This window comes from Pseudomonas sp. 18173 (genome assembly GCF_050432945.1).
Taxonomy (GTDB): Bacteria; Pseudomonadota; Gammaproteobacteria; order Pseudomonadales; family Pseudomonadaceae; genus Aquipseudomonas.
Genome location: NZ_JBKFTN010000024.1, coordinates 55,820 through 101,526 on the forward strand (window position 1 = coordinate 55,820; position 45,707 = coordinate 101,526).

A 45,707-nucleotide genomic window follows, 5' to 3' on the forward strand; every position below is an offset into this window, starting at 1 on the left:
GGCGATGCGGCTGTGCTGGGGAAAATGCAGGCGGCCATGGCCAAGGGCGAATACCGCTGGGCCGCGCAACTGGGCAATCAGTTGCTGTTCGCCAGCCCGGACAACGGCGACGCCCGCAAAGCCCAGGCCGAGGCGCTGGAGCAAATGGGCTATCAAAGTGAAAACGCCACCTGGCGCAATATGTACCTGACCGGCGCCATGGAACTGCGCAACGGCGTGCCACCCCATGCGGGCACTTCGGTGTCGGTGGACATGGTGCGGGCGATGAGTCCGCAAATGTTCTTCGACTTCCTCGCGGTTCGCCTGGACAGTGAAAAGGCCGTGGGCCATGACCTGACCCTGAACTGGACCTTCGAGGATCAGAACAAGGACTTCAACCTGACCCTGCGCAATGGCGTACTGACCCACCGTGCCGGCCTCAACCCCCAGGCGGATGCCGGCGTGAGCATGAGCAAGGCAACCCTGGAGCAGATCAGCCTCAAGCAACTGGATATCCCGACGGCCATCCAGAAGGGCCTGATCAAAGTGCAAGGCAATGGCAAGAAGCTTGGGGAGTTGATGAGCAGCCTCGATACCTTTGCGCCGCAGTTCAATATCGTTACGCCCTGAAACCAGACTCGCTGCCACAGGGTAAATGCAATACCTGTGGGAGTGAGCCTGCTCGCGAAGGCGGTGTGTCAGNCCAAGATTGATGCTGTCTGATACCCCCTCATCGCGGGCAAGCCCGCTCCCACAGGGACTTGCAGTAGTGCTGAATACGATTTACTTGGCCCAGCGCCGCAGGTCCGACGGGGTGTAGTCGTCGGTCCTGGCGGCGAAGCCCACGCGCATCGGCTCGGTCTCTTCGTTGGCCAGGCCGCCGGCGTAGTAGCGTCCGGAGATCAGGTCGTACGAAGTTTCCAGCACGTTGTAGGTGAAGCCGTGGTCGTACTGTTGAATCGCGTGCAGTTCACCGCTGCGCCACAGTTCGCCGCGGCTGTCGTACTGGTCCGACTGGGCGATCTGCCAGCTGTCTTCATCGACATAGAACCGGCGCTTGGCATAGATGTGCCGGGCACCCGGCTTGAGCGTCGCCTCGACCACCCACACGCGGTGCTTCTCGTAGCGGGCCAGGTCCTGGTTGATGTGATTGGGCTTGATCACGGCGTCGTACTTGAGCTCGTGGCTGCCGATCCGGTAGCTGTTGTAGGGGATGAACAGCTCTTGCTTGCCCAGCAGTTTCCAGTCGAAACGGTCCGGCGCGCCGTTGTAGCCGTCGATGTTGTCGGCGGTGATCAGGCCATTGCTGTAACGGGCGCTGTTGTCGTAGGCGATCATCGGCGCACGACGCACACGACGTTGCCCCGGCAGGTATTGCCACGCCGAACGCGGCTCGGCGACCTGGTCGATCGGCTCATGCACCAGCACGGCCTCGCCGGACAGGCGCGCCGGTTCCAGCACCCGGCTCTTGAACATGAACAGGATGTTCGAACCCGGTTCCAGCCCGCTCACGGTGTCGGCGAAGTTGATCAGCGACTGGTTGCGCACGTAGCTGGTGGCGCCGTTTTCACGCACCAGCGCCGAACTGCTGATGCGCTCATAACTGCCGCCACGGTAACGGGTCATGTGGTTCCACATCACCTCCAGCCCTTCGGTGGGTAACGGAAACGGAATGCCCCTGGCGTAGTCATGCAGGCCGTTGCCGCCATCGGCCATGCTGGTTTTGGCCACGTTGTCGCGGCTCGCCGCCAGTATGTCCTTGGGCAGGTTGGCGCTGCGATGGGTCGGGTAGATGTTCATCTTGTAGGTGTCGGGAAAGCGCTTGAACATCGCCATTTGCCCGGGGCTGAGAAACTTCTGGTATTGCGCCAGATTCTGCGCGGTGACCGTGAACAACGGTTTCTCGGCAGCATACGGATCGCTGTAGCCGCCCTTGCTGTCGACGGTGCCGGCGTTGCTCGCCAGGCCACCGGTCCAGGCCGGGATGCTGCCATCGGCATTGGCTGCCATTTCCGAGCCCATGGGGGTCAGGGTCTTGCCCAGCGCCGTGGAGTCAGTGCCTTTGGCCTGAGCCAGGCCGACGGTGCAGGCCAGGGCCAGCACGTACAATTGCATACGCATAACGGTTCTCCTTAGAAGTCTGCCTTGAAGCTGACGGATGCGAAATCGCGGTCGTCGAGGGTGCTGTAGTCGTTGGAACCGAAGAACGCGTTGTAGGCCAATTCCACGCTGTAATCGTTCATGTAGACGCCGGTCAGGCTCACGCCCAGCGCTTGCTGGCCTTCCTGGAACGGCCCTTGCGGATCGTAGGAATAACCCGAGACGTCGTGCCGCCAGTTGACGGCCGGAATCAGGTTGATGCCGGGCAACACATCGCTGTATTCGAGGCTGGCGCGCAGGCGATAACCCCACGACCAATCGGTGGCAAAACCCTTGTCGGTGCAGTATTGGTTGGTCACCCCCGAAGCCACCGTATTGCACAGCGTGCCGTTGCGTGGAGCGCTGCGGCCGAACGCGGCATTACGGCCCAGGCGCTCATCGCCGAGATCGTCGATGTGCACCACACCAGCCTCACCGAACAGGCTCAGGCGCGTGGCGCCCAGCACGTTGTCGATGGCCTGGGTGGCCGAACCGGTGAGCTGCCACACACCCTTGCGCTCCCACGCATCGAACCGGCTGCCGTCGGTGGTGTTGAAACCGGGCGGCAACTGCACCCAGGAACTGCCCCCCGCCCCGGAAATCACCGCGATGTTGACGTCGGGCGCGTTGATCGCGATCGGCATGTTCGGCCGGTAGCTCAACTCACCGGCCAGGGAAATCCCGGTGACCGGTTCGACGCCGTTGAGGCTGATGCCGTACAGGTGAATGTTTTCCGGAAAGGCCGCCGCATAACTCGGCCCCTGGACGCCACCGGGAAAGGTGCCGGGCAAGGCGGTGTTCCTGGCGTTGAGGGTGAAATACGGCAACCGCGAGTGATAGTTGATGTAGTAGATCGCCGCTTCGGCATCGTTGAGCGCCGGGATCATCTGACGCAGGGCGAAGCCGAACTGGCCGTTGTCGGAGGGCGACTCGTTGCCCCGGGACGTGGCGAACAGACCCGCGGCCTGCATCTGTTGATCGGTCTGCACCTGGCTCAGGTACAGCGGCCCGCAACCGGGCTGGATCACATCGCTGCTGGCGAAAAAGGTGCCGCAACCGTCGAGGACACTGGGGCGCCAGTTGTACTGGTAGAAACCTTCGAGGTTGGTGCTGTCGGTCAGGCCGAAGCTGAAGGAGACCATCTCCACCGGCAACTGGCCTTCCTTGATTTCCACACCGGGACGGTTGAACGCCGAGATGTCCAGCGGGTTGATCACGTTGATGCCGTTCTGGATCAGCAGCGCTTCGCCCCAGGACAACACCTGGTTGCCGACCTTCACGCCCAGCGGATGCTCGGCCACCTGGAAGTCTTTCCAGACATAGGCATCGAGCACCTGGAAGCCCTTGAACTTCGACAAATCGTCCCAGCCCGAATCGTCGAAATCCTTGAAGCGGCCATTGCCGGTTTCGTAGGCGTGGTCGTACCAGTATTTGAAACGGATGAACGCACCCTGGCCCTGGCCGTCGAGACTGAAATCGGTGAGGCCCTTGAAGAGCTGCGAGATGGGATCGCCCTTCTCGAAGTTCAGCCGGTTGTCGTCGGCGCTGACGCTGCTGCCATTGGCATTCACGCCCTGTGCCTGCAAGGCGTTGGCGCGGGTCATCAGGCTTTTGTCGGGGTTTTGCGTCGACCAGCTGCTGCCCAGGCTCAGGCTGGTCTTGGTCGACAGGCTCCAGTCTTCGTTGAGGTCAAATGTGGTAGCGCAGGCCGGCCCCGTGAGTACGGCAAGAATCGCCAGTGCGAGGGGATGCGGGCGAGTGTGGCCAAACCGGTGAAGTCGCAGGCGGACTCCGGCTGTGGCCGAGCGTTTTTTTATCATTATTGGGCTCCGGTCAGATTTGCTCAGCCAGGACACGGTGCCCAACTATCGAGCGCGACACGCAAGCGATGGGTGACAAAAAATGATCATCGGGGGGATCTGCGAGGCGGACGGTAATTGTTTGAAGGGGGTACGCATCAGCCACTTGTGGGAGCGAGCCTGCTCGCGAAGGCTTTGTGTTGGGCGACGTTTTTTTGTGTACATATCCGTTGTTGTGGTCACGGCCACTAACGGTTCCGCTTTTACAGCGGGTTACTTTGAAAAGCGCAAAGTAACCAAACGCTCTTGCCCCTGACGTTCGGTGCCTCGCCCAGGCTCGGCATTCCCTCGCTCCGGTCCTCTCGAGGGGGCAAGCAGATCAAAAGCCAAAGNGGCGGTGTGGATTTTTGAAGGAGTACATATCCGTTATTTAGGTAACGGCCTCTGGCGGTTCCGCTCTTACAGCGGGTTACTTTGAAAAGCGCAAAGTAACCAAACGCTCTTGCCCCTGACGTTCGGTGCCTCGCCCAGGCTCGGCATTCCCTCGCTCCGGTCCTCTCGAGGGGGCAAGCAGATCAAAAGCCAAAGCAAAAGCGAGGCGGCCTGACAGCCGACCTGATCGCGATTGAATGCCTTCCCCTGTAGGAGCGAGCTTGCTCGCGAAAAACGCCGGGCCACCGCGAGGANTGTGGCTCGGCATTCCCTCGCTCCGCTCCTCTTTAGGGGGCAAGCAGATCAAAAGCCAAAGCAAAAGCGAGGCGGCCTGACAGCCGACCTGCTCGCGATTGAATGCCTTCCCCTGGAGGAGCGAGCTTGCTCGCGAAAAACGCCGGGCCACCGCGAGGATTCAGACAGCCCGCATCATCGTTGACGTCCATCGCGAGCAAGCTCGCTCCTACAGGGCCGAGCGTTAGCTCGCCTGTCGCTTTTGATCTTGATCCACCCGCCCCCTCGGCAGGCTGAGCGGAGGTATTCATCCGGGGAATGGCGCGCAGCGCCGGGCGGCGAAGCCGCACACGTTGCAGGGAGGTACAGCGAAGCAAACCGTAGGGCAATGCCCCCGGATGAATGCCGGAGCGCAGGAACCCCGAGCCCTGGCGAGGGGCCGTACGTTCGGGGCGAGCGTTTTTTTTGCTTACTTTTTTTGAGGCGTTTGTCAAAAAAAGTGAGTCGCCGTAAGGGCGAAACCACCAGCCGCCGTCACTCAAAAAACGGATATGTACCCCGCTACAAACCGAGACGAAACTGCTTGGGCGTAATCCCGAACCGCTTCCGAAACGCCCGAATAAAATTACTCGACTGCCGATACCCCAACCGCTCGGCAATCCGCTCAATCGGCTGATCCCCCGCCGTCAACCAGTGCCGCGCCAGCTCCAGACTGTCACCGCGCGAATGTTGCACCGCCGCGACCTGCCAGTGCCGCAACATGCTCTGATGCAAAAACCCGTTGGCCCCCAAAAGAGGCTCGTCAAGGCTACTCGCCGACAAGACCAGGCAAGGATGCGCACCGGTCTGCACCTCGATACCGACACTGCGCAACCACTGCCCGGCCGCCTGTTGCGGGGTCAGGTGGACGCCGACAAACACCTCGACCGGCGCTCGCCCCAAACGTCGGGCGATGTTGCGCACCAGGGTCAGGGTCGCCGCATCCAGCGCAAAAAAATGCGCTTGCTGGTCAACACTGCGCAAATGCAGACGGGCCAGCCCGTCACCCTCCTCCAGCTCCGCCACCACATAGTTGGTCACCCGCGGCAGGAAATCGGTGAAGCACTTCAGGCTCGCGCGCAAGGTCGCGGCGGAGTCCAGCAGAATGTTCAAACCCTGCAGCGTGGTGGTCGCCATGCCGTTGACCAGCTCACAACCAAACGACTCCCCCGCTCCCGCACGCTCACACTCATTCCACAGGCGCTCGACCAGGTGCGCGGGCACGTGCAGGTCCGGCCCCTCGAGCAACGACAGGCAGATGCCGGCCCGTTGCAGCAGTTGGTCCTGACACAAGCCGGACTGCCGCGCATGGCTGAGGATGGTGCGGGTGAAGGCGCTGGAAATGAACGGTTGACTGGTCATGGCACGTTACGGCGAGAAGACAGGCGTGTACTTATGCCAGCCCCTGTGCTATCGATCCAATGCATTAAAAGTATCCGTAGAATGCAGAGGACGCATGATGGACTTACGACAACTCCGCCACTTTGTCGCCTTGGCCGATTACCGCAACTTCGGCCGCGCCGCCGAGGCGACCAACCTCAGTCAACCGGCCTTCAGTCGCAGCATCCAGACCCTGGAGCGCGATCTCGACTGTGCGCTGGTAGATCGCAGCAGCCGCGAATTGCGCCTGACTGGCCAGGGTGAACTGGTGCTGCAACATGCCCGGCGCCTGCTCGCCGGCAGCCAGGCCTTGCACAACGAACTGACGCAATACAACGGCCTGACCGGCGGCGAGTTACGCTTCGGCTGCGGCCCGTATCCGGCCCAGCTGCTGGTGCCCGAGGCGCTGGCAGAGTTCATCCAGGCACACCCGGCGGTCCGCATCAGTTTCCACCAGGGCGACTGGGAACAACTGGCGGTCTGGCTGCGTGAACAGCAGATCGAATTCCTCGTGGCCGACGCGCGGTACTTCACCGGCGACCCGCAATACCAGGTACAGCTGTTGCGTCCCCGGCGCGGACGGTTCTTTTGCCGCATAGGCCATCCCCTGGCGCAGCAGCAGAGCCCGTCCCTGCGCGCCCTGCTCGACTACGCAGTGGTCGGCACGCGAATACCGCCGATGATCCGCAAGATCCTCGCCGACGTGCAGGGCGAGGCGGACTTCAACCCGAGCGTCGAGTGCGCGCAATTCGATGCCATCCGCCGCGTGGTGATGCGTTCCGACGCAGTGGGCATCGCCACCATGGAGGCCTTGGCCGAACTGGTCGACCAGGGCCTGATCCGGCTGCTGGAATTTGCCGATGTGCCTGCCGAAGATCCCGGCCTGCAATTGCACTACGGCATCGTCAGCCGCGCCGGCCACTCCCTGACCCCGGCGGCGCTGGCGATGGTTGATGCCGTGCTGACGGTCGACCGGCGCTTGCTGGCATCGAACCAGGTGTACCTGAACTGAACACGCCCCCTGTGGGAGCGGGCTTGCTCGCGAAGGGGCCATGTCAGTCGACATCATGGTTGAATGACCCACCGTTTACGCGAGCAAGCCCGCTCCCACAGGGTTTCACGCACGCCGGGCGAACGCCTGCAATGCCCGGGGTTCACCGAGAGCACGCAACAGGCAATGCATCGCCTCCTCGCGGCTACGCTCGAAGCGATAGCGGGACTCGATGTACAGCGCCAGTTTCAATTCCACGGGTTCGTCCAGGGGCAGCGGCACGTGTTGCAGGCCCAGCACACTGGCGACCCGGCTTGGCAGGCTGATGCCCAATGGCTGGCGGTCGACGATCAGCTTTGCGGCCAGGGTGCTTTGGGTGCTCATCGCCACGTTGCGGCGCAGACCTTTCAAGCCCAACTGCAAGTCCACCGGGCTGAGCCCGTCGCGGCGGCTCGACACCTGAATCTGCGGCTGCTGCAGATATTCCTGCAGGGTGCGCGGCGGTTCCTTGAGCGCAGTGCCATAGGCGAACACGTAATGGTCGGCGGGCAATGCCTGCTTGTGCAGGCCGGCAAGCCCGGCCAGAGGCTGGTCGAGGTCGATCAGGATATCCAGCTTGCCGCTGGCCAGGTCCTGCAAGGCGTCACGGCGCCGGGGCTGGAAATAGCGCACCTGCCAATCGGCATGGGGCGATTCGAGCAACGCCTCGAGCAGCACCGGTTGCAGACAATCCAGACAACTGATGCGCAGCAACGGATTGTTCTGCCGCGCAGCGGGAATCATGCGCAAGCCATCGCGCAACGACTCGAGCGCGGCACGCACGTAGTCGGCCAGGCGATGGGCGATCAGTGTCGGCGTCACTCCCAGGCGACTCTTGATGAACAGCGGGTCGCCGCACAATTCGCGCAGGCGACGCAGCGCATTGCTCATGGCCGGTTGCGACAGGCACATGACCTCGGCGGCACGGGTGACGCTGCGCTGCTGGTAGATCGCATCGAAGGCGAGCAACAGGTTCAAATCGAGCTGGCGTAAATCAAGCATGGTCTTGCTCCGGCAAATCGCTTAACGTCGGGCAGCCTAACCAGTGTTCCGGAACAAGCTGTGAGCCCTGCATGACAAAAAGCGATCAGCCACTGCACGATCAATCAGTACCCAATGCGTTCTACGCGCCGACCCTGCTGCCGGCCATCGAGGAGTTATTGGCCCGCGGTGTGGACCGGGACAGCATCGAAGGCCTGTTTCGTCGCAGCCTGTTCGAGTTGCGCACGCCCTTCATGCGCATTCCGCTGTTCATGTCGCGACGCTTCTGGGCGTTTGCCCTGGAACGGAGCGGTGACCCGCTGATCGGCCTGGCGGCCGGCCGGCGATTCGTTTCCACCGCCACCAATGGCCTGACGTACCTGTTCGACGTCGCCGACTCGCTGGACAGTGCCTGCCAGTATTTCGTGCGCTTCTTTCCGTTTTTCAACGGGCACTTCCAGGCGCAGATCGTGCGCGGTGACGACAGCGTCGAATTGCGCCTGCTCGAGCGCGGCAGTGTGAAAACCAGCGCGGCAACCACCGATTACATCCTCATCAGCCTGTGCAGCATGTTGCGCCGTAAATTTCTTGCCAGCGGCCTGGAGCGCGACCCGATTCTGGGCGTCGGGCTGGCCGGAGCCTGCACGGCCCAGCCGCAGGAACATGAACATGCCTTTCGCGCAGCCGTGCAATGGGGACAGGCGCAGCACTCGATCCGTCTCGATCCACAGCTGTTCGTCATCCCGTTGACGCCGGGCAATCATGAACTGGAATTCACGCTGGTCGAGTTGCTGGAGCAGACCCGACGCAACAGCGAGCCGACCTTGCTGGAGCAAGTCTGCGACCATCTGATCGCCGATCTCGCCGAGGCCAACTGGCAGCAATTCTGTACCGCCCAGCATTTGCTCGAGCGCACCGCCGCCCGCCGCCTGAAGGCGTTGGGCTGGAGTTTTTCCGAGTTGCTCGACGAGTACCGCCGCTACCGGGCCGAGGATTTTCTACAGGGGACAGACCTGGAACTGGTGGAGATTTCCGACCGGCTGGGCTACAGCGATGTGCAAAGTTTCAACCGTGCATGCCTGCGGTGGCTGGGGTGCGCGCCGGGCGCGTATCGAGCCCGCCAAGGTCAATGAACCATCACGCTCGTGGGCCACGGGTGCTTTTGATTTTTGCGTCCCCCCGGTTTCCAGCTACAAATGATGAGTGGTTTGAATGTCCGCGATCCTGACAGCGGTTGTCACGGGGCGGACGTCGATGGATCGCTTCGGTTTTAGGGATGGTCAGGCGCATGGCTCAAGGCAAGTACCGCTCCGACATTGACGGGCTGCGCGCTGTCGCGGTGATTGCAGTGCTGCTGCACCACCTCAAGGCCGGCCTGTTGCCCGGCGGCTTCGTTGGCGTCGACATCTTTTTTGTCATCTCGGGATTCCTGATCACTTCCCAGGTTTTTTCCGAGGTCAAGCGCAATGCGTTCTCGCTCAAGGGCTTTTATCAGCGCCGCATCAACCGCATCGTCCCGGCGCTGGCGACGGTGCTGCTGGCGACCGTGATCGCCGGGGCCTTCATCCTGTCTCCGGTCGACCTGATCCGCCTCAATGTCAGCGCCCTGCTCTCGCTGCTGGGTGTCTCGAATATCTACATCTGGGTCAAGTACGGTAACTACTTCGCCGCCGATGCCAGCGAAGCGCCGTTGTTGCATACCTGGTCACTGGGTATCGAAGAACAGTTCTACGTCATCTGGCCGCTGTTCATCGTGCTGCTGTATCGCCTGGCGCCGCGCTACGTGTTGCCCGTGCTGGCCATTGGCGTTGTGCTGGCGGTCGGGGTTTCCGAGTACGCGACCGGCGTCTTCGCCACGGCCGCCTACTACCTGTTGCCCACGCGCTTTTTCGAACTGATGCTGGGCGGGCTGCTGGGGATCTACCTGCACCAGCCACGCGTGATCGGCAAACTCACGGCCCATGGTTATGCGCTGGCGGGCTACCTGCTGATCGGTTTTTCGCTGTTCGCCCTGACGCCCGGCTCGACCTTTCCCGGAATCAACGCCCTGATCCCCTGCCTGGGCGCTGCCTTGCTGATCCTGGCCGGCAGCGGTGATCGCCATTCACGCCTGCTCACCAGCCGCCCCATGGTGTTTATCGGCCTGATTTCCTACTCGCTGTATTTGTGGCACTGGCCGTTGATTGCCTTCCTCAACTACGTGGAAATCCCCATCGACCTGCCCGTGGGCGCGATGTTGATCATCACCTCCGTCCTGCTTTCATGGCTGTCCTGGCGCTACGTCGAAGTGCCGTTTCGGCGCAACGGGGCGACCTTGCACTTTGCCCGGGTCTTCACCCGCCGGTTTGCCCTGCCGGCGTTGGGGCTGGCGTTGCTGGCAGGATTGAGCCTGCAGTTCAACGGTTTTCCACAACGCTTCAACGCCGGCGTTTCTGCACTGGAAGCAATGGCCCTGAACAAGCCTGCCGAGGTCCGCAGCGGCTGCCACGTGCCCAATGCGCTGTACAAGACCGAACCCAACGAGCACTGCCGATTGGGCGCAACCAAGGATGAGCTGGACGGCATCATGATCGGCGACTCGTTTGCCAATCACTTCACCGGCATGGTCGACATCCTGGCCAGGCCGAACAACATCATGCTCATGGACTACACCATGGACTCCTGCCCGCCGATCCTCGGCTACACCGCCGAAATGCCTCCGGTGTACGCGGCCCATTGTGCGAAACGCAACGAACGGGTGTTCAGCCTGATCCAGCAGAACAAGTATCGCTATGTGGTACTGGCGGCGATCTGGCCCAAGGATGCACGGGCCAAAGATCTCGTCGAAGCGAGCATCCAGCGGGTGGTGGAGAACAGCGGCCAGGTGATCGTCATCCTGAGCAACCAGCACATTGAAAAAGCGGCGAGTTGCCCGATTCGCCGGCTGATGTTCGGCACCGACCGCAATTGCTCGGTGGCCCAGAGCGCACTGGCGCCCTATTGGGCGGACGTGCGGGCCAGGTTCCCGCAGATACGCTTTATCGACCCCAATCAGGTGATATGCCCGGCGGGCGTGTGCAGTCCGATCATTCAGGGCCAGCTGCTGTACCTGGACGACTCGCACTTGAACGAAGTGGGGTCGCGGTTTATCGGCCGCACCTTGCTCGAGCGTGGCTTCTCCCTGCTGCACGATCCCAAGGCCAACCCGCAGACCGCTGACGCCAGGCTTGGTACCTCCGTAGTGAATTGACGGGCGTCCAGTCAATCGATTGGCGGCCGTTTCTGGATAATAGCATTGCGCCATCTTTGCGTAAGAACTGTCGGACTTTGGCGAAAAGCGTCAATAAACCGATGACTCAAATCTGACACGCTCAAGCTGTTACAGCCCTTGTATTTCACGGCTTACGACCGTCCATCGCTTTCTTGAAATTCTTCACAATCCCTCAACTTTGGGGAAAAACCCAATAGTGGTGCGAGGTTGATGGCAAATGGCCCCCAAATTTGGGGGGGCTTGCCCGGTCAACATGCCGGTTTGCTGACACGGTTTGCCAAGGCTGGTCTATACCCCTTTTGACAGTTTTAGTTCGCAACTCTCCAGCGCATTTCGAGGCACGCCAATATGGACGTGAGCGTATTTGGTACGGGCGATGTTGGCCTTGTTCAAGCAGCGGCACTGACCGATGTCGGACATCACGCGCTGCGTGTCGTCATCGATCCGAAGCAGATCCGGCAACGGCAACAGATGGCGGCCGCCGGCCTGCGCTGCAGCGGCATTGGCTTGCGCCACATCGTGTCCGAGGCCGTACGCCCATGAAGATTCCAGTCACCGCAACGACCGGATTTATTGGCACCAGCTGCTACGACCCGTAACTCAAACACCATCGCGTGCAGTGGGTGCAAGAGCAGGCACGCCCTTTCCAGCGCTCAACACTTTGACTGGCCGATACGCCGGCCATAGAGGCGCTGTTTGCCTGCGACCTGGCCCACGCTGCCGATTTCCAGCCGCGTTTCGAGCTGGATGAGGGACCGGGGCGCTTCGTTGCCTGGTTTCGCACTGACTACTGACTGCCTGTCGCCAACGCCGCACGCGGCTGAACTCTGCGGAGGATTTATGACTGGACATGAAAAAAGCGTGCCTCTGACCAACATGCGTCGGGACAAACGCATGGACCCCGAACACCGCATGCGCATGGACGCCGCCATTCACATGCAGGGCCGTAGCTGGATTACCGGTCGCGACGGTGGCCGGTCGTGGACCTTGTCGCGCACCAACCGCGTACTGGCCTGCGTCGGTGCACTACTGATCCTGGTGCTGATTTCGCCGGTGCTGCTGGGGTTGGCGCTGGCCGTGAAACTCACCAGCCCGGGGCCGGTGATGTTCGTGCAGAAACGCACCGGTTACCGCGGCCGCCTGTTCGGCATGTACAAATTCCGCACCATGGTCGCCAACGCCGAGGAGCTCAAGGAGTCCCTGCGGCACCTGAACAAGCACGGCGCCGACGCCATCGATTTCAAGATCGACAAGGACCCGCGCATCACCGGTATCGGCGGTTTCCTGCGCCGTACCAGTCTCGACGAGCTGCCGAACCTGTTCAACGTAGTGACCGGCGACATGCGTCTTGTAGGCCCCAGGCCCACTTCGTTCAACGCCTACCGCTACAAGGACAACCACCTCGCGCGCCTGAGCATCTACCCCGGCATGACCGGCCTGTGGCAAATCTCCGGACGCAGCAACATCGACTTCGACCAGCGTGTCGAGCTGGACCTCACCTACATCGCCGAGCAGAGCCTGCTGCTTGATTTGAAGATCCTGTTGAAAACCCCTTTCAAAGTGTTCAGCGGCCACGGAGCGAGTTAAATGGACGGTTCAACTGCAAAAAGCCTCAGCATTGCCAGCCCGAGCGAGTCCAACCTGACATCGACCGTGCTTGACCTGGACCTGCGGATCCTGTTCCTGACCGCCGCCAACCCCGGCGCCGGCACCACCACCAGCGCCCTGGCGCTGGCCAGCCAACTGGCGCAGATGAGCAGCGGCCAGGTGTTGCTGGTGGATGCCAGCCAGTCGGCGACCAACCTCACGCAACAGTTGGGGCTGACCCGGGAACGGGGGTTTCGCGACTTGTTGTTCAACACCCAGACCCCGCCGTTGCTGCAGGACTGCGTGGTGGACGTCTCCAGCCTGCCCTTCCACATTCTCCCGTTCGGTCGCCACTCCCGTGGCAACGAACACCTGACGCCCGAACGCCTGCGCCCGTTGCTCGAGCAACTGGGCAGCCAGTACCGCTTCGTGGTGATCGACGGCGATGCGGTGTATTCGGCTTCCGACACCCTGGTCATCAGCACCCAGGTGGACGGCGTGGTCATGGTCGTGCGTTCGGAAGACACCCGCTGGGAAGTGGCCCAGGCCGCAGCCCAGCGCTTGAGTCAGGCCGGCGCGAAACTGGTTGGCAGCGTGTTCAACCGACGCAAGTACTACATGCCCAAGTGGCTGTACAAAAACCTGTGAGCAACCAGAAACGGATGACGCCATGAACGCCAAGATGCTTGTCCTGCTGTTGCTGCCGCTGGCAGGTTGCTCCAGCACCCACTCCGATGATTCCCAGAGCATGCCGGTGCAGATCCTCACGGCTCCACCGGCCAACGCCCAGGCCACCGACGTGCCCAAGGTCGAGCAGACCCTGCGCCCACAGGATGTGCTGGACGTGATCTTCCACATCAGCACCAGTGGCTCGGCAGCCTATCGCGTGCAGTCCGGGGACATGATCGCGCTGAACTTCACCGCCGCCAGCCAGCTCAACGGCAACCAGTTGGTGCTGCCCGATGGCACCATCGAACTGCCGGGGGCCAACACCACGGTGAAAATCGAGGGCCTGACCCGCGACGAAGCGCGTGACGCGATTCAGCGTGCCTACGACCGCAAACAGCTGTTCCAGCCCAACCGCAACCAGCTGTCGGTGATCCTGGTGACCCCGCTGACCAATGAACAGAACCTCAAGTCCGTGCTCAACCACCCCGGCACCGGCATGAGCCGGGAAATCACCGTGGGCACCGACGGCTACGCCAGTTTCCCGGAAATCGGCGCCGTGCCGCTGCAAGGCATGACCGTCAACCAGCTGGAGGCCTACCTCAACAAACGCTACGCCACCCTGCCCGGCCGCATGACCGTGGACGTGTTGCTCAAGTCCACCGCCGGCAATGAGATCTATGTACTGGGTGAAGTCGGCCAGCCGGGCTCCTACCCGATCCGCCGTCCGGTGTCGGTGCTCGAAGCCCTGACCATGGCCCGCGGTTCCAACATCAAGGCACGCCTGGACTCGGTCATGATCATGCGGCGTAACGGCAACCAGGTGGTCGCACATCGTTACGACGTGGAAAAAGCCCTGTCCGGCGACGCCTCGCAGATCGCCTACCTGCAAGCGGACGACATGCTGTACGTGCCCAAGACCAAGCTGGCCAGCGCCGGTGAGCTCGCGCGACAACTGGCGGACGTGGTGTTGTTCCAGGGTGTGGGCTTCAGCTTCAGCTACCGCGTCGACAACAAGAACGACAGCAGCAACAACAACTAACTCGCAGGTGACCCGCATGAATCCAAAGGAAAACTACCTGCATGAGTTCTTCAGGATCTTCTACGCCAACAAACAGTTGGTGAAGCGAGTCTTCCTGGTCTTTGCAGTGATCGCCGTGGTCTTGCCACTGATGCTCAAGCAGAGTTTCGATATCACTGCCCAGGTGATCGTGCAGTCCAAGAAAATCTCCCAGGGGGATGCCACCAGCACCCTCAATCAGGAAAACGCATCCTTCATTCCACCGTCGCTGGCGGACATGGAGACCGAGAGCAATATCCTGCGTTCGCCGGCGTTGATCCGCCAGACCATCGGCCAGTTGCGCGAAAAAGGCGAGTACACGCCGCCCGTGGGCATCTTCAGCAAGTTGGTGATGCAGCCGATCAAAAGGTTTGTGACCAATCCGGTTCGCGAACACCTGGTCAATCCGGCTCGCAGATTGCTCGGGCTGCAGACCGACCCGGTACGCGACACCGTGCTCGATGTGCTCACGCAGGAAGCGTCCGACGCGCTCAAGGTCGAGACCCTGCCGGGCTCCAACGTGATCTCGATTGTCTTCAGCTTCCCTGACCCGGCCCAGGGCACCCGATTCGTCGCCACCCTGTTGCAGAACTACCTGGTCAGCCGCCAGGAAATGCAATCCATCGACTTGCCGCAGAGCTTCTACGAAACCAAGAAACTGCAGTACCAGGTGCGGCTCGATGGCCTGGAAGCCAATCGCCTGGCCCTGCTCGAAAGCATCGGTTCGTCCGACCCCAAGGAAGAAATCACCTTCCGCCTCAATGCGATCAACACCGAGGAGCAAGCGCTCAACCTGTATCAGGACCGCCTGCTGCAAAGCCAGCGCTGGCTCGATTACCTGAAAACCAACCTGACGATCGCCAACAACGCCCGGTTCAACGACTACACCTTCCCCTACACCTTCACCACCACGGTCGACAACGTCGCTTTCGAAGACCGCGAAATCAAGCAACTGGGTGAGCAGCTGACGACCCTGGTGGGTCGCTACATGAGTGACCTGGCGATCTTCCAGCCCGGCAGCGAGCCGATGCAACTGGCCCGCGAGCAAATCACCCGGACCCGTGGGCAATTCCTGAAGATTGTCAGCAACCGGATTCAGGAGCGCACCAGCGACCTGGCGACGATCAGCTCGGTCATCGACCAGAAAACCGCGCGCATTGCCGAGTTCAAGAACCGCATCCACCAGTTGCAGGAAACCCAGAGCAAGCTGCGCCAGATGGACACCGAGATCGACGCGTTGCACGCGGCGTTCTCCACCTATGCCCAGCGCTTCGCCGAAAGCAGCACCGCCCGTGCGCTGGACAACGACCTGTCCAACGCACGGGTGCTCAGCCCGCCGTTCGAACCGACCGAAGCGGCGTTCCCCAAACCGATGCTGATCATTCCGTTCGGGCTGTTCACCGGTTTGCTGCTGGCGATTGCCCTGGTCTACGTGCGCGAGTTCTTCGACCACCGCTTCAAGCACCCTGCGCAAATCACCCATGAACTGGGCCTGCCGGTGCTGCTGGTAATCAACGATCAAAGCACCCTGCCACACAATCCGCACAAGAACTGGAGCGTCCCGTCCCTCATGCATTGGGTGCGCAATTGAACGCGCCGCTCGACACCATCCGCGACCTGCCGATCATTCATTTGCTCAGCAGCGGCGGCTTCTATGGGGCCGAGCGGATGCTGCTGGACCATTGCCTGGCGACGCCGGGGCAGCACCAGGTGCTGTTTCTCGATGCGCCGCCAGAACTGATCGCGCGTTTTCGCGAGGCCGGTGTCGATTGCCAGGGCTGTGCGGGCCTGGGCGCGTTGCTCGGGCATTTGCGCCAGCGACGAGACCTGCGGCCACTGATCAATACGCACAACTTCAAGGGCCTGTTGTTCGGCTGGGTCGCTGCCACGCTGTTGCGCCTGCCGCTGGTGATCACCCAGCACGGTTTCACCCCGCGCAGTCGCAAGCAGAAGTTCTACACCTGGCTGAGCCTGCAACTGTGCCGCACGGCCTCGGTGGACCGGGTGGTGTGCGTCGCCGAAAGCATTGCCGTGCTGCACCGTCAGGCCAATGTGCGCACGGACAAACTGCAGGTGATCCCCAATGGCCTGCCGGCGGCCAACGACTTGCTGCCGAACAGTGGCGAACGCCAGCGCTGGCTGGCCGGTTACGTCGGGCGCTTGAGCCAGGAAAAAGGCCCTGACCTGTTTCTCGATGCGTTGATTCCGTTGTGTCAGCAGCACCCGCAACTGGATGCCGTGATGCTCGGCGACGGGCCGGAGCGCGAAAGCCTGCAGGCGCGCATCGACGCCGCGCGATTGCAGGCGCGCATCACGCTGCCGGGCTACCAGACCGACATGCGCGCGTGGTGGCGGCAACTCGATGCCTTGGTGATCAGTTCGCGCACCGAAGGCACGCCAATGATTCTGCTCGAAGCGATGCAGGCCGGGGTGCCGGTGGTGGCCTTCGGTGTCGGCGGCATTCCCGATGTCTTGCAAGACCGCCACAACGGCCTGCTCGCCACGCCCACCGACAGCGCCGCCCTCGCCCGCCAGATCGGCGTGCTGCTGGGTGACCCGGCCATGGCCGGCGAGTTGATCGCCAACGCAAAACGTACGCAACGGGATCGCTACGACCTCAAGGCCCTGGCCGAGCGCTGGTCGCAGCTTTACATCCGGACTGCACGGGAGGCACGCGCGTGATCTTTCCGCTCTCGATCGTCAGTTTGCTCGGCCTGGTCTGCCTCGGTCTGCTGGCCAGCCCTTATCCGTATCTGGCGCCGGGAGCGGTGCTGGGCCTGGTCGGTGTCGCGGTGCTGTACCGCAAGCCGACCTGGGGTCTGCTGGGCATTGTCGCCATCCTGCCTTTCGAGGGTCTGTTCAAGGACAACGCGTTATCGGGCTCCAAGTTCCTCGGCGCCTCGCTGGCACTGATCCTGATGCTGCAACTGGCGATTCGCCAACTGTCGCCCGAACGCCTGCACAGCAATATCTGGCGGTTTCTGGTCGGGTTCATGGCGCTGTACCTGCTCAGCCTGTTGAACACCGACAACATGGGTATCTCTCTGGGCCACCTGCGCGAGTTGAGCGTCGGCCTGATTCTGTTTGTCATCACCCTGCTGGTCGGGCGTGAGTTGAACCTCGACATGTTCGCCCGGCTGGTAACCCTGAGCGTCTCGGTGACCTGTGCCATGGCGATGTTCTCCGCCAAGTACCAGGACGCCGGCCGTGCGTCCGGCTTGCTCAAGGACCCGAACAACTTTGCCCTGATGATCGCCTTCGCCGTGCCCATGGCGCTGTGGCTGGTGATCCGCAGCCCGAACCTGTTACACCGGTTGGCCTGGGGTGTCTGCACCCTCCTGCTGCTGGGCGGCATGACCAAGACCGAGTCCCGTTCGGGGCTGGTGGTGTTGTTCCTCAGCCTGTTGATCGGCGCGTGGCATTACCGTGCGCAGTTGCCACGCATTCGTCCGCGCCACCTGGGCTTTGCCATGCTCGGCCTGGCGATCGTGATTCCGCTGGGGCTCTATGCGATGCCGGCCGGTTACGTGGCGCGAATCCAGTCGCTGAGCATCCTCAGCTCCGGGGCCAAGAGCCAGGACCCGTCCCTGGGCCGTCGCGCCTCCTACATCGTGGTCGGCAGCGCGATGATCGCCGAGAACCCGTTGCTCGGCACCGGCCCCGGCACGTTTCCGCTGCACTACGCCACCACCGGTTACGCCAAGGCTTTCTCCATCAAAGGCGAGACCGAGGACCTGTACCGTCGCGCCCACAACACCTACCTGGAAATCTTCAGCGAATTGGGGATTCCCGCCGGCCTGATGTTTGTCGGCATGTTGGCCCTGGGTTTGTACAACCTGATTCGCGCCCGCCGGGCCTGGCTGTTGCGACAGGACGGGCAGCAGGCCGACCTGATGACCCACCTGAGCATGAGCTTTCTGTCGTTGACCTTGTTCCTGATGTTCCTCAGCGCACCGAACCACAAGTACCTGTGGATCATGCTGGCAATGACCTGCGTGCTGCGCACGAAAGCCGAAGAAGCCCCGCTGAAAGAGGTCAAGGCATGAACCGCATCAGTATCGTCATCCCGATGTACAACGAAGCCCGGCACATCGCCCGGACCCTGCTCGCGGCACAACACGCCGCCGATGCGGCCAACGTGGAATGCGAGCTGATCGTGGTCGACAACGGCTCCGACGACCAGGGCCCGCACATTGCCCGACAGTTCGGCGCCCGGGTCCTGGTCCTGCCCGGCCTGCTCATCGGTGCGTTGCGCAATCGCGGGGCGGCGATCGCCCAGGGTGAATGGCTGGCCTTCATCGATGCCGACATCGAGATGCCCGAGAACTGGCTCAAGCTGTTGCTGGACCTCGAATCCGCCGGCCAGGCCGATGTCATCGGCCTTGACCTGCACACCCCGGCCGAAGCGCCGTGGTACGCCGATGCCTGGCAGCGCCGCACCTTGCGCCCCGCTACGCAGCCGCTGCATGCCGCGCAATGGTTGCCCAGTTCCAACCTGTTGATGCGTCGTCGCTGGTTCGACACTGTCGGTGGTTTCAATGAACAGCTGCGCACCGGCGAAGACAAGGAGCTGACCATGCGACTGTCCGACGCGGGTGCAAAACTGCTCTCGGTCAACCAAAGCGTGGCGCTGCATTGGGGCTACGAAGGCAGTTGGCGCGAATGGATGGGCAAGGAAATGTGGCGCCAGGGCAGTCATCTGCAACTGCTGCGCACCCATGGCCCGAGCCTGCGCCTGTTGCGTTTTCCGCTGCTGTCGATTGCCGCCTGGGTGATCGACTTCATGGCCATTTCCGCCCTGCTCGACGGTTTCCCTCACCATGCGGTGTTGATGCTGCTGCTGACCACCCTGCCCGCCCTGGCACTGAGCCTGCGCCAGAGCGCCCGGCACCACGACACGCTCCTGACCCTGCAACTCTGGGGCCTGCACTGGGTGCGCCTGCACCTGGCAGGCGCCGCGTTCATCCTCAGCCTTTGTCATTGGAATGCCAGGAGGCCCGCCCGTGGCTGAATTCATTTTCTGGTTGTGCCTGTTGCTACCGGTTTACGCCTACCTCGGCTATCCCCTGTTACTGACCTTGCTGGCGCCGTTTTACCCGGCACCATGCCATGGACCGGCAGAACCGATGGACGTGAGCATCGTGATTGCCGCACATAATGAGGCGCAGCATATCGAAGACAAACTGCGCACCGTGCTGGCCCAGGATTACCAGGCCCGCTCGCTGCAGATCATCCTCGCCAGCGACGGCTCGACCGACGACACCGTGGCCTGTGCACGGCTGGTCGATGACCCGCGCATCACCGTGCTCGACCTGCCCCGCCAGGGCAAGGCGGCGACGCTCAATGCCGGGGTCGCGATCAGCAGCGGCGAGATCCTGGTGTTCACCGATGCCGACAACCAGTGGTCCACCGACACCCTCGGCCATTTGCTCGCACCGCTCAACGACCCGCAGGTCGGTGGCTGCGCCGGGCACATGGTGATCCCGGTGACCGGCAAGGGCTTGAGCATTGGCGACAGCCTGTATCGACACTACGAAGGCTGGCTGCGCTACGTGGAAAATCGCACGGGTTGCATGGTCTCCGCCGATGGCGCCTTGCTCGCCCTGCGCCGCGAGTTGTTCCAGAACGTGCCAGCGGAGGTCAATGACGACTTCTTTATCAGCACCTGCGCACCGGTCGCGTTCAAGCGCATCGTCTACGTGCCCCAGGCCCGGGTGATCGACCAGGGCGTGGACGAAGCCGACAAGCAATTTCGCCGCCGTCAGCGGGTCACGGTCGGTGGCCTGCAAAGCCTGGCCCAACGCCGGGAGCTGCTTAACCCACTGACCCACGGCCTGTATGCGATTGCCTTGATCAGCCACAAGCTGATCCGCCGGCTGGCGCCGATCCTGCTGTTGCCGTTGCTGCTGAGCAGTTTCTGGCTATGGGAGGACCACGGCTTTTATCGCCTGAGCCTGATCGCCCAACTGCTCGGTTACACAGTGGCCATTGCCGGCCTGCTGGATTCGCAACACCGCTTGCCCAAACCCTTTCGCCTGGCCGCGTTCCTTCTGGTGACCCTTGCCGGAATGAGCATTGGCCTGTGGCAGTTCCTGCGCGGTCAGCGTTACGCCCAATGGAACCCCGAGCAAAATCGATGAGAGGCACGTGCCATGGCGATCAAACAACTGTTAAAGCGCACCAGTGGCTGGCTGTACCTCAACTCCCCGGTCGGACGCAATCAACTGCACGGCGCCGGGGTGATCCTGATGCTGCACCGGGTGCTGGCCAGCGACCAGGCCGCCGAACTGCCCCATCGCAATGAACTGTGCGTCGGGCCACAGGCGTTTGAACATTTGCTGGTGTGGCTGAAAAAACACTTCGACTGCGTGCCGCTGATGGACATTCTGCAACCGGCTGCGCCGCGCTCGCAGCGGCCGAAAGTGGCGTTGACCTTCGATGACGGCTGGCGCGACAACGCGGTGAATGCTTTCCCGTTGCTGCACAAATACCAGGTGCCGGCGAGCATCTTTCTGTCCACCGACTTCATCGGTAGCCGCCAGCGGTTCTGGTGGGAAAGCATCGGCGAAACCCTGTGGAACAGCCATGGCGAACAGGCACGCCGGCACCTGATCGAACGTTTGCAGTACCTGGGGCGTCCACTGCCGACCCTGTGCGATGACCCGGATGAGCAACGTCGCAGCCTGGCGCTGCTGAACTTTTTGCAGGGCCTGAAAACCCTGTCGCCCCTGGACCTCAATCGCCTGACCGACGACTGCCCGCAAGAGTCGTTGCCCCAGGCGCTGGACTGGCAGCAAGTGCGCACGCTGGAGGCGTCCGGCCTGGTGCGTTTCGGCCCCCACGGTGCCAGCCACGCCATCCTCACCGGTCTTGACGATCAACGCCTGGATGAAGAACTGAGCCGCAGTCGCGACGCGTTGCTGCACGGCTGCAACCGGCCATTGCCGGTTTACTGCTACCCCAATGGCGACAACGATGCGCGGGTGCGCCAACAGGTGGCCAGGCATGACTTCCGGTTTGCCCTGGGTACCGGCACCGGTATTTATCGAGGGGCCGAAGACCCACTGGCGCTGCCACGCTTTGGTGTCAGCCAGCGTACTGCGCGCAATCCCGAACTATTGTCCTGGCGCATCTACCGTGGGGCACGCCCATGAGCCGCAGCCATTACCTCAAGCACCTGGCCCTGAGCATGGGCACCAAACTGGCGATGATCGCCCTGCGCTTGCTGCGTAACGTGTTGCTGGCGCGGATTCTCGGCCCCAGTGAACGGGGCCTGTTTGCCCTGCTCAGCACCCTGCCCGACCTGATCAGCGCCGCCACCAGCGGCGGCTTGAACTCTGCGGTGGGCTATCAGGCGGCCAAGCAACGGCCGATGGGCCTGCTGCTCAGCCAGGTGCTGGTGTTCGGTTGCCTGCTGGCGGCGTTGCTGACCTTGCTGGTGGTGGCGCTGACCCGCGAGTTCGGCAGTGAACTGGACATCACCACGCAATTGGGCCTGCTCGCCTGGCTGTTGTTGCTGGCGGTGCCGCTGACGGTGCTCAAGAGCGGACTGCTGACCCTGCACAACGCCTCGGGCGGCATAGTCGCCTTCAACGCCTTGCGCCTGATTGAATCGCTGGCCCCGCTGTTGCTGTTCCTCGCCCTGTTCTGGATGTGGCAAAGCGCAGCCCTGGAAGCGGCGCTGATCAGCTGGCTGTCGGGCATCAGCCTGGTGGTGCTGGTCGGTTGGGTGTGGCTCAAGCGCAACCAGCCACTGACCCTGCAATGGGACCGCGCCAGCCAGAACGAACTGCTGCGCTACAGCGCCCGCAGCCATCCCGACCTGCTGTTCCAACAGGTGATCCTGCGCTCCGACTACCTGTTCATCGGCGCCCTGCTCGGCAGCACCGCGCTGGGTCATTACGCCATGGCCAGCGCCGCCGCCGAATTGCTGCTGATCGTCCCGGAAGCGGTGACCACGCCGCTGATGAAACGCCTGCTGCAACAGGAAGAAGGCATCGACAAAGTCACGCCGCTGGCGTTGCGCCTGACGGCCACGGTGATGCTCGGTGCCTGCCTGAGCATGGCGCTGATCGGTGAATGGCTGATCGTCACGCTGTTCGGCGTGGCCTATCAACCGGCCTACCCGGCGTTGCTCGCCTTGCTGCCGGGCCTGCTCGGCTTGTGCTACGCGAGCATCCTGCGCCTGGACTTGCTGGGCAAGAATCGCCCCGGTTCGATTTCCCTGTTGATGGGCCTCGGTGCCTTGCTCAACCTGGCACTGAACCTGGTGCTGATCCCGGCCTACGGCATCGTCGGCGCGGCGGCGGCCTCGTCCATCGCTTACCTGGCGGTAACCGTCGCCCTGCTGGTGATGTATTGCCGCCTGAGCCAGGTTCCGTTCTGGCAAACCCTGATCATCCTGCCCAGCGATATCGCACCGATGCTGTTGGTCCTGCAACGGAAGTCGGCATGAAGTATTTTGCGCTGCTGGTGAGCCTTGGCCTGTCTGTCGACGCCTGTGGCGGGCCGATGCGCTGGGCCGATATCCGCGACGGCAGCCTGTACTTGCAAACGGATCGTCCCGATACCGTGACCGTGCAATGGGTGCCGGCATGGCAGGCCGGTGCCAACGAAGAACACCTGTACCTGCTCGATGGCCAGGGCAAGCTCCAGGCTGAACGATCGATCGCCGCTGCCGAGACCCAGGGCACCCAGCGCTGGCCACTGGCACCGAGCGCGAGCAGTTATCGCCTGGAGATTCCGGGTTACAGCTTCCGTCGCTACCGCGTGGAACACGATGAGCACACGGTGGCGCTGTTTGAACCGGCCAAGGTGCATTTCAGCGCGGAAACCCGCGACGGCGACGAGTTGTATTTCAAGGTCGCGGCCGGGGAGCACGCGGTGCTTGCCGGCAAGTTCCACGACGGTGTCGGCACCCTGCAAGCCCAGCGCGTGGGGGATGGCAGGCAACTGACGCTGACCCTCAAGCCGTACCCTGCCTACTGGCAGTTCGACAAGGCCGAACTGCCGGTCGCCACCAGCGACCAGGTCTGGCGCCTGCGCCTGCAAGGCAGCGGCAAGGCGGCATTCTGGCTCGACGGAACGGCCAATCTGTTCGCGCAGGATCCGCGACAGCTCAAGCCCCTGCGTGAAGACGATGGCCGCACCCGGCTGACCCTGCACGAGGAACTGCTTGGCAACACACCGGACCTGGGTATCGCCCTGCCCTACGTGATGCCGCCACCTTCCAGTTTTGCCGTGCTGGATGCGCTCAAACCGCAGGCGGCGACTTACTACAGCCTTGTCGACATCATGGCGACACGGCCGCACTACGAGGACGCGTTCCGCCGCCTGTACCAGGAGCGGTTCGGCATCACCCGGGACATCACTCTCCTGGCCGGTAGCCAGCGCCAGGCCGAACTGCGCGCCGACAATACCAGCAGTGGCGGCCTCGAGGCCTGGCTGGCCGCAACCCGTGCCCTGGGTGGCAAGGGCACGCACTACATCGGCTTTGCCGACGAGCCGAACCTCAACTACCCGGACTACGCCAGTTTCCACAGCGTCTTCAGCAGCATGGCCCGGCAGGTGCGCAGCAACCCCGACAACGCCAGGGCCGGCATCCGCATCGCCATCCCGGCCAGTTCGCGTTTTATCAACGGCCCGTTGGCAGACCACGCCACGCAGCGGCGCGGCATCGATTGGGCGCGGCGCTTGCTGCAAGACTCGGGCGAGCAGATTGATGCCCTGGCCTGGCACGAATGGATGATCCGCGACCTGCTCGCGACCCGCGTCTATCGCGATAGCGTGCGGCGGGCGGCCGAACTGGTGGGGCTCGACGCCCAGGGTCGGCCGCGCAAGGCCCTGTTGCTCGACCAGACCAACATGTCCAGCGGTGCCAGCCTCAGCCCTTACGATCAGGAAACCCACTACGCGTCATTGTGGTGGACCTCGGTGGTGATCAATGCGTCCCAGGACGGCCTGCTCGACATGCTCGGCTGGTTCCAGGCCGCAGACGAGCCGCAATACCCCAAAGGCATGCTGCGGGTGCTCGGCGACGATCAATTCGAACTCAAACCCGTCGGCCTGGCCCAGCAGTTCATCCAGCAACACTGGCTGCACAACGTGGTACGCCTGGACAACGATGCCTTCGAAGTCGACGTGCTGGCCATGGCCGACGACCTCAAGCGCACGCTGCTGGGGGTGAACAAGGGCACGCGTTTGCAGCGTGTCGACCTCAACGGTGCGGCCTGCCCGCTGGCCAAGGGTTCATTGCGTTACTTCGGCGCCGACAATCGCAGCCGCGACGCACCCTACAACTGCCGGGACGGTCGCGTGAGCTTCGAGTTGCCCGGGCAAACCCTGTTCGCCCTCAGCTGGACCACCTCATGACCGCCCCTCTTGTGCTTGGCCGTATCGGCATTTCGCCGCACGCAGTAATCACTCCACTCACGGGCAATCCCGTCAGGAGCCAACAACATGAGTGCAATGCACAAACTCAGTGAACACATCAAACACAAAGGCCTGGGCGCCACCTTGAAAAAAGCCTGGAAGCACTACGTGTTTTCCCACCAGGAACTGCTGTGGATGGAACGTGACCTGGTCAGCCCGGTGCCACCGCATAAACTCAAACCCTACGGGCCGCTGCAGGTCGTGAGCATCACCGCGGAAAACGCCGTGGCGTTCACCCGCCACTTCGGTGACCGGGTCGAGACCATGGCCGAACTGGCCCGGGAGGGTTACACCGGGCAAATGCACCTGGACGACAAGGGTGACGCGGTGGCGTTCATCTGGGGTGCCGCCCGCAACTACCACGACAAGCATTATTACGGGTGCTGGTTCCCGGTGCAGCCTGGCGAATTTTTCGAGTTCGGTGGCGAACTGGCCAGGGCCTACTGGGGTACCAAGCTGTCGATGGACCTGCAAACCGAGCTGTGGAAAGCCATGTATGCCCAAGGCTGCAGCAAGGTGGTGGACGTGTGCGAGTGGCACAACATCCCGGCACTCAAGCTGCATATACGCACCGGTTACAGCGAACAGGGACGCATCATGAACGTCTACGAACTGTTTGGCCGCTGGCGCATCTTCCGCGAAACACGCTACACCGGTTCGCGCCTGGAGACCTTGCGCAAACCGGTGCGTGAACCTGCCACTGCCGAGGCGACGTGATCTCATGACGGTACGATTCGAATGGCGCACTTCGCTGTGCGCCCACGACTTTCCGGCAGCGGCTTATGAAGCGCTGCGCCAACGTATAACCGACCACACGCCGTTCAACACCCTGGCCTGGTTATGCGCGTCGGAACAGGCCCTCAAACCCGGCGAGCGGTTGCACGTACTGCTCGGCTGGCAGGGTGACGAACTGGCGCTGTGCCTGCCGCTGGTGACGTCCGTGGAGCGCTTTGCGCGTTTGCCGTTTCGGGTCCTGCATCATCTGGGCCATCCCCTTGCCGACCGCCTCGCCCTGTTGACGAGGCTGGACGGCGACGCTTTGCGCAAGGCGCTGACACAGATCCGTCAACGCCTGCCCCATGCCGTGCTGCAACTCAACGAACTGGCCGGTCCCACGGCGCAGGCCCTGGCGGCGTGGCAGGCGCAGAGTTCGACCGCCGAACAACGCCTCAGCTGTCGCGTGCCGGTGCACCTGATCAGCGAGGCCGACCATCAGGAAGTCTCCGGCGACCCACGCTACAAACTGCGCCGTGCGCGCAAACGCATCGCCGCGTGCGGCGCCCAGGTGCGGCGGATTACCCCCGACGCCCTGACCATGGGGCCGCTGTTGCAGGAAATCAGTGAAGTCGAAGCAGTGAGCTGGAAAGGCGATGAAGGGGTCGGGATCTTTTCCGATGCGCGCCATCGCCAGTGGATGGACCGCGCCTTCACCGCCCTGGCGGCCCGAGGCCTGGTGCGTGTGGTGGTGCTGGAGCTGGAGGGGCGCTGCATCAGCTATCGCCTGGGCCTGTTGGAACAGGGCCGACTGTACGACTACAACCTGGCGTTCCTGCCGCAATATGCCGACCTGGGCAGCGGCCGGGTGCTGCTCGAAGAGTGGATTCGCTGGGGCCTGGAAGACAACTGGCGCTGGATCGATGCGTCACGGGTCAGCCTGGAAAACTCCAGCCATCAACTGCACGAACGCATGACCGGACAACTGGAACACTGGCGCTGGAGCTTTTACTCCTGGCGTCCAGGCGGACTGGTGCTGGGGCTGGCCTTGCGGGTCTGGCAACGCTTCAAACCCCGACTGCAGCAATGGCGCGCCCGACGCGCGGCCGCCACCGTCGCAACCCCGGCGCCTGTCGCGACACCGGCTGTCGAAACGCCTGCGCCTTCGGACAAACTCAAGGAGGGTCAACATGCCTCGGCAAGTGATAGTCAACGCTGACGATTTCGGCCTCAGTGCCTGCGAAAACGCGGTGATCCTCGGCGCATTCCAGGCCGGGCTCATCAGCTCCGCCACCGCCATGGCCAACATGCCGGCGTTCGAAGCGGCCTGCGTGCTGGCCCGGCATCCATTGCTCGAAGGCCGCATCGGCCTGCACTTCAACCTGACCTACGGCCGCCCGTTGAGCCAGAGCATTGCGCAACGCCGGACGTTTTGCGACGGTGCCGGCGTGTTCGACCTCAACCTGTCCCGCACCCGCCTCTGGCTCGGGCGCCGGGATCGCCACGCCGTGCTCGAAGAACTCGAAGCCCAGTGGCAGCGCTGCCTGGACAACGGCATGCGCCCCAGTCACCTGGACTCCCATCAACATGTGCACAATATCTGGCCGATTGGCGAGATCGTCGCGCGCTTCGCCGCGCGCAAGGGGGTGCCGGTGCGTCTGGCGCGCAATCTGGGGCAAAACCTCAGCCTGCCCAAACGCGTGTTCAAGGACCTGCTCAACCGCCGCCTGAGCAACCTGGCCGGCGCCACCGCCGACTACGTGTGCACCCCGGTGGACCTGCGCAACGCCGAGCCGCCACCCGACGGCCTGCTGGAAATCGTCGCCCACCCGAACCGGCTCGGCGCCGACTTCGGCGACGCCTACCTGGAGCCGGGAGAGTCCTTGAGTGCGTTGCTGCATCAACGCCTGCCGGGCGTGCCGCGGGTGGCCTACACCGCGGCTGGTGACGCCGCGCCCGAGCGTGCGCAGGCCGCTCTGGAATAACACTGCATTCCCCCTGTGGGAGCGAGCCTGCTCGCGATAGCGGTGGTTCAGTCAACAAGGATGTTGAATGTACCGGCCTCTTCGCGAGCAGGCTCGCTCCCACAGGTTGTGCACCCGTTCAATCGGCCGCTCAAAGCACCTGAATACGTTCGGGATGAACAGCTTTTTGACGCCTGAAAATTGTGTCAAGACTGATACATAACTTGAAACACAATGCAGTCAGGCACATGGCCATGCAATTGCCATGGGTGATCTATACCCATCGATACCTTCACAACACACCATCAATCCTCGGCTTAAGGAGGGCTTCATGAGCGTACTCGACAAGCTTCGCGAACACATCAAACGCAAGGGCCTGGGTCGCACGTTCAGTACGCTGTGGAAACGCTACGTGTTCTTCCATTGGGAGTTGCTGTGGATGGAGCGCGACCTGGTCAGCCCGGTGCCGCCACACAAGCTGCGGCCCTATTCCCCCGTGCGCCAGGTGACCATCACTGCGCAGAACGCCAAGGCGTTTGCGAAGAACTTCGGCGACCGTGTCGATACCATGGCCGAGCTCGCCAACGAAGGTCATACCGGGCACATGTACCTGGACGACGAAGGCCATGCGATCGGGTTCATCTGGGGCACCACCCGGGACTATCACGACCGCCACTATTACGGCTGCCGGTTCCCGGTGAAGGAAGGCGAGTTCTTCGAATTCGGCGGCGAAATGACCCGCGCCTACTTCGGCACCCGCCTGTCCGTGGACGTCCAGGTGGCCCTCTGGGAAGCCATGGCGCTGCAAGGCTGCAACAAGGTGGTGGACGTCTGCGAAACCCACAACATCCCGGCGCTGAAACTGCACATCCGCATGGGCTACCACGAACAGGGCCGCGTCACCCACGTCTACGGCCTGTTCGGTCGCTGGCGCTTCTTCCGCGAAACCCGCTACACCGGCTCCCGCCTGGAACCGCTGCGCAAACCGGGGCGGCCGGTGGTGGCGACGGCTCAGGCCGAGGCTTGATTCCTGGGGTATCCGCTTTAGCGCGTCGCTCCATTCGCGAGCAAGCTCCCACATTGGACTGTTGTCGTGCGCCAGACCGGAATACGACACCGTACACCTGTGGGAGCGAGCCTGCTCGCGATGTTGGTCTCCTACATCCCTCTCAGAAAAAAGCCATTTGATCGCAGAATTGTCTGACTGCTCATCCGTATCCATTTGGATACATTCGAGCAATGAATTATCTTGTCCAGCAAACCGCTACCTTCGCAGCATGGCACGCCTCGGTTCACGACTTGCGAGCCCGGCTGGCTATCGGTCGTCGCATTGACCGCGCATCTGCGGGTAATCTTGGCGACAACAAGCCTGTCGGTGATGGCGTTTCTGAAATGCGCGTAGACGTGGGTGCCGGATACCGGGTTTACTTCACGATGCGCGGTGGTGTCGTCATTGTCCTGCTGGCTGGAGGTGACAAGTCATCTCAAACCACCGATATCAAACGCGCAAAAAAAATGGCAAAGGAAGTTTAACCATGAGCCAGACTTTGACGACTTTCGACATGGCAGCACTGCTCGACAGTGATGAAGCCATTAGCGAGTATCTCTCTCAGGTACTGGCAGACGGTGACAATGAGGAGTTTCTGCGCGCTATCGGCTATGTGGTGAAAGCCCGTGGCATGACACAAATAGCCAAAGACTCTGGAATGGGTCGCGAAAGCCTCTACAAAGCCTTCGCGCCGGGAGCAAAACCTCGTTTCGATACGGTCCTGAAGGTCATTCATGCCCTGGGTATAGATCTCTGTGCGCAGCCAGGACACACCGTCAATCACTCAAATCTCTAATTGATTTTGCGCGTCAAGTGGCTGGTTTCACCACCACCCACGTAAAACACAACGGCAACTGCGCCGCCTGCTGCTGATAGCGGTCATAGAGCTCTTCGCGATTGGAGTGCGGATATTCCTTGAAGTGGCGGATCTGCAGCCCCGCCGCCAGGGCGGCGCTGAACAGGTCGCTCAGGGTGTGGACGAACCAGTAGGACGCCGCCGACGGCTGTTCAACCCTGCCTTCGTAAACGATCGGCTGGTGTTGCACGAACGGTTCACGACGGAAATATGAACTGGCCAGTTGATAGGGATCGGCTGCCTCGGGGTCGAACATTTCCAGGAACGGGTGGGTTTCGTACACCACCAGCGCCCCACCCGGTTTCAGCGTACGCGCCACATGGCGGAAGAACTCGCCGATGTCCGGCATCCAGTTCAATACGCCGATGGTGATCAGCGCCAGGTCAAAGCGTTCCTGCAGTTGCGCCGGCAAGTGATGAATGTCCGCTTCGATGAATTGCGGCGCATGGGGCGAGCGGGCCGCCAGCTCCCGTGCCTGCTCGAGAAACGCTCCGGACTGGTCGATGCCCACCACGCTGCGCGCGCCCAGGGCGAACAGAGACAGACTCTCGCGACCGTTGTTGCAGCCCAGTTGCACCACATCCTTGCCGTCGACACCTGTCCGGGTCAGCAAATCAGTGAGGGTGTCATCCAGGCAGGAAAAATCCGCGTGCCGCACATCGTTCAGCAAGGCTTGCCATTCGCTGGAGTCCTTGTGGTGACGGGCAGAGTCATTCCAGGCCTCGCGGTTACTGGCGATGGCTTGTTCTTTTGTCGGCAGTTCCATTGCTCGCTCCAGGGTTCGGGTCGTCGATTTGACCGGCCGAAGTCTAGATCAAGCCCATCCTGGCAGGTGTTGCGAACTTGTAATCCGCGCAGCAACGACAGCCGCCCACCGCGGCAGCTATAGTTAATGACCTTGGGGATATGGGGTTAAACCGATTCTGCAGGTGTTGTCATGAAAAAAGCCGACCTGACGCTTTTGCTCGCCGTCTGCCTGAGCGCGCCCTTTGCCGCCCACGCCTACGACTTGCCAGCCACCACTGACTACAGCAGTGAATTCAATTATTACGGCGCCGACCAACCCTTCGCGCACCCCGTGCCACCGTCCATGAGCAGCGTGCCGCCGGGCTCTTACATCCCGACCGCGCCCGGGGAGTTCATACCGATTTCCAGCGAGCACGTGTTCTACGACTCGCGCCTGCCAACCGTGGCCGACGCCACGGTCCGGGTGTTTATCCGCTCCTACGATGCGGAGCGTGGCGTCTACGTGAACCAGGAAGTCGAGAATCCCGATTGCATGTTGTCCTGCCTGAGGCAGGGCCCGGTATTACAGTGATTACCACTGTCGTTTGTCCGGGCGGGCGAGTCCCAGCTTTTCGATCCGGTAGCGCAACATGTCACGGCTCAGACCTAGCAGGCGCGCCGATTTGGTGACGTTCCAGTCGGTCTTGTCGAGCATCTTGCGCACCATGTCGCGCTCCACTTCCGGCAGGTTCATGGATTCGCTGCCGTTGTAGGACGGACGCTGTTCGCTGAAATGTTGCGGCTCGTGATGAAACGTCGGTGGCTCATCCACCAGGCTCAGGCAAACGTTCAACTGATGGACGGCAATGGTGTCGCTTTGCGCCAGCAACACGGTTTGCTCCAGCATGTTGCGCAATTCGCGAACGTTGCCCGGCCAGCTGTAGCTGAGCAGCAACTCTTCGGCCTGGTCGCTGAAGTGCAGGTTCGGCTTGCCGTAGCGTTTGCCATGCAGCGCCAGGAAGTGCCGGGCCAGCAGCAGGATATCGGCGCCACGGGCATACAGGCGCGGCACCTTGATCGAAATGATGCGCAGGCGGAAAAACAGGTCGCGGCGGAATTTGCCTTGCTGGACCATTTGTTCGAGATTGCAGTTGGTGGCGCTGATCACCCGCAGATCGACCTTGCGCTCCTTCACCGAACCGACCCGGCGAATGGTCCGGTCTTCCAGCAGTTTGAGCAGCTTGGCTTGCAACAGCAGGTCCATTTCACCGATTTCATCGAGGAACAGCGTGCCGCCATCGGCCGCTTCCACCAACCCCATGCGACGGTCCTTGGCATCGGTGAAGGCGCCCTTCTCGTGGCCGAACAGTTCCGACTCCACCAGGTTGGACGGGATCGATGCGCAGTTGAATTCAATGAACGGGCCTTTGCTGCGCGGGCCGTCGAAGTGCAGGGCCCGGGCCACCAGTTCCTTGCCGGTACCGGTCTCGCCTTCCACCAGCACCGGCGGCAGGTCGCTGTTGGCCATCCGCCGTTCGGCATCGAGCAACTGGCTGATGGTGCCCTTGAGGTACGCCATCGGAGCCGACTCACCAATCAGTGCCTGCACCCCTGACTTCTGGGCCTCGCGCTCCTGGTAAAACGACAGCGTGCGCTCCATGCGGTCGGTGGCCAGGGCCTTGTCCAGCAGCAACTTCAGTTCCGGCAGGGCCACGGGTTTGGTGACGTAGTGAAAGGCGCCCTCTTTCATTGCCACCACGGCGTCTTCGACATTGCCGTAGCCGGTCATCATGATCACTTTCAGGTCCGGCGCGCGAACGCGCAGCTTCTGGATCAGGTCGTGACCACTCATGCCCGGCAACGAGTTGTCGGTCAGTACCACGTCTGGAGCGAAAGAACCCAATTGTTCCAGTGCGTCCTCCGCCGAGTGGCAGACGGTCACCTCGAAGTCCTTGCGCTCCAGGTAAGTCTGAATATTCTCGGCGAGGATTTCGTCATCCTCGACCAGCAGAATGCTGTGCTCCATATACCCCTCCCGTTGCCACTTTGAAGTTGAGACAAACGCGGGTTCCTTCCTGCTCCCGGCTGGTCAGTTCGACCGAGCCGTCAAAACGCTCCATTATTCTTTTGACCAGGGCCAGGCCTACACCCAATCCACCTTGCTTGGTGGTGAAAAACGGCTTGAAGACCATTTGCTGTTGTTGTTTGGACATGCCCTTGCCGGTGTCGGTCAGGATCATGCTCACGTCGCCGGGCACCGAAGTATCGATCTCGACCGTCAGCACGCCGCCCTTGGGCATGGCTTCCAGTGCATTGGCAAACAGGCTATTGAGTATTTGTGTGAGCAGCACCTGTTGGCTGACGACCGGTGGCACGCTGACAGGAGAGAAGTGCACTTCGACGTTCGAACGCTTGATCAAGGCCTCAAAGGCACTCAAGGTGTCTTCGAGGGCCAGCACCAGATCGACCGTTTCAAAGTCGTCATTCATCGGCCGCAACGACACCAGCAATTCACGGACCCAACGCGACATGCGGTCGACCTGATTGATGATGTCGCCAATGTTTTTCTGTGCGGTCTGGCTGGCGATGTTCTGGGCCAGTTCGGCGCTGGTACGGATGTTCGCCAGCGGATTGCGCAGGCTGTGGGCGACCGCCGAGGACATTTCCCCCAAGGCGACAAAGGTTTCGTTGGCGATCAGTTGTTTCTGCTGGCTCTGCAACAGTATCGCCGCGCGCCGTACGATCCAGAACAGCCCCAGGTAAATGGCCGCCCCACCGATCAGGGTGGCCAGCCAGATCGCCTTGAAACCGCGCTGGATGCGCCCCACCAGGTCCACCGGTTCCTTGTAGATCTCCACCATGGCAATCACTTTGCTTCTGTCGGCGTTGAACATCGGAATGTAGTTCTCGACGAACAGGTATTCCGGTTCGCGCAGCAGACGCTGTTCCGGACGCTGCTCATCGATCTCGTGGTAACTGGTGGACACCGGCGATTTCATTTCGAAGGATTCGTCCAGTTCTTCGTCGTTTTCGATGCGCACGCCGATCAACTCGGGATTGGTCGACCAGACCACCGTGCGGTCCAGGGCATACACCGTCGCCAGCAGGATGTCCGGCAGGTGCTCCACATGGTCGAGAAACTCGACGCGCGCGGCAGCCCGCGACTCCGGGCTGACATCGGCATAGGCGTGGTCCAGGCGCGGGTCGAGCATTTCCCCCATGGTTCTGTCCGACGAAATTCCCGCGTGACGGATTTCCGCCTCGCCAATGGCTTTTATGAACTGCGCGGTCAGCAATGAATCGCGCTCGATGCTTTCATCGACCACAAAACGCGTGGAGATATAACCCAGCCCCAACGCCACCGCGGCAATGATGAAAAAGCTTGCCAGGGAGAACCAGCGCAGCAGGTTGAACTGCGGATGCCACCCCTTGCGCGGTGCTTCCGGAGCCTGCGGCACAGGTACTTTTTGTTGTTCCAGTATCTGCATGGCTGTGTCCTGGGTGCTTGAAATCGAGCCTGTTCAGCCGCTTTCTGGATCAGTGTAGGTGGCATTGAAAGCAATTGACTGGCCAACGTAAATTTTTTGACACTATTGCGCCTGGGTCATCTCGGGTTGCGCGACCGAATGATGATGTTCAGGTTCCTCGTTTCCACTGGCCACCGGTGCTGCAGGTGGATGCTGACGGTCGGTTTCTTCCTGCAGGAAGTCGATGATGGACTGGGCGGAATGCTCATCCAGCCGCAGGTTGGGCATCGGGATCCTGTTGTAGCTGTCGTACAGTTCCAAAGCGATCGGGTCCTTTTCCGCGAGCATGCGGTCCGGTTCGCGGATCCAGCGGCTGAGCCAGGCCGGATCGCGCTTGTGGGTCACGCCGATCAGGTCCGGGCCGATGCTGCGCAGGCCGAGGCCCTGCCCGTCCATCGGGCCGAGGCTGTGGCAAGACGCGCAGCGGGTGCGGAACAGTTCTTCGCCATTGCTGGGCGGGCGAATTTCCGGAGCATTGACGTAGCTTTCCTCGACGCTGGGCTGCTTCCAGTTCTGCAAGGTGTTGGCCAGCTGGTCAGCCAGGATCCACGGATTTTCGAACGGCGAGGCTTTCATCCAGCGGCCGGTTTCCTGGTTGCCGACGATCAGGCTCAGGTTGTGGTCCTTGCTGCGCCCGTTATCGACGCCTTCGATGAACAGCCCCAGCTTCTTGCGCAGTTCGGTGACGTCGGCAAACTCCCCGGTGAGGAATTTCCAGCCCGGCCCGACCTGGAAGCGTTGCGCATAAGCCTTGAGCACCTCGGGGGTATCGCTCAGGGGGTCGATGCTGATGGAGTAGAAGAAAATGTCCTTGCCGACCCGATCCCCCAAGAGTTTCTGCACCTGGCGCAGGCGCGCGGTTTCCAGGGGGCAGGAGTCGCTGCACGAGGTGAAGATGAAGTTGATCACCACCACCTTGCCTTTGATCATGTCATCGAAAAAACGCAGCTGCTGACCGTCCTGGTCGGTCAGCAGCGTGTTGGGGAAATAGTCGCCACCCCACGGGGTGGCGGATTCAGCGACAGCGGGTACGGGCGTGGATGCCGGAGCAGGTGCGGGTGTCGACGTTGGCTGGCTGGCCACCAGCAGCTGGCTGGCCAGCAAACCGGTCACCAGCATCAGCACCAGGTGCATGCCCAAGGCCCGCGAGCGTGGTGTATGCAGCTTCATGTCGACACCCTCCCTGTTCAAGGTTTGACTGCCACTTTAGGACCGACGCCGTCACCGGTGCTGTAGGTAGGCAGTGCGGCGGATCTCACGTAGCGCACCCCGTCCCAGCTTGGCAGTGGCGTCGGCATCAACTGGAATTGCCCCGGATGTTCAATGTCCCAACGCAGCAGCATGGAGTTGTCCTCGTGCTGGGTGTTGTGGCAGTGCTCCATGTAGGTCCCGGCGAATTCACGGAAGTTGATCGCCATCTCTACGTTGTCCAGGCCGTCTTTTTCCGAACCGATGCGGTACACGTCCTTGCGCGCCCATTTTTCCCACTCTGGCGGAGCCTTGCCGCCGCGACTGAGGATGATCCCTTCCTCGAAGTGCACATGCACCGGATGGCTCCAGCCACTGCCGCCGAGCCTGATGTTCCAGACCTCCAGGGTGCCGAACCCGGTGGTCCCGGCGTCGGTCGGACCGCTGGCCAGGTGAGTGGCGGCACTCAAGCGGCGTGGATCCATGTGGTAGCCGAAGCCACCATCGGTCTTGACCGTCCAGGGCGCCTCATCAGTGCCGTCGGAGCGGCCGAAGATGAAGGTGCGATGGCGGGCCTGGGCCAGCAGAGCCTTGTCCGCAGGGTTGTCGCGATGGATCTTCAGCGGGATCATCACCAGGCCTTCAGCCTTGCCCGGTTTGGCCGGTTCGTACAGCGCCGGGTCCATGGCCAGGTCCTGGCCGGTGTAGGCCTTGACGTTGAGTTGCAGGATCTTGCCCACCGCCGGGTCACCCCTGTCCCACTGCGGTCCCTTGCTGCCTTGCTTGATCACCGCCAGGTATTTTTCCGACAGCACGTCCGCCAGTGCCACCGGTTCTTTCGGGCCTTTGCCATCATCGTGCACCAGCAGGTTGACGAAGAAGATCTTGTCCCCTGGCTTGATGCCGTTTTTCGCAAAGTTGACGATGATGTCGAACCGTTCGGCAATACCCTGGGTAGGCAGGATCGCGTTGTGGTTCTGTTTGTCGCCGTCGCCGTCCAGGTCCATGGTGCCGTCGAAGGGCACGCTGTGTTCCATGATGTTGCCATCGTTGGCGATCATGTGGAACGGCACCCGGGCATAGGACACACCGGAACCGCTGGGGCCCTGGAATTCGCCGCTGTTGCCTTTGATTTCACGCACGAGGGCCAGTTTGTAGTAGCGCGATACCGAACCGTTGAGGATGCGGAACCGGTAGCTGCGGGCGCGCACGTCCAGGGTCGGTTTCCACTGCCAGTTGACCAGTACCTGGTCACCGAGGAAGCCGTCGGTGTTGAACGGGTTGAACCACAATTGACCGGTCTGGTCCCAGGCCTTGTCGGCCACCAGCAGGTTGATGTCGTAGTCACGGTTACCCCAAGGCAAGGCGCTGCCGCTGGGGAAACGCAGGTTGACACCATCGTTCACCGATTCGTTGCCACGGTCCAGGGCGCTGTAGTAGTTCATCATCGCCGCGTTGCCCTTGTAGACGTTCTGCGCGGTGAAATCGAGCATGTGGTCGTGGAACCAGTGGGTGCTCATGGTTTCGCGCCAGTCGCCACGGATCTTGATGGTGCCGTGGTCGCAGGTTTTCAGGCCCGGGCTGCCGTCGTTGGTCCACAGGGTTTCACCTGGCGCGCAAGGGAACGCCGCACGCGGATCCTGGGCGGTGGTGTTGATGCTGTCATAACCGGCCAACTGGATCGGCCAGCGATAGTCGTAATACTGCCCCGGAAAGAAGAACGCGTTGGCATAGCCGTCGCTTTCCGCCGGTGCGTGACCGTTGTGTTCGTGGGTGGTGATGGTGTGCAGGCCAAACCCCATGTTCGCGCCCGGATCGATGGGCAAGCCGTTGTAGTGACGCATCAGTACCGGTTGGCCGTAACGCACCATCAACAGTTTTGGCGGCAAGGTGCCGTCGAAGGTCCACACCGAGTTGTGGTTCTGCACCGGCATGTTCGGGTGGAAGCGCGCATCGATACCCTTGGAGGTGCCGTCCGTTGCCGGTACGCCGGCAACGTTGTGATACAGGCCACCGGGGCCGAACTCGCCCACGGCATAGCCGTGCATCTGATGGCTGTCGCGAATACCACCGTTGGTCCGCGCACCGGTCTGCACGGTCTTGTAGGCTTTTTGCGGGTAGAACTCGTTCCAGCGCTGGTGCGACCAGCCCTTTCCTGGTGGGCGACCTTCAGCCGAAGAACCGATATGGCGGTTGAGGAAATACTCGATCTGCGCCTGCCACGGGTTGCGGTCGACCGAGTTGGAATACTGGCTCGGAAACGGCGTCAGCCCCGGTTGGCGCAGGAAGGTGTCGAGCGCAGCCGTAGGGGGGGCGCTGCGTGCCGCACTGGTGGGGTCCTGTTGTGGCAACGGGCCAATGGCGGGCGCTGGAAACGGCAGCGGTGCCGAGGGTGTGGTGGGATCGAGTTTTTCCGGTCCGAACTCCTCGAACAACATCAATTGCTGGGTAAATGGCTGCGCGCCGAACAGCGGGCTGGGCTTGCCATTGGTGGGGTAGTTGAAACTGGTTTCCTGTGCCGGCGGAAGTCTGTTTTCCACCTGGGTGGTAGTCTTTGAGCCCTTGACCCCGCCAGGCAGATCGAAGGCATCCTGGTTGGCCTCCGGCATGCTCAAAATGGCATTCAGCCCCGCCGGCTCAGCGGGCTCATCGTAATATGCCGAAGGATCAGTAGGTTCCGGCTGTCGCTCGTCATCGATGGGGCTGGCGTGCAATGTCGCTGTGCCCAGCGTCATTGTCAGTAAGACGCCCAATGGCGTTAGCAGTCCTAAACGTTTGAAGCTGTACCGCGCTTTTCTTTCCATCACCAGCCGCCTCGAAGTAATGAAGGGGGTGATGGTGGTTTTGCAAGGACCTCGCCAATCTTGTAACTATTTAATACATAAGTATTAAATCTTGATAAAACAATGACTTATAAACATCAATACGCCATGAGCGCGAAAATGACCGGGGATTGACACCCGCTAACGGGGATAGTTCATCCCCGTTATCAGGGGACCAACTTAAACGACAGACGGACAGTGGTGCCCTCTCCTTCGCGGCTATCGAGGGTCACCACACCGCCAAAACGCTCCATGATCCGCTTGACCAGCACCAGCCCGACGCCCAGCCCGCCCTGCTTGGTGGTGAAGAACGGCCGGAAGGCCATGGTGCGCTGCTCTTCGTTCATGCCTTTGCCGGTATCGCTCACCCTCACGCTGACGCCCTGGGCATCGCGCGGCTCGATCTGGATGGTCAGCGTACCGCCGTTGTCCATGGCTTCCACTGCGTTGGACAGCAGGCTGTTGAGGATCTGGGTCAGTTGCACCTGCTGGCTCAGGACCATGGGCGTCTGGTCCGGTTCGAACACCACCTTGACCTTGGCCCTGCTGATCTGATGTTCGTAAGCCATCAGGCTGTCATGCAGTGCCGCCACCAGGTTCACGGGTTCAGCCTCGTCATTGAGCGGTCGCAGGGACTGGAGCAATTCGCGGACCCATGTCGACATGCGATCGACCTGGCCAATGATGTCGTTGATGTTGCCGTGTGCCGGACCGCTGTCGAACTCTATCGCCAGCTCGGCGCTGGAACGGATGGTCGCCAGCGGGTTGCGCAGGCTGTGGGCGACCGCCGAGGACATTTCCCCCAGCGCCACGAAGGTTTCACTGGTGATCAATTGCTTCTGCTGCATCGCCAGCAGGATCGCCGCGCGTCGCACGATCCAGTACAGCCCCAGGTAAATAAGACCGCCGCCCAGCGCGGTCGCCAGCCAGNGCGCCACGAAGGTTTCACTGGTGATCAATTGCTTCTGCTGCATCGCCAGCAGGATCGCCGCGCGTCGCACGATCCAGTACAGCCCCAGGTAAATAAGACCGCCGCCCAGCGCGGTCGCCAGCCAGATCAGCACCAGGCCGCGCTCCATACGGCTGATCAGGTCCTGCGGTTCCTTGTAGATCTCGACCATCGCCGTGACGGTGTGGCCATCGGCATCGAACAGGGGAATGTAGTTTTCGATGAAGATGTATTTGGGGGGCACCACGAACTTCTGCTCCATGCGGGATTTGTCCACATCGTGGTAACTGGTCGATACGGGAGTCTTCGAGTTGAATGCCCGGTCGAGGTCTTCATCGGCATGGATCGTGGTGCCCATCAAGGCCGGGTTGGTCGACCAGATCACCATGCGGTCGGGTGCATAGATGTTGGCCAGGATCACGTCCGGCAAATTTTCGATATGGTCGAGGAACTCATCACGGACACTGGCACGGGTCAGCGGGTCGACGCCAGGAAAGTCCTTGTCCTTTCGGGGGTCAAGCAACTCGCCCATGGTCCGGATGTTGGGAATCGACACATGGCGCACTTCGGCCGAGGCAATCGCCTGGATGAATTGCGAGGTCAATAACGCATCGCGCTGCACGCTTTCGGTAATCACGAATCGCGTGGACACCGCCCCCAGCGCCACCGCCACCGTGCCGATCACCGCCATGCTGATCAGCGAAAACCAGCGCAGCAGATCGAACGGCTGCTTGCGCGTGTTCAAGCGGACCTCGCTTTCGGTCGCAAGTACTTTGGCAATGGTGGTCATGGACACGGTTCCCGGAAACCTTCCTATAGGTTTATAGCCCACCCATCGCAGATTGCCCGAATCCGGGGGCTGCAATTCCCCACCCGCCCCGCTACCCCATGTACCCCCAATGTTGGGGACAACCGCCCGATCTCCAGCTTGTTGCTCGGTTACCCGCGACTGCGCCAATGCCTTTAATTAGGACCTCTCACGGGCGTTTTCGCTGATTGGTACGGAAGTTGCCAACTCACTGCCAACTGACCCATCCCCAAGGGGCAGGTACTTCGATAGAGGGAATACTCATGCACCCTTTACTGTGCAAAACCGCAACCGCACTGGTCGTGACCGCTCTAGCCCAAGGCATCGCCCAGGCAGCGCTGTTTGCCGTAGACCCCGGACCCTACCTGCCAGCCAATGGCAATTTCGCCGCCTGGTATCAGGACAGCCACGGTCGAACCCTCGACCTGTGTTTATCAAAAGCTGTCAGTTCCAGGGTTGCCAGTGCGCCGGGCGCACCGACTTACATGTGCTCGTTGATCCCTAATCCCGGTATTTTCGATGACACCAAACCGCTGGTCTTCCCGACCAACTTCCCCGACGAAGCGTTCTGGGCCACTGGTGAAACAACCATCGTCGATGCCGCCCGAGGCATCGACCTGACCTATGTCTCGGCGCTTGAAGCAGCCTTCAGTGGCGGTGATCCGCTGGAGGGCGACCAGATCAGTTTCGCCCGCATCCGCATTCGCGTCGACGTGCCCACCGCCGGTACTTACGTCGTCACCCACCCCTACGGCGTCGAAGTGTTCAACGTCGACACCCCCGGCCGGCGGGCGATCAACATGACCCGGGACATCGGCATCGGTGCGCCGAAAACCTACGACGGCGCGCTCAAGGGCGACGTCGGGCCGTTCCTGCGCAGCGTCAAGGGCCCCTATACCGAGACCAACCCGGCCACGGGCCAGGCCGAACAGTTCGTCGGCGACCCGAACCTCAACGAAGCCGTCACCGGCAGCCCGTTCAACACCAACTACGTGCGCATCGAAGGCCCCAATGGCCTGGACTTGCGCACCGACCTCTTCGCCGTTTCCGGCAAATTGTCGACGGTGGTCCGGCCGACGCCGGTGATCGCCGAGCGCAGCACCTACTCGCGGCATGCCGGCGCCAGCGCTCCGGTGGCCCAGCAGGATGTGTTCGTGTTGGCCCCGCCGCCACCGGCCAGCGTGACCCTGGACACTAACAACCCGGTCCTGAACTTCACCGAAGCGAACACCACCGGGCACTGGTACGCACAGTCGCCGAACAATCCGACGCTGCCGAGCACCTTGCAAGTGACCGCCGACAACCACCTGGCCATTGCCAGCAGCACGCCGACCACCTTGCCCCTGCCGCTGACCGACCTGGTGACGATCTCTCGCGCCGAATACAGCCTGAGCACCGGACAAATCAGCATCACGGCCTCCACCAGCGATGAAACCTCGCCACCGGTGCTCACCGCGACCACCGGCACCGGTCTCGCCATCGGCGCCCTGAGTGGCGACGGCGCCGTGAAAACCCTGGCCACCGGCATCTCGCCGATTCCGCCAGCCCAGGTTCGCGTGACGTCAGCCAATGGCGGCAGCGATACCGAAGAAGTGGTCATCGTGCAATGAACGCTCACATGCCCAGATCCTCATCAGGAGGCATCATGAACAAATGGCCACGCCTGGCGGTCAACGCCCTGGGACTGACTCTATCGCTGTCCGGCAGTGCTTTTGCAGAACTTGCCGCCGTCGATCCCGGCCCTTACACCTTTGCCACCGGGAAATTCCCGATCTGGTATCAGGACAAGAATCTGCTGTCGATGGAGCTGTGCCAGTCCCGAGCCGTCAGCACACGGGTGCCAGCCAGTGTGCCACCGGCCTATATGTGCACCCTGCTGCCGACACCTGGCATTTTCGATGACACCCTGCCGATGGTGTTCCCGGATAACTGGCCGGACGAAGCCTTCTGGTTCCTCGCCGAGACCACCATCCCCAACAACGCCGCCGGCTATGGCATGGACGCCTATGTCGCCGGGATCGAGGCTGCCTTCGCTGGCGGCAACCCGCTCGACGGCGACCAGATCAGCTTCGCGCGGATTCGCATGCGGGTGAACATTCCCGTTGCCGGGACCTACACCATTACCCACCCCTACGGCGTGGAAACGGTCAACGTCACCAGCCCCGGCCGTCGTGCGATCAATATCACCCGGGACGTCGGCATCGGTGCACCGGGTAACTTCAGCGGCGCTGTCAACGGTGCCATCGGGCCGTTCCTGCGCAGCGTCAACGGCCCCTATACCGCGGTGAATCCGGACACTGGCGCCGTCGAAACCTTCGTCGGCGACCCGAACCTCACCGAAGCCGTGACCGGCAGCCCCAACAACACCAACTTCGTGCGCATCCAGGGGCCGGCCGGGACCATCCAGACCAACCTCTTCACCCTGTCCGGCAAGGTGCTCGACAGCCGCGCGCAAACTGCGGTGGACATGAGCCGTGCCACCTATCGCCGCACCGCTGGCACGGGCGGCACCAACACCCGGGTCGAAGTGTTTGCCAAAGCCGCCAACGGTTCGACCCTGTGCTTGCGCGAAAGCATCGCCCTGGTGCCCGGACCGCCTGTGTCGCCGTGCCAGACCAACATGGTGAACGATAACAACGGTGTGTTCTTCGCTCAGCATCTGTTGAGCAACGCAACCGTGCCTCCGGTCGTGGTGGTCACCGCCACCGACCCGACCGGGACCACCCGCCCGACCGCAGTATCGAGCAAGCTCTCGGACGTGGTGAAAATCCAGACCGCTCGCTACGACTGGAGCAACCACAGCCTGCTGATCGAGGCCACCTCCACAGACGAAGTGGTGGTACCGGACATGGTCGCCCAGGGCTACGGACGGCTATCGAAAGCTGGAACCCTGCAACGCCTGACCGTTGCCGACCTGACCCAACCCCCTGCAACCGTTACGGTGAAATCCGCTGCTGGCGGCAGTGACACCGAGCCGGTCGTAGTCGTCGGCACTGCACCGGACACCGGGGCGAACCAGGCACCGATCTCCGTCGCCGATACAGGCAGCACCAGCTTTGGCGTGCCGATTACCCTCAACCTGCTGACCAACGACAGAGACCCGGACGGCAATATGCCACTGACCATCACTGCGTTGACCCAGCCGGCTGCCGGACAGGGCTCCGTGGCAATGAGCGGCACTACGGCGGTGGTCTACACCCCGCCAGCGGTCGTCAATGTACCGTTGACCACAACCTTCACCTACAAGGCCCAGGATGCCAAAGGCCTGGCCTCGACCACCGCGGCAACCGTGACCATTAGCGTGGCGCCTAACCGGCCTCCGGTGGCAGTCGCCGACGGGGTCACGACACTGGGTGTAGCGATTCCAATCAGCGTGCTGGCCAACGACACCGATCCGGAAGGCAACGTGCCGCTAGCGGTCGCCAGCTTCACGCAACCAGCGGCGGGACGCGGCTCCGTCAGCAGTAACGGCACGGTGCTCACCTACACCCCACCGGGCACCGTCACCACGGCCTTCACCACGACCTTCACCTACATCGCCCAGGACAGCCTCGGCGCCCGGTCGACATCACCGGCGACAGTCACGGTGCAAGTGCAACCACGGCCTGCGGCGGAAACCTTCACGGTGACCACCTCAACGGTGAGCGCCCGCTCCAATAACCGCTTCACCTGGGACTTTGCCGGCACCTCATCGGTGACCACCGGTAACACCATCACCGTCAAGGTCACCACACCGACCGGCCTGGTCACCCTGGGCACCACTACCGTACCGCCGAATGGACGCTGGAAGTTGACGGTAAACAACATCACCACGGTCGTTCCATCGGCGAATCCGACCGCCACGATCACCTCGTCTCAAGGCTCCGTGCGGACGGTTGCAGTGATCGCCAACTGAGCCCGCGCCCCATCAGCCACGCTGGCTGATGGGGCCGGCTTCTCCCTAAGGACAGGACCATGAAAACGTCGACCGCCACCCTGCTCTGCCTGCTACTGCTGTGCAACAGCGTGGGCGTGCGCGCTGACGATTTAATGGAAAACGATGACCTCGGTCCCGGTGGCGATCTCGGTGAATGGGTATCACCGGTGGGCCAGCACGCACTGATCGACCAGAACGGCCAGGCCAACGTCGCAATGTTGCAACAGAACGGTCAGTCGTTGCTCGGCACCATCGTGCAATCGGGTAGCAACCAGGAAGCCTACATCCTGCAACAAGGAAGTGACCTCATGGCAATGATCAATCAGCAAGGCTCCGGCAACGATGCCTCGATTACCCAGACCGGCAGCCACAACCGTGCCCGGATCTCCCAGAACGGCAATAACAACAGCGCCAGCATCGACCAGGCCGGCACGGGGCTGCAAAGCGCCGTGAACCAGTCCGGGAACGGTATGAGCGTTTCAGTCAAACAATATCGCTAAAACACTGCATCACCTGGAGGCTCCATCATGTTCAAATTGACGCCCCTTACCGCCGCGGTCCTGGTCATGGTCAGTGCCCAGGCGATGGCCGAAGACAGTGTGTCCGACCAATTCCAGGACGGCACCGCCAACATCGCCGATGTGAAACAGAAGCTGGCCCCGGCCAGTACTGCCAATCAGCAGCAGGTGGGTGAAGGGAACAATGCGGCTGCCGTTCAGGATAACGCCACCAGCACCATCCATCAAAACGAGTACGGCAGCTACAACGCCGGTTACGCCGAGCAACTGTACGAAGACGGCAGCACCATCAACCAGCTGCAGTCCGGCACGTACAACACCGCTCATGCCAGTCAGTCAATCGGCGTGGGTAGCAGCGAGGCCTTGCAGCAGCAGGACGGTAACGGCAACTTCTCATTCATCTACCAGAGCAGCCAGGACGGCGCCTCCGCCAAGACCTTCCAGTTCGGTGACGCCAACGAGGCCAACGTTGAACAGATGGAGGTGGGCGTGGGCAACAAGGCGACGGTCACCCAGCACGGCAACGAGAACTATGGCACCGCCGAACAGGTGTCCCACAACGGCGCCCTGATGGACATCAACCAGTACGGCGATGGCAACTATGCCTATGGCGACCAGCGCAACGGCCAGGGCGGCAACCTGAGCATCAACCAGTACGGTGACGGCAACGGCACCGAAGTCTGGCAGGAGACTCAGGTCGCCAGCCAGGCCACCATCAATCAATACGGGAACACCAACGAAACCGTGGTTGACCAGAGCTTCGGTGAAAGCAACGTGGCTTCGGTGTTGCAGGTCGGCAACCTCAACGCCATCTATGCCGACCAGTACGAATCCACCAGCTCGACCCTGGCGCTGTATCAACAAGGCAACGGCAACGTGCATTTCACCTATCAGAATGGCGATAGCCAGGTGCTCAATGCCAGCTCCGTGGGTGATGGCAACAAGGTCTACGCCAGCAACTGGAAAGGCCCGCAGGCCGGCGGCCAGTTCGGCAAAAACCAGCGCGCGACCATCAAGCAGAACGGCTACGACAACGTTGCCAACTTCACCCAGAATGGCGCCAATAATATAGTGGCCACGAACCAGACCGGTACCGGCAACAAAACCACCATCAAACAGGACGACACCTACAACGAGCTGTACTTCGAACAGAACGGCAGCGACAACATGCTGATCTCCGACCAGCGCGGCGAGACCAACCTGGCCATGGGCAGCACGACCGGTTCTGGCAACACCACCCAGTTCGACCAGTCTGGCGGCGCTAACCGTGCCTACACCGAGCAGGTGTACGGCAGCGACAACATGATCACCGTCAAACAGGCCGATACGATGAACGTGGCGTACGTGACCCAGGGCGGCACCGGCAACACCGCCGGTGTCGACCAGAGCGGCATGAACCAGACCGCCACCATCCAGCAGTACGGCTCGACCAACCAGGCAACAGTGATGCAGCAATAATCGCGCGGGATGTAAAAACCGCGGCCTTGGGTGGGGCTGCGGTTTTTTTTGGACGCGTTGATGGAGGCAATCCAGCGGTGGGCTGGCAGGCCGCCTTCTCGAGCAAACCGGCTTGCGAAGGCGGAGTGTTGGTCCACGTTTTTTTACCGGTGTACATATCCGTTTTTGCGGTAACGGCCACTAACGGTTCCGCTTTTACAGCGGGT

Annotated in this window: 36 protein-coding genes and 2 pseudogenes (1 of these 38 cut by a window edge); 27 read left to right on the top strand and 11 right to left on the bottom strand. The window is 61.8% G+C overall.

What is annotated here, in order from left to right; all coding sequences use genetic code 11:
• On the top strand, positions 1 to 609 hold the final stretch of the coding sequence (locus tag ACLD1X_RS23640) for an alkyl/aryl-sulfatase (protein WP_429371788.1). It extends 1,365 nt beyond the left edge of the window; 609 of the gene's 1,974 nt are visible here — the last part of the coding sequence; its start codon lies beyond the left edge, outside the window; its stop codon occupies positions 607 to 609.
• Positions 610 to 762: 153 nt separating this feature from the next.
• On the opposite strand, the gene ACLD1X_RS23645 is transcribed toward ACLD1X_RS23640, so the two are convergent.
• From ACLD1X_RS23645 to ACLD1X_RS23655, 3 genes are all read right to left on the bottom strand, one after another.
• Positions 763 to 2,100 (bottom strand): DUF1329 domain-containing protein, encoded by a 1,338-nt coding sequence (locus tag ACLD1X_RS23645; RefSeq protein WP_429371790.1) that lies wholly within the window; start codon positions 2,098 to 2,100, stop codon positions 763 to 765.
• 11 nt (positions 2,101 to 2,111) lie between these two features.
• Positions 2,112 to 3,938: a DUF1302 domain-containing protein gene (locus ACLD1X_RS23650; RefSeq protein ID WP_429371792.1), complete on the bottom strand. Its 1,827-nt coding sequence runs from the start codon at positions 3,936 to 3,938 to the stop codon at positions 2,112 to 2,114.
• Between the two features lie 1,206 nt (positions 3,939 to 5,144).
• Complete coding sequence (locus ACLD1X_RS23655) at positions 5,145 to 5,984, bottom strand: AraC family transcriptional regulator ligand-binding domain-containing protein (protein WP_429371794.1); 840 nt, start codon at positions 5,982 to 5,984, stop codon at positions 5,145 to 5,147.
• 94 nt (positions 5,985 to 6,078) lie between these two features.
• Between ACLD1X_RS23655 and ACLD1X_RS23660 the strand changes: the two genes are divergently transcribed.
• The gene (locus ACLD1X_RS23660; RefSeq protein ID WP_429371796.1) at positions 6,079 to 7,014 is read left to right on the top strand and encodes a LysR family transcriptional regulator; all 936 of its coding nucleotides are present in this window, start codon (positions 6,079 to 6,081) and stop codon (positions 7,012 to 7,014) included.
• A gap of 105 nt (positions 7,015 to 7,119) precedes the next feature.
• On the opposite strand, the gene ACLD1X_RS23665 is transcribed toward ACLD1X_RS23660, so the two are convergent.
• Complete coding sequence (locus ACLD1X_RS23665; protein WP_429371798.1) at positions 7,120 to 8,034, bottom strand: LysR family transcriptional regulator; 915 nt, start codon at positions 8,032 to 8,034, stop codon at positions 7,120 to 7,122.
• A 71-nt stretch (positions 8,035 to 8,105) separates the two neighbouring features.
• Between ACLD1X_RS23665 and ACLD1X_RS23670 the strand changes: the two genes are divergently transcribed.
• The 20 genes from ACLD1X_RS23670 to ACLD1X_RS23765 all read left to right on the top strand — a co-directional run bounded on the left by ACLD1X_RS23670 (position 8,106) and on the right by ACLD1X_RS23765 (position 29,529).
• A complete protein-coding gene (locus tag ACLD1X_RS23670; RefSeq protein ID WP_429371800.1) occupies positions 8,106 to 9,146 on the top strand; it encodes an AraC family transcriptional regulator ligand-binding domain-containing protein in 1,041 nt (346 codons plus the stop codon).
• A gap of 155 nt (positions 9,147 to 9,301) precedes the next feature.
• On the top strand, positions 9,302 to 11,242 hold the full coding sequence (locus tag ACLD1X_RS23675) for an acyltransferase family protein (protein WP_429371802.1): 1,941 nt from the start codon (positions 9,302 to 9,304) through the stop codon (positions 11,240 to 11,242).
• Positions 11,243 to 11,611: 369 nt separating this feature from the next.
• Positions 11,612 to 11,806: a hypothetical protein gene (locus tag ACLD1X_RS23680; protein ID WP_429371804.1), complete on the top strand. Its 195-nt coding sequence runs from the start codon at positions 11,612 to 11,614 to the stop codon at positions 11,804 to 11,806.
• Between the two features lie 297 nt (positions 11,807 to 12,103).
• Positions 12,104 to 12,850: a sugar transferase gene (locus ACLD1X_RS23685; protein WP_429371806.1), complete on the top strand. Its 747-nt coding sequence runs from the start codon at positions 12,104 to 12,106 to the stop codon at positions 12,848 to 12,850.
• Positions 12,851 to 13,498 (top strand): CpsD/CapB family tyrosine-protein kinase, encoded by a 648-nt coding sequence (locus ACLD1X_RS23690; RefSeq protein ID WP_429371808.1) that lies wholly within the window; start codon positions 12,851 to 12,853, stop codon positions 13,496 to 13,498.
• A 22-nt stretch (positions 13,499 to 13,520) separates the two neighbouring features.
• The gene (locus tag ACLD1X_RS23695; protein ID WP_429371810.1) at positions 13,521 to 14,558 is read left to right on the top strand and encodes a polysaccharide biosynthesis/export family protein; all 1,038 of its coding nucleotides are present in this window, start codon (positions 13,521 to 13,523) and stop codon (positions 14,556 to 14,558) included.
• 16 nt (positions 14,559 to 14,574) lie between these two features.
• Complete coding sequence (locus ACLD1X_RS23700; RefSeq protein WP_429371812.1) at positions 14,575 to 16,167, top strand: GumC family protein; 1,593 nt, start codon at positions 14,575 to 14,577, stop codon at positions 16,165 to 16,167.
• Complete coding sequence (locus ACLD1X_RS23705; RefSeq protein ID WP_429371814.1) at positions 16,164 to 17,258, top strand: glycosyltransferase family 4 protein; 1,095 nt, start codon at positions 16,164 to 16,166, stop codon at positions 17,256 to 17,258. The genes ACLD1X_RS23700 and ACLD1X_RS23705 overlap by 4 nt, the downstream gene beginning before the upstream one ends.
• On the top strand, positions 17,255 to 18,622 hold the full coding sequence (locus ACLD1X_RS23710; protein ID WP_429371816.1) for an O-antigen ligase family protein: 1,368 nt from the start codon (positions 17,255 to 17,257) through the stop codon (positions 18,620 to 18,622). Before ACLD1X_RS23705 ends, ACLD1X_RS23710 begins: the two co-directional genes overlap by 4 nt.
• Positions 18,619 to 19,587: a glycosyltransferase family 2 protein gene (locus ACLD1X_RS23715; protein ID WP_429371818.1), complete on the top strand. Its 969-nt coding sequence runs from the start codon at positions 18,619 to 18,621 to the stop codon at positions 19,585 to 19,587. The genes ACLD1X_RS23710 and ACLD1X_RS23715 overlap by 4 nt, the downstream gene beginning before the upstream one ends.
• Positions 19,580 to 20,716, top strand: a complete 1,137-nt coding sequence (locus ACLD1X_RS23720) for a glycosyltransferase (RefSeq protein ID WP_429371820.1) — start codon at positions 19,580 to 19,582, stop codon at positions 20,714 to 20,716. The genes ACLD1X_RS23715 and ACLD1X_RS23720 overlap by 8 nt, the downstream gene beginning before the upstream one ends.
• A 12-nt stretch (positions 20,717 to 20,728) precedes the next feature.
• A complete protein-coding gene (locus tag ACLD1X_RS23725) occupies positions 20,729 to 21,730 on the top strand; it encodes a polysaccharide deacetylase family protein (protein ID WP_429371822.1) in 1,002 nt (333 codons plus the stop codon).
• Positions 21,727 to 23,031, top strand: coding sequence for a lipopolysaccharide biosynthesis protein (locus ACLD1X_RS23730; protein WP_429371824.1), 1,305 nt, complete (start codon positions 21,727 to 21,729; stop codon positions 23,029 to 23,031). The genes ACLD1X_RS23725 and ACLD1X_RS23730 overlap by 4 nt, the downstream gene beginning before the upstream one ends.
• Positions 23,028 to 24,947: a hypothetical protein gene (locus ACLD1X_RS23735; protein ID WP_429371826.1), complete on the top strand. Its 1,920-nt coding sequence runs from the start codon at positions 23,028 to 23,030 to the stop codon at positions 24,945 to 24,947. Before ACLD1X_RS23730 ends, ACLD1X_RS23735 begins: the two co-directional genes overlap by 4 nt.
• Positions 24,948 to 25,034: 87 nt before the next feature.
• Positions 25,035 to 25,724 (top strand): N-acetyltransferase, encoded by a 690-nt coding sequence (locus ACLD1X_RS23740; RefSeq protein WP_429371828.1) that lies wholly within the window; start codon positions 25,035 to 25,037, stop codon positions 25,722 to 25,724.
• Between the two features lie 4 nt (positions 25,725 to 25,728).
• Complete coding sequence (locus ACLD1X_RS23745; protein ID WP_429371830.1) at positions 25,729 to 26,940, top strand: GNAT family N-acetyltransferase; 1,212 nt, start codon at positions 25,729 to 25,731, stop codon at positions 26,938 to 26,940.
• A complete protein-coding gene (locus tag ACLD1X_RS23750) occupies positions 26,912 to 27,706 on the top strand; it encodes a carbohydrate deacetylase (RefSeq protein ID WP_429371832.1) in 795 nt (264 codons plus the stop codon). The genes ACLD1X_RS23745 and ACLD1X_RS23750 overlap by 29 nt, the downstream gene beginning before the upstream one ends.
• A 310-nt stretch (positions 27,707 to 28,016) precedes the next feature.
• Complete coding sequence (locus ACLD1X_RS23755; RefSeq protein ID WP_429371834.1) at positions 28,017 to 28,712, top strand: N-acetyltransferase; 696 nt, start codon at positions 28,017 to 28,019, stop codon at positions 28,710 to 28,712.
• A gap of 212 nt (positions 28,713 to 28,924) precedes the next feature.
• Complete coding sequence (locus tag ACLD1X_RS23760; protein WP_429371836.1) at positions 28,925 to 29,218, top strand: type II toxin-antitoxin system RelE/ParE family toxin; 294 nt, start codon at positions 28,925 to 28,927, stop codon at positions 29,216 to 29,218.
• 2 nt (positions 29,219 to 29,220) lie between these two features.
• The gene (locus tag ACLD1X_RS23765; protein ID WP_057397260.1) at positions 29,221 to 29,529 is read left to right on the top strand and encodes an addiction module antidote protein; all 309 of its coding nucleotides are present in this window, start codon (positions 29,221 to 29,223) and stop codon (positions 29,527 to 29,529) included.
• A 13-nt stretch (positions 29,530 to 29,542) separates the two neighbouring features.
• Here the strand turns inward: ACLD1X_RS23765 and ACLD1X_RS23770 are convergent, their stop codons facing one another.
• Positions 29,543 to 30,355: a class I SAM-dependent methyltransferase gene (locus tag ACLD1X_RS23770; protein WP_429371839.1), complete on the bottom strand. Its 813-nt coding sequence runs from the start codon at positions 30,353 to 30,355 to the stop codon at positions 29,543 to 29,545.
• A gap of 171 nt (positions 30,356 to 30,526) precedes the next feature.
• Here ACLD1X_RS23770 and ACLD1X_RS23775 point away from each other — a divergent pair, with 171 nt between their 5' ends.
• Entirely contained in the window at positions 30,527 to 30,907 is a 381-nt protein-coding gene (locus tag ACLD1X_RS23775; RefSeq protein WP_429371841.1) for a hypothetical protein, read from the top strand.
• Here the strand turns inward: ACLD1X_RS23775 and ACLD1X_RS23780 are convergent, their stop codons facing one another.
• The 6 genes and pseudogenes from ACLD1X_RS23780 to ACLD1X_RS23805 all read right to left on the bottom strand — a co-directional run.
• Positions 30,908 to 32,341 carry a sigma-54-dependent transcriptional regulator gene (locus ACLD1X_RS23780; RefSeq protein ID WP_429371843.1) on the bottom strand — a complete coding sequence of 478 codons (1,434 nt, stop codon included), beginning with the start codon at positions 32,339 to 32,341 and terminating at the stop codon, positions 30,908 to 30,910.
• Positions 32,310 to 33,803 carry a sensor histidine kinase gene (locus tag ACLD1X_RS23785; protein WP_429371845.1) on the bottom strand — a complete coding sequence of 498 codons (1,494 nt, stop codon included), beginning with the start codon at positions 33,801 to 33,803 and terminating at the stop codon, positions 32,310 to 32,312. The genes ACLD1X_RS23780 and ACLD1X_RS23785 overlap by 32 nt, the downstream gene beginning before the upstream one ends.
• A gap of 102 nt (positions 33,804 to 33,905) precedes the next feature.
• Positions 33,906 to 35,012: an SCO family protein gene (locus tag ACLD1X_RS23790; protein ID WP_429371847.1), complete on the bottom strand. Its 1,107-nt coding sequence runs from the start codon at positions 35,010 to 35,012 to the stop codon at positions 33,906 to 33,908.
• A 17-nt stretch (positions 35,013 to 35,029) separates the two neighbouring features.
• Positions 35,030 to 37,834, bottom strand: coding sequence for a multicopper oxidase domain-containing protein (locus ACLD1X_RS23795; protein WP_429371849.1), 2,805 nt, complete (start codon positions 37,832 to 37,834; stop codon positions 35,030 to 35,032).
• A gap of 185 nt (positions 37,835 to 38,019) precedes the next feature.
• Positions 38,020 to 38,790: pseudogene (locus ACLD1X_RS23800) on the bottom strand (sensor histidine kinase); the annotation flags it as partial.
• 9 nt (positions 38,791 to 38,799) lie between these two features.
• A pseudogene (locus tag ACLD1X_RS23805) lies at positions 38,800 to 39,591 on the bottom strand (two-component sensor histidine kinase); the annotation flags it as partial.
• Between the two features lie 281 nt (positions 39,592 to 39,872).
• Between ACLD1X_RS23805 and ACLD1X_RS23810 the strand changes: the two are divergent.
• Genes ACLD1X_RS23810 through ACLD1X_RS23825 form a run of 4 tightly spaced genes read left to right on the top strand, consistent with a single transcriptional unit; the run spans position 39,873 to position 45,501 of the window.
• The gene (locus ACLD1X_RS23810) at positions 39,873 to 41,219 is read left to right on the top strand and encodes a hypothetical protein (RefSeq protein WP_429371851.1); all 1,347 of its coding nucleotides are present in this window, start codon (positions 39,873 to 39,875) and stop codon (positions 41,217 to 41,219) included.
• Between the two features lie 35 nt (positions 41,220 to 41,254).
• On the top strand, positions 41,255 to 43,504 hold the full coding sequence (locus ACLD1X_RS23815) for an Ig-like domain-containing protein (RefSeq protein ID WP_429371853.1): 2,250 nt from the start codon (positions 41,255 to 41,257) through the stop codon (positions 43,502 to 43,504).
• 59 nt (positions 43,505 to 43,563) lie between these two features.
• Positions 43,564 to 44,025, top strand: coding sequence for a curlin (locus ACLD1X_RS23820; RefSeq protein ID WP_429371855.1), 462 nt, complete (start codon positions 43,564 to 43,566; stop codon positions 44,023 to 44,025).
• Between the two features lie 27 nt (positions 44,026 to 44,052).
• Positions 44,053 to 45,501 (top strand): curlin, encoded by a 1,449-nt coding sequence (locus tag ACLD1X_RS23825; RefSeq protein ID WP_429371857.1) that lies wholly within the window; start codon positions 44,053 to 44,055, stop codon positions 45,499 to 45,501.
• The last annotated feature ends 206 nt before the right edge of the window (positions 45,502 to 45,707 follow it).

Coding starts and splice junctions, on each gene's coding strand:
- ACLD1X_RS23645 (WP_429371790.1), bottom strand. CDS start 2,100: ATGCGTATGCAATTGTACGTGCTGGCCCTGGCCTGCACCGTCGGCCTG.
- ACLD1X_RS23650 (WP_429371792.1), bottom strand. CDS start 3,938: ATGATAAAAAAACGCTCGGCCACAGCCGGAGTCCGCCTGCGACTTCAC.
- ACLD1X_RS23655 (WP_429371794.1), bottom strand. CDS start 5,984: ATGACCAGTCAACCGTTCATTTCCAGCGCCTTCACCCGCACCATCCTC.
- ACLD1X_RS23660 (WP_429371796.1), top strand. CDS start 6,079: ATGATGGACTTACGACAACTCCGCCACTTTGTCGCCTTGGCCGATTAC.
- ACLD1X_RS23665 (WP_429371798.1), bottom strand. CDS start 8,034: ATGCTTGATTTACGCCAGCTCGATTTGAACCTGTTGCTCGCCTTCGAT.
- ACLD1X_RS23670 (WP_429371800.1), top strand. CDS start 8,106: ATGACAAAAAGCGATCAGCCACTGCACGATCAATCAGTACCCAATGCG.
- ACLD1X_RS23675 (WP_429371802.1), top strand. CDS start 9,302: ATGGCTCAAGGCAAGTACCGCTCCGACATTGACGGGCTGCGCGCTGTC.
- ACLD1X_RS23680 (WP_429371804.1), top strand. CDS start 11,612: ATGGACGTGAGCGTATTTGGTACGGGCGATGTTGGCCTTGTTCAAGCA.
- ACLD1X_RS23685 (WP_429371806.1), top strand. CDS start 12,104: ATGACTGGACATGAAAAAAGCGTGCCTCTGACCAACATGCGTCGGGAC.
- ACLD1X_RS23690 (WP_429371808.1), top strand. CDS start 12,851: ATGGACGGTTCAACTGCAAAAAGCCTCAGCATTGCCAGCCCGAGCGAG.
- ACLD1X_RS23695 (WP_429371810.1), top strand. CDS start 13,521: ATGAACGCCAAGATGCTTGTCCTGCTGTTGCTGCCGCTGGCAGGTTGC.
- ACLD1X_RS23700 (WP_429371812.1), top strand. CDS start 14,575: ATGAATCCAAAGGAAAACTACCTGCATGAGTTCTTCAGGATCTTCTAC.
- ACLD1X_RS23715 (WP_429371818.1), top strand. CDS start 18,619: ATGAACCGCATCAGTATCGTCATCCCGATGTACAACGAAGCCCGGCAC.
- ACLD1X_RS23725 (WP_429371822.1), top strand. CDS start 20,729: ATGGCGATCAAACAACTGTTAAAGCGCACCAGTGGCTGGCTGTACCTC.
- ACLD1X_RS23730 (WP_429371824.1), top strand. CDS start 21,727: ATGAGCCGCAGCCATTACCTCAAGCACCTGGCCCTGAGCATGGGCACC.
- ACLD1X_RS23735 (WP_429371826.1), top strand. CDS start 23,028: ATGAAGTATTTTGCGCTGCTGGTGAGCCTTGGCCTGTCTGTCGACGCC.
- ACLD1X_RS23740 (WP_429371828.1), top strand. CDS start 25,035: ATGAGTGCAATGCACAAACTCAGTGAACACATCAAACACAAAGGCCTG.
- ACLD1X_RS23745 (WP_429371830.1), top strand. CDS start 25,729: ATGACGGTACGATTCGAATGGCGCACTTCGCTGTGCGCCCACGACTTT.
- ACLD1X_RS23750 (WP_429371832.1), top strand. CDS start 26,912: ATGCCTCGGCAAGTGATAGTCAACGCTGACGATTTCGGCCTCAGTGCC.
- ACLD1X_RS23755 (WP_429371834.1), top strand. CDS start 28,017: ATGAGCGTACTCGACAAGCTTCGCGAACACATCAAACGCAAGGGCCTG.
- ACLD1X_RS23760 (WP_429371836.1), top strand. CDS start 28,925: ATGAATTATCTTGTCCAGCAAACCGCTACCTTCGCAGCATGGCACGCC.
- ACLD1X_RS23765 (WP_057397260.1), top strand. CDS start 29,221: ATGAGCCAGACTTTGACGACTTTCGACATGGCAGCACTGCTCGACAGT.
- ACLD1X_RS23770 (WP_429371839.1), bottom strand. CDS start 30,355: ATGGAACTGCCGACAAAAGAACAAGCCATCGCCAGTAACCGCGAGGCC.
- ACLD1X_RS23775 (WP_429371841.1), top strand. CDS start 30,527: ATGAAAAAAGCCGACCTGACGCTTTTGCTCGCCGTCTGCCTGAGCGCG.
- ACLD1X_RS23780 (WP_429371843.1), bottom strand. CDS start 32,341: ATGGAGCACAGCATTCTGCTGGTCGAGGATGACGAAATCCTCGCCGAG.
- ACLD1X_RS23785 (WP_429371845.1), bottom strand. CDS start 33,803: ATGCAGATACTGGAACAACAAAAAGTACCTGTGCCGCAGGCTCCGGAA.
- ACLD1X_RS23790 (WP_429371847.1), bottom strand. CDS start 35,012: ATGAAGCTGCATACACCACGCTCGCGGGCCTTGGGCATGCACCTGGTG.
- ACLD1X_RS23795 (WP_429371849.1), bottom strand. CDS start 37,834: ATGGAAAGAAAAGCGCGGTACAGCTTCAAACGTTTAGGACTGCTAACG.
- ACLD1X_RS23810 (WP_429371851.1), top strand. CDS start 39,873: ATGCACCCTTTACTGTGCAAAACCGCAACCGCACTGGTCGTGACCGCT.
- ACLD1X_RS23815 (WP_429371853.1), top strand. CDS start 41,255: ATGAACAAATGGCCACGCCTGGCGGTCAACGCCCTGGGACTGACTCTA.
- ACLD1X_RS23820 (WP_429371855.1), top strand. CDS start 43,564: ATGAAAACGTCGACCGCCACCCTGCTCTGCCTGCTACTGCTGTGCAAC.
- ACLD1X_RS23825 (WP_429371857.1), top strand. CDS start 44,053: ATGTTCAAATTGACGCCCCTTACCGCCGCGGTCCTGGTCATGGTCAGT.